At 53.6% G+C, this 55,974-nt stretch carries 59 protein-coding genes and 4 pseudogenes (2 of these 63 only partly in view); 58 read left to right on the top strand and 5 right to left on the bottom strand.

The window, feature by feature from the left end; translation table 11 throughout:
* Both ACI0FJ_RS02215 and waaF read right to left on the bottom strand, forming a co-directional pair.
* Positions 1 to 439, bottom strand: partial view of a glycosyltransferase family 9 protein gene (locus ACI0FJ_RS02215; RefSeq protein WP_424298374.1) — the 5' end (the start) only. Its footprint begins 581 nt before the window's first position; only the first 439 of its 1,020 coding nucleotides appear in the window; its start codon is at positions 437 to 439; its stop codon lies beyond the left edge, outside the window.
* Positions 436 to 1,614, bottom strand: a complete 1,179-nt coding sequence (waaF, locus tag ACI0FJ_RS02220; protein ID WP_424298377.1) for a lipopolysaccharide heptosyltransferase II — start codon at positions 1,612 to 1,614, stop codon at positions 436 to 438. Before waaF ends, ACI0FJ_RS02215 begins: the two co-directional genes overlap by 4 nt.
* A gap of 138 nt (positions 1,615 to 1,752) precedes the next feature.
* Here waaF and ACI0FJ_RS02225 point away from each other — a divergent pair, with 138 nt between their 5' ends.
* The 21 genes from ACI0FJ_RS02225 (at position 1,753) to ACI0FJ_RS02325 (ending at position 20,397) form a co-directional block, all read left to right on the top strand.
* On the top strand, positions 1,753 to 2,817 hold the full coding sequence (locus ACI0FJ_RS02225) for a hemolysin family protein (protein ID WP_424298380.1): 1,065 nt from the start codon (positions 1,753 to 1,755) through the stop codon (positions 2,815 to 2,817).
* 7 nt (positions 2,818 to 2,824) lie between these two features.
* Positions 2,825 to 3,244 carry a cytochrome c maturation protein CcmE gene (locus ACI0FJ_RS02230; RefSeq protein ID WP_424298383.1) on the top strand — a complete coding sequence of 140 codons (420 nt, stop codon included), beginning with the start codon at positions 2,825 to 2,827 and terminating at the stop codon, positions 3,242 to 3,244.
* Between the two features lie 142 nt (positions 3,245 to 3,386).
* On the top strand, positions 3,387 to 5,291 hold the full coding sequence (locus ACI0FJ_RS02235; protein ID WP_424298386.1) for a heme lyase CcmF/NrfE family subunit: 1,905 nt from the start codon (positions 3,387 to 3,389) through the stop codon (positions 5,289 to 5,291).
* Complete coding sequence (locus ACI0FJ_RS02240; protein WP_424298389.1) at positions 5,284 to 5,949, top strand: ABC transporter ATP-binding protein; 666 nt, start codon at positions 5,284 to 5,286, stop codon at positions 5,947 to 5,949. Before ACI0FJ_RS02235 ends, ACI0FJ_RS02240 begins: the two co-directional genes overlap by 8 nt.
* Positions 5,943 to 6,614 (top strand): heme exporter protein CcmB, encoded by a 672-nt coding sequence (locus tag ACI0FJ_RS02245; protein ID WP_424298392.1) that lies wholly within the window; start codon positions 5,943 to 5,945, stop codon positions 6,612 to 6,614. The genes ACI0FJ_RS02240 and ACI0FJ_RS02245 overlap by 7 nt, the downstream gene beginning before the upstream one ends.
* Positions 6,615 to 6,617: 3 nt before the next feature.
* A complete protein-coding gene (locus ACI0FJ_RS02250; RefSeq protein WP_424298395.1) occupies positions 6,618 to 7,271 on the top strand; it encodes a cytochrome c biogenesis protein in 654 nt (217 codons plus the stop codon).
* A gap of 14 nt (positions 7,272 to 7,285) precedes the next feature.
* Entirely contained in the window at positions 7,286 to 7,438 is a 153-nt protein-coding gene (locus tag ACI0FJ_RS02255; protein ID WP_424298398.1) for a CcmD family protein, read from the top strand.
* Positions 7,422 to 8,033: a tetratricopeptide repeat protein gene (locus tag ACI0FJ_RS02260; RefSeq protein ID WP_424298401.1), complete on the top strand. Its 612-nt coding sequence runs from the start codon at positions 7,422 to 7,424 to the stop codon at positions 8,031 to 8,033. The genes ACI0FJ_RS02255 and ACI0FJ_RS02260 overlap by 17 nt, the downstream gene beginning before the upstream one ends.
* A gap of 186 nt (positions 8,034 to 8,219) precedes the next feature.
* The gene (locus ACI0FJ_RS02265; protein ID WP_424298404.1) at positions 8,220 to 9,341 is read left to right on the top strand and encodes a branched-chain amino acid ABC transporter substrate-binding protein; all 1,122 of its coding nucleotides are present in this window, start codon (positions 8,220 to 8,222) and stop codon (positions 9,339 to 9,341) included.
* A 101-nt stretch (positions 9,342 to 9,442) separates the two neighbouring features.
* Positions 9,443 to 10,345, top strand: coding sequence for a branched-chain amino acid ABC transporter permease (locus ACI0FJ_RS02270; RefSeq protein WP_424298407.1), 903 nt, complete (start codon positions 9,443 to 9,445; stop codon positions 10,343 to 10,345).
* A 27-nt stretch (positions 10,346 to 10,372) separates the two neighbouring features.
* Positions 10,373 to 11,608: a high-affinity branched-chain amino acid ABC transporter permease LivM gene (gene livM / locus ACI0FJ_RS02275; RefSeq protein WP_424298410.1), complete on the top strand. Its 1,236-nt coding sequence runs from the start codon at positions 10,373 to 10,375 to the stop codon at positions 11,606 to 11,608.
* Position 11,609: 1 nt separating this feature from the next.
* Positions 11,610 to 12,398, top strand: a complete 789-nt coding sequence (locus tag ACI0FJ_RS02280; protein ID WP_424298413.1) for an ABC transporter ATP-binding protein — start codon at positions 11,610 to 11,612, stop codon at positions 12,396 to 12,398.
* A complete protein-coding gene (locus ACI0FJ_RS02285) occupies positions 12,391 to 13,095 on the top strand; it encodes an ABC transporter ATP-binding protein (protein WP_424298416.1) in 705 nt (234 codons plus the stop codon). Before ACI0FJ_RS02280 ends, ACI0FJ_RS02285 begins: the two co-directional genes overlap by 8 nt.
* 90 nt (positions 13,096 to 13,185) lie before the next feature.
* A complete protein-coding gene (gene guaB / locus ACI0FJ_RS02290; protein WP_424298419.1) occupies positions 13,186 to 14,643 on the top strand; it encodes an IMP dehydrogenase in 1,458 nt (485 codons plus the stop codon).
* A gap of 174 nt (positions 14,644 to 14,817) precedes the next feature.
* The gene (gene guaA, locus ACI0FJ_RS02295; protein ID WP_424298422.1) at positions 14,818 to 16,365 is read left to right on the top strand and encodes a glutamine-hydrolyzing GMP synthase; all 1,548 of its coding nucleotides are present in this window, start codon (positions 14,818 to 14,820) and stop codon (positions 16,363 to 16,365) included.
* A 40-nt stretch (positions 16,366 to 16,405) separates the two neighbouring features.
* Complete coding sequence (tatB, locus tag ACI0FJ_RS02300; RefSeq protein WP_424298425.1) at positions 16,406 to 16,774, top strand: Sec-independent protein translocase protein TatB; 369 nt, start codon at positions 16,406 to 16,408, stop codon at positions 16,772 to 16,774.
* A gap of 422 nt (positions 16,775 to 17,196) precedes the next feature.
* Complete coding sequence (tatC, locus tag ACI0FJ_RS02305; RefSeq protein WP_424306446.1) at positions 17,197 to 18,003, top strand: twin-arginine translocase subunit TatC; 807 nt, start codon at positions 17,197 to 17,199, stop codon at positions 18,001 to 18,003.
* A gap of 216 nt (positions 18,004 to 18,219) precedes the next feature.
* A complete protein-coding gene (gene hisB, locus ACI0FJ_RS02310) occupies positions 18,220 to 18,804 on the top strand; it encodes an imidazoleglycerol-phosphate dehydratase HisB (protein WP_424298428.1) in 585 nt (194 codons plus the stop codon).
* Positions 18,804 to 19,457 carry a hypothetical protein gene (locus ACI0FJ_RS02315; RefSeq protein ID WP_424298431.1) on the top strand — a complete coding sequence of 218 codons (654 nt, stop codon included), beginning with the start codon at positions 18,804 to 18,806 and terminating at the stop codon, positions 19,455 to 19,457. The genes hisB and ACI0FJ_RS02315 overlap by 1 nt, the downstream gene beginning before the upstream one ends.
* Entirely contained in the window at positions 19,454 to 20,194 is a 741-nt protein-coding gene (hisA, locus tag ACI0FJ_RS02320; protein ID WP_424298433.1) for a 1-(5-phosphoribosyl)-5-[(5-phosphoribosylamino)methylideneamino]imidazole-4-carboxamide isomerase, read from the top strand. The genes ACI0FJ_RS02315 and hisA overlap by 4 nt, the downstream gene beginning before the upstream one ends.
* Complete coding sequence (locus ACI0FJ_RS02325; protein ID WP_424298436.1) at positions 20,191 to 20,397, top strand: heavy-metal-associated domain-containing protein; 207 nt, start codon at positions 20,191 to 20,193, stop codon at positions 20,395 to 20,397. The genes hisA and ACI0FJ_RS02325 overlap by 4 nt, the downstream gene beginning before the upstream one ends.
* 69 nt (positions 20,398 to 20,466) lie before the next feature.
* Here ACI0FJ_RS02325 and ACI0FJ_RS02330 read toward each other — a convergent pair whose 3' ends face one another.
* The 3 genes from ACI0FJ_RS02330 to upp form a co-directional block, all read right to left on the bottom strand.
* The gene (locus ACI0FJ_RS02330) at positions 20,467 to 21,348 is read right to left on the bottom strand and encodes a DUF3179 domain-containing (seleno)protein (protein WP_424298439.1); all 882 of its coding nucleotides are present in this window, start codon (positions 21,346 to 21,348) and stop codon (positions 20,467 to 20,469) included.
* 100 nt (positions 21,349 to 21,448) lie between these two features.
* Positions 21,449 to 22,690 (bottom strand): uracil-xanthine permease family protein, encoded by a 1,242-nt coding sequence (locus ACI0FJ_RS02335; RefSeq protein ID WP_424298442.1) that lies wholly within the window; start codon positions 22,688 to 22,690, stop codon positions 21,449 to 21,451.
* Positions 22,691 to 22,720: 30 nt separating this feature from the next.
* Positions 22,721 to 23,347, bottom strand: a complete 627-nt coding sequence (gene upp / locus ACI0FJ_RS02340; RefSeq protein ID WP_424298445.1) for a uracil phosphoribosyltransferase — start codon at positions 23,345 to 23,347, stop codon at positions 22,721 to 22,723.
* Between the two features lie 212 nt (positions 23,348 to 23,559).
* Between upp and coaE the strand changes: the two genes are divergently transcribed.
* The 37 genes and pseudogenes from coaE to ACI0FJ_RS02525 all read left to right on the top strand — a co-directional run.
* Complete coding sequence (coaE, locus tag ACI0FJ_RS02345; RefSeq protein ID WP_424298448.1) at positions 23,560 to 25,239, top strand: dephospho-CoA kinase; 1,680 nt, start codon at positions 23,560 to 23,562, stop codon at positions 25,237 to 25,239.
* Entirely contained in the window at positions 25,236 to 25,961 is a 726-nt protein-coding gene (locus ACI0FJ_RS02350) for a rhomboid family intramembrane serine protease (protein WP_424298451.1), read from the top strand. Before coaE ends, ACI0FJ_RS02350 begins: the two co-directional genes overlap by 4 nt.
* Positions 25,962 to 26,224: 263 nt before the next feature.
* On the top strand, positions 26,225 to 27,004 hold the full coding sequence (locus ACI0FJ_RS02355; RefSeq protein WP_424306448.1) for an ABC transporter ATP-binding protein: 780 nt from the start codon (positions 26,225 to 26,227) through the stop codon (positions 27,002 to 27,004).
* 2 nt (positions 27,005 to 27,006) lie between these two features.
* The gene (locus ACI0FJ_RS02360) at positions 27,007 to 28,167 is read left to right on the top strand and encodes a SufB/SufD family protein (RefSeq protein WP_424298454.1); all 1,161 of its coding nucleotides are present in this window, start codon (positions 27,007 to 27,009) and stop codon (positions 28,165 to 28,167) included.
* A 110-nt stretch (positions 28,168 to 28,277) separates the two neighbouring features.
* A protein-coding gene (locus ACI0FJ_RS02365) for an IS3 family transposase (RefSeq protein WP_424297970.1) occupies positions 28,278 to 29,509 on the top strand; the annotation gives its coding sequence in 2 pieces (ribosomal slippage) (positions 28,278 to 28,632 and positions 28,632 to 29,509; 1,233 coding nt in all).
* Between the two features lie 338 nt (positions 29,510 to 29,847).
* On the top strand, positions 29,848 to 30,117 hold the full coding sequence (locus ACI0FJ_RS02370) for a transposase (RefSeq protein ID WP_424306450.1): 270 nt from the start codon (positions 29,848 to 29,850) through the stop codon (positions 30,115 to 30,117).
* Positions 30,118 to 30,151: 34 nt separating this feature from the next.
* Complete coding sequence (locus tag ACI0FJ_RS02375) at positions 30,152 to 30,412, top strand: hypothetical protein (RefSeq protein ID WP_424298457.1); 261 nt, start codon at positions 30,152 to 30,154, stop codon at positions 30,410 to 30,412.
* Positions 30,413 to 30,744: 332 nt separating this feature from the next.
* Positions 30,745 to 30,837: pseudogene (locus ACI0FJ_RS02380) on the top strand (hypothetical protein); the annotation flags it as partial.
* A 27-nt stretch (positions 30,838 to 30,864) separates the two neighbouring features.
* Positions 30,865 to 30,960, top strand: a complete 96-nt coding sequence (locus ACI0FJ_RS02385) for a transposase domain-containing protein (protein ID WP_424306452.1) — start codon at positions 30,865 to 30,867, stop codon at positions 30,958 to 30,960.
* A gap of 72 nt (positions 30,961 to 31,032) precedes the next feature.
* Complete coding sequence (locus ACI0FJ_RS02390; protein WP_424298460.1) at positions 31,033 to 31,314, top strand: hypothetical protein; 282 nt, start codon at positions 31,033 to 31,035, stop codon at positions 31,312 to 31,314.
* A gap of 69 nt (positions 31,315 to 31,383) precedes the next feature.
* Positions 31,384 to 32,133 carry a cytidylyltransferase domain-containing protein gene (locus ACI0FJ_RS02395; RefSeq protein ID WP_424298463.1) on the top strand — a complete coding sequence of 250 codons (750 nt, stop codon included), beginning with the start codon at positions 31,384 to 31,386 and terminating at the stop codon, positions 32,131 to 32,133.
* A 6-nt stretch (positions 32,134 to 32,139) separates the two neighbouring features.
* Positions 32,140 to 33,123 carry a radical SAM/SPASM domain-containing protein gene (locus tag ACI0FJ_RS02400; RefSeq protein ID WP_424298466.1) on the top strand — a complete coding sequence of 328 codons (984 nt, stop codon included), beginning with the start codon at positions 32,140 to 32,142 and terminating at the stop codon, positions 33,121 to 33,123.
* Positions 33,120 to 33,908, top strand: a complete 789-nt coding sequence (locus ACI0FJ_RS02405; RefSeq protein WP_424298469.1) for an SDR family NAD(P)-dependent oxidoreductase — start codon at positions 33,120 to 33,122, stop codon at positions 33,906 to 33,908. Before ACI0FJ_RS02400 ends, ACI0FJ_RS02405 begins: the two co-directional genes overlap by 4 nt.
* An 11-nt stretch (positions 33,909 to 33,919) precedes the next feature.
* Entirely contained in the window at positions 33,920 to 34,837 is a 918-nt protein-coding gene (locus tag ACI0FJ_RS02410; RefSeq protein ID WP_424298472.1) for an NAD-dependent epimerase/dehydratase family protein, read from the top strand.
* 14 nt (positions 34,838 to 34,851) lie between these two features.
* Entirely contained in the window at positions 34,852 to 35,643 is a 792-nt protein-coding gene (locus tag ACI0FJ_RS02415; protein WP_424298475.1) for a class I SAM-dependent methyltransferase, read from the top strand.
* Between the two features lie 4 nt (positions 35,644 to 35,647).
* Positions 35,648 to 36,460 carry a hypothetical protein gene (locus ACI0FJ_RS02420; RefSeq protein ID WP_424298478.1) on the top strand — a complete coding sequence of 271 codons (813 nt, stop codon included), beginning with the start codon at positions 35,648 to 35,650 and terminating at the stop codon, positions 36,458 to 36,460.
* The gene (locus tag ACI0FJ_RS02425; RefSeq protein ID WP_424298481.1) at positions 36,457 to 37,359 is read left to right on the top strand and encodes an SDR family oxidoreductase; all 903 of its coding nucleotides are present in this window, start codon (positions 36,457 to 36,459) and stop codon (positions 37,357 to 37,359) included. Before ACI0FJ_RS02420 ends, ACI0FJ_RS02425 begins: the two co-directional genes overlap by 4 nt.
* On the top strand, positions 37,352 to 38,191 hold the full coding sequence (locus ACI0FJ_RS02430; protein ID WP_424298484.1) for a class I SAM-dependent methyltransferase: 840 nt from the start codon (positions 37,352 to 37,354) through the stop codon (positions 38,189 to 38,191). Before ACI0FJ_RS02425 ends, ACI0FJ_RS02430 begins: the two co-directional genes overlap by 8 nt.
* A complete protein-coding gene (locus ACI0FJ_RS02435; protein ID WP_424298487.1) occupies positions 38,191 to 39,177 on the top strand; it encodes a glycosyltransferase in 987 nt (328 codons plus the stop codon). Before ACI0FJ_RS02430 ends, ACI0FJ_RS02435 begins: the two co-directional genes overlap by 1 nt.
* Positions 39,174 to 40,346, top strand: a complete 1,173-nt coding sequence (locus tag ACI0FJ_RS02440) for a glycosyltransferase family 4 protein (protein WP_424298490.1) — start codon at positions 39,174 to 39,176, stop codon at positions 40,344 to 40,346. Before ACI0FJ_RS02435 ends, ACI0FJ_RS02440 begins: the two co-directional genes overlap by 4 nt.
* A gap of 79 nt (positions 40,347 to 40,425) precedes the next feature.
* Complete coding sequence (locus ACI0FJ_RS02445) at positions 40,426 to 41,253, top strand: hypothetical protein (protein ID WP_424298493.1); 828 nt, start codon at positions 40,426 to 40,428, stop codon at positions 41,251 to 41,253.
* 10 nt (positions 41,254 to 41,263) lie between these two features.
* On the top strand, positions 41,264 to 41,938 hold the full coding sequence (locus ACI0FJ_RS02450) for a cytidylyltransferase domain-containing protein (RefSeq protein WP_424298496.1): 675 nt from the start codon (positions 41,264 to 41,266) through the stop codon (positions 41,936 to 41,938).
* An 8-nt stretch (positions 41,939 to 41,946) separates the two neighbouring features.
* Complete coding sequence (locus ACI0FJ_RS02455; RefSeq protein ID WP_424298498.1) at positions 41,947 to 43,026, top strand: class I SAM-dependent methyltransferase; 1,080 nt, start codon at positions 41,947 to 41,949, stop codon at positions 43,024 to 43,026.
* The gene (locus tag ACI0FJ_RS02460; protein ID WP_424298501.1) at positions 43,020 to 43,685 is read left to right on the top strand and encodes a hypothetical protein; all 666 of its coding nucleotides are present in this window, start codon (positions 43,020 to 43,022) and stop codon (positions 43,683 to 43,685) included. Before ACI0FJ_RS02455 ends, ACI0FJ_RS02460 begins: the two co-directional genes overlap by 7 nt.
* Positions 43,686 to 43,773: 88 nt before the next feature.
* A pseudogene (locus tag ACI0FJ_RS02465) lies at positions 43,774 to 43,956 on the top strand (DegT/DnrJ/EryC1/StrS family aminotransferase); the annotation flags it as partial.
* A 6-nt stretch (positions 43,957 to 43,962) separates the two neighbouring features.
* Positions 43,963 to 45,789, top strand: a complete 1,827-nt coding sequence (locus ACI0FJ_RS02470) for a hypothetical protein (protein ID WP_424298504.1) — start codon at positions 43,963 to 43,965, stop codon at positions 45,787 to 45,789.
* Between the two features lie 4 nt (positions 45,790 to 45,793).
* Positions 45,794 to 46,159: pseudogene (locus ACI0FJ_RS02475) on the top strand (phosphoglycerate dehydrogenase); the annotation flags it as partial.
* A 56-nt stretch (positions 46,160 to 46,215) separates the two neighbouring features.
* Positions 46,216 to 46,725, top strand: a complete 510-nt coding sequence (locus ACI0FJ_RS02480) for a 2-hydroxyacid dehydrogenase (protein WP_424298507.1) — start codon at positions 46,216 to 46,218, stop codon at positions 46,723 to 46,725.
* A pseudogene (locus tag ACI0FJ_RS02485) lies at positions 46,722 to 46,826 on the top strand (HAD family hydrolase); the annotation flags it as partial. The gene ACI0FJ_RS02480 and the pseudogene ACI0FJ_RS02485, both read left to right, overlap by 4 nt.
* A 143-nt stretch (positions 46,827 to 46,969) precedes the next feature.
* Positions 46,970 to 48,052 carry a radical SAM/SPASM domain-containing protein gene (locus tag ACI0FJ_RS02490; RefSeq protein ID WP_424298510.1) on the top strand — a complete coding sequence of 361 codons (1,083 nt, stop codon included), beginning with the start codon at positions 46,970 to 46,972 and terminating at the stop codon, positions 48,050 to 48,052.
* A gap of 45 nt (positions 48,053 to 48,097) precedes the next feature.
* The gene (locus tag ACI0FJ_RS02495) at positions 48,098 to 50,089 is read left to right on the top strand and encodes a B12-binding domain-containing radical SAM protein (protein WP_424298513.1); all 1,992 of its coding nucleotides are present in this window, start codon (positions 48,098 to 48,100) and stop codon (positions 50,087 to 50,089) included.
* A gap of 3 nt (positions 50,090 to 50,092) precedes the next feature.
* The gene (locus ACI0FJ_RS02500) at positions 50,093 to 50,971 is read left to right on the top strand and encodes an N-acetylneuraminate synthase family protein (RefSeq protein WP_424298516.1); all 879 of its coding nucleotides are present in this window, start codon (positions 50,093 to 50,095) and stop codon (positions 50,969 to 50,971) included.
* Positions 50,971 to 51,915 (top strand): hypothetical protein, encoded by a 945-nt coding sequence (locus tag ACI0FJ_RS02505; protein ID WP_424298519.1) that lies wholly within the window; start codon positions 50,971 to 50,973, stop codon positions 51,913 to 51,915. The genes ACI0FJ_RS02500 and ACI0FJ_RS02505 overlap by 1 nt, the downstream gene beginning before the upstream one ends.
* Positions 51,908 to 53,704 (top strand): hypothetical protein, encoded by a 1,797-nt coding sequence (locus ACI0FJ_RS02510; protein ID WP_424298522.1) that lies wholly within the window; start codon positions 51,908 to 51,910, stop codon positions 53,702 to 53,704. Before ACI0FJ_RS02505 ends, ACI0FJ_RS02510 begins: the two co-directional genes overlap by 8 nt.
* An 18-nt stretch (positions 53,705 to 53,722) precedes the next feature.
* Complete coding sequence (locus ACI0FJ_RS02515) at positions 53,723 to 54,655, top strand: phosphoglycerate dehydrogenase (protein ID WP_424298525.1); 933 nt, start codon at positions 53,723 to 53,725, stop codon at positions 54,653 to 54,655.
* Positions 54,652 to 55,290 (top strand): HAD family hydrolase, encoded by a 639-nt coding sequence (locus ACI0FJ_RS02520; RefSeq protein WP_424298527.1) that lies wholly within the window; start codon positions 54,652 to 54,654, stop codon positions 55,288 to 55,290. Before ACI0FJ_RS02515 ends, ACI0FJ_RS02520 begins: the two co-directional genes overlap by 4 nt.
* A 13-nt stretch (positions 55,291 to 55,303) precedes the next feature.
* A protein-coding gene (locus ACI0FJ_RS02525; protein WP_424298530.1) for an FkbM family methyltransferase crosses the window boundary here: on the top strand, positions 55,304 to 55,974 show its 5' portion. Its footprint extends 61 nt past the window's final position; only the first 671 of its 732 coding nucleotides appear in the window; its start codon is at positions 55,304 to 55,306; its stop codon lies beyond the right edge, outside the window.

Raw genomic sequence — 55,974 nt, forward strand, 5'->3', positions numbered from 1 at the left:
GGGGCGATTGGAGCGCCAAGGCATAGCGTTGGGGGACATTCCACTGGAGGAGACTTTTTTGAGCCCATTCCTGCCTGAATCGATGGTATGCCCGCCGTGCGATACTGTGCTTGGCATAATGATGGGTCTTCCCCTTCCAGAAAAAACGCAGGATGCGTGTCCGAAGGCTCCCGTGGAGGTCTATAAGCGGGAGTCCAGCATACTTGTTTGCCATGAAAGACGCCTGGCGAAGCCATGCGGAACCGGAAAGCTGGGAATCGTTAAGGGCTATAATCTCCGACAGAGCTGGGTGTCCCTCCAGAACAGGAGCAAAGGCTTTTTTGGTGATAAAGACGAAACGCATCCCCAAAGTGCTTTGCCAGTGTTCCAGCACTCCTGTTGTCAGAACCACATCTCCCAAGGCGCTGAAGCGTACGACAACCGCGTCCGGAGATTTCATGAGGCCTGTTCCCTCATCACCTTTTGCATAGTATTCCAAGCCAGTTGGGGCGAGATGTCGCGCATGCAGCGGTGATGCCCCTGAGAACACGTCTGGCTGCCGTGGAGTCCGCATGGGCGGCAGCCGAGCTCGGTTTGGAGAACCCGGGAGTGCGAGCCGCGGGGAAAAAAGCCAAGCGATTCAACTGTAGGGCCGAAGAGTGCAACCGTGGGTGTACCCAATGTCCAGGCAATATGCATGGGGCCGGAATCATTGGTCAGGTAGGCGTCCAGTCGGGAAATGAAGCAGGCCAGCTCCGGCAGATTGAGCTTTGCAGCCATGTTCAGCAAGGCGGGGCGGGTTTCTGGCTGGGTTGCCTCTATCACTTGCCGGACTGTTTCCTCTTCTCCCGGGCCGCCGAAGATAATTACCTGTAGCCCTTGGCTGGCGGCCATGTCGGCAACCTGTCCGAAGTATTCCGTTGGCCAGCGTTTTGTTGCCCATACCGAGCCGGGATTCAGGCCAATACACGGTCCGTTGACATGGGAATGAAAAAAATTGTCGACATTTGCTTTCACTTCCGGAATGAGGTCGAGCCTTGGAGTAGAAATTTTATGCGTAATGTTTAGAGGCAATACAAGTTGAAGTTGCCGTTCTATTTCTTCAAGTTGGGAGAAGCGTCGGGATACCGTGTGAGTGTACGCCAATTTGTTGTAGAAAGGGGTGTCGTAGCCGATACGCATGGCAATGCCCGATCTCCGGGCTACAAGCGCGCTACGAAAACTTCGATGAACCGAAATTAAAACATCGTAGTCTTGATCATGCAGAAAAGCTCCGAGGGCCAGCGCACCGCGTATACCTTTGTGTGCTCCGCGCTTTGCAAATCCGTAAACTTTACGCAATTCCCGTTGAGCCAAAAAAAGAGGATCGACACCTTGGCGGACATATAAATCCAAGGGGATGCCAGGGTAGGCTTCGGCCAAAGTATGAATCAGTGGCAGAGTCAGGACGGCGTCACCCAGAAAAGCTGTTTGCCATACGGCTATGGATCGAATCGATTGTGTCATAATGATAAAAGGAATTTTGGGTCCTGCCGTTCCCATACCGGTCGAATGGCCGGGGCATATGATTGAAAATAGGGAAAATGCTACGTGCCGTGCGGCGGTTGTTTTCGCCGGGTTCTGGTTTCGCGTCAAGTCCGCATCTGCGGAAGTTGCTCGAAACGCGAAATATCATGCCCTCCTGGGGGCTCCTTTGCTTGCATGGCCCTGTGGCTTCTGATAAATATCAGAAATGCATCAAGCCATTTATGGGGCAGGACGGCCCTTCAACGAATGCTAGAACTTATCCTTTCTGTCAGCTTGGCTACCCTTATATCATTTTTTTGTTCGGTCAGCGAAGCCGCTCTGTATTCTATTTCCTGGAGCAGAATCGAGTCCCTACGTAAAAAAGGGCGTCGTTCCGGAAAAATTCTTTACGCCATGCGTCGTGATGTGGAAAAGCCTATCTCTGCAATCCTGACGCTCAATACGGTAGCCAATACAGCTGGAGCCTCTATTGCCGGGGCTGCGGCTGCAAGGGTTTTTGGGCCGGACCACCTTGCCTGGTTTGCAGTGGGGTTCACCCTTGTCATTTTACTTTTTGCAGAACTCATCCCCAAAACTCTGGGGGTTGTTTACAATAAAACTGCCGCGCCCTTGCTGGCTCGGCCGTTGCAGCTGTTGGTCCTTTTTTGTGCTCCGATCACTTGGACTTTGGGATTTGTAGTCCGTCTTTTCAAAACTTCTTCAATCGGCCCGCTGGCCACGGAAGAAGATGTACGTGCTCTTGTAAGCCTTACGTACAAAGCGGGGATTCTCAAAGAATACGAAGAACTGGCTATAGGCAACATCCTTTCGTTGGATAAAAAACAGGTCAGGGATATTATGACTCCCCGTACGGTCGTCTTTTCTCTGCCTGCCCATATGAGCGTGGCGGAAGCCTGGCAGAGGAAGTCTGTCTGGCCCCACAGCCGTATTCCCGTTTTTGAGCATGACGACCGGGAGGATATCGTAGGGCTTGTTTATCGAAGGGAGGTCTTTGAGGCCTTGGTCAATGACCGGGACGATCTTACTTTGGACAAGCTCATGCGGCCGGTCGAGTTTGTTTTGGAAACCTTGACCCTTGATCGACTGCTTATTAAGTTTCTCAAATCAAGAATTCATCTTATTGTGGTTCTCGACGAATACGGAGGGATCTCCGGGGTGGTTTCCCTGGAAGATGTTCTTGAAGAAATTCTGGGGCGAGAAATCGTTGATGAAACCGACCAGGTTGCGGATATGCGCGAACTGGCAAAGAAAAAACGCAAAGGCTTGATGACGGCTGCGGGGCAGCGTGAGTCGGCCATAGAACGCGACTGAGGCGAATATGGGAAAGAACAAGGCTGTGTATATTGCCGCTTTTTTGCTTTTTGCCGCAGGACTGGGGTATCTCGTCTTTACTGGGGTGTCACAGGAAAGCGTGTATTTTTTAAATGTTTCTGAAGCATTGGCCATGGAACCAGCACAACGTTCCCAGGCCCGTCTTTTCGGCATGGTTGGTCCGGAGCGGGTGGAGCGCAAGCATGGGGCACTGGGCGTTGCTTTCGATCTGCAGGATAAAGACAACGCTGGCGAGGCTATTCGAATAAATTACGCGGGCGCAGTTCCCGATACCTTCAAGCCGGGCGTGGAAGTTATTGTGGAAGGGCGATTCACCCACAATGGGAATTCCTTTTCCGCCACTCAGCTTATGACAAAGTGTCCGAGCAAATACGAAAAGAAAAAACGTCACCCGGCCGAGGTCTGATGTCGGCTGCGCATTAACGTTTCGGGGTTTTATACTGGACGCACTGGCTTTGAGCCCCAAATGGTAAGAATACGCTTGTCTTCTTGAGCGGACCGTATTACGCGGATCAATCCATACTAATTGAGTCAACAAAGGAAACGTGATGTACGCAGCCGCCTATTGGGGGCTTTTGGCAGTCCTTTTGCTGAGTGTTTTTGCGGCTCTTGCCGCTTGTTTCCAAGCCTACTTCAATAACGATATTTACGGTAAATGGATTGAAAAAGGGCAGTATGTAAATGCTGCCATCTTGCTTTTGTGTTCGGGAGTACTTCTGTATGCCCTGGTCACGCGGGATTTCTCCGTAAAATACGTGGCCGAGTACACGGATAGCGTGCTCCCCATGTTCTATACGGTTACGGCATTCTGGGCCGGGCAGGATGGTTCCTTGTTGTTTTGGACCGTCTGCGTTGCTGTTCTGGGAGCCTTTTTTCCCTTTACCCGGGCATATCGCGAACTTTCCTCTCCAACACGAAGTTTCTACTGGGCCTTTTTTCTTACAGTTCAGGCCTTTTTTCTTTTGCTCCTTACCAATTGGAGCAATCCGTTTACGCTGTTCTCGCCCCCTCCTGCAGATGGACGGGGACTCAATCCCCTGCTGCAAAATCCGGGCATGATTTTTCACCCTCCGCTGCTGTTTCTGGGATACGCAGGGTTTACTGTGCCCGCGTGTCTGGCTTTGGCTTCCTACGTTACGGGCAAAAGTGGAGAGTGGCTTGAGCCCGGACGCAACTGGTCTGTCGTTTCCTGGATATTCCTCAGTGCCGGAATTATTCTTGGTGCCTGGTGGTCCTATATGGAACTTGGCTGGGGCGGGTATTGGGCTTGGGACCCGGTGGAAAATGCCTCTCTTATTCCCTGGCTTTCGGCGACTGCTTTTTTGCACACTGCTGTCGTGGAACGGCGGCGGAAGTCTTTGGTGAGGGCCAATGTCTTTTTGGTCAGCCTCACACTTATGCTTTGTTTTTTCGGGACGTACCTTGTGCGCAGCGGGGTTATCGATTCTCTGCACGCATTTGGAGGCGGTGGGGTGGCAACGCCACTTTTGCTGTTCATGTTGGCCGGATTGGCTTTAACCATTTTTATTCTTTTTTCCGTTGGCGCGTCTGCCGAACGGCAACTTGACGGACTGCTGTCCCGTCCAGGGCTGCTTATCATTGCAGCATGGATGTTTCTGGCCCTTGGCCTGATCGTATTTCTCGGTACCATGTGGCCTGTTATCAGCAGCTTGTGGAGTGTCGCTCCGCAGGGATTTGATGCAGGATTTTACAACCGGGTCTGCCTGCCTGTGTTTGCGCTCATGGCTGTTGTCCTTGTCTTTTGCCCATGGCTTGGGTGGAAGGGCGGTTTACGCAAAGGAACGGCAGGTATTGCCGCAATGGCTGTTTTTCCCCTCTCGGGATTGGCCATGTATTTCGGCGGAGTTCACAAGCCGCTGGCAGTGATTGCAGCCGCCGCTGCCATCGCAGTCATGGTGGGCCTTTTCTTTCTTGCAATTGTGGACAAGCAGATGCGCGCCACCCGCAGTGGGTGGGGTTTTCTGGGGGTGCATGCCGGCGTGGCCTTGATGGTCCTTGGCGTGGCCTTTTCAGGCCCCTATCAGCTAGAGCGCGAAGCTGTTCTTCAGCCCAACGCCACCATCCGCATGAAAGGGTATGACTTTACGTTCAAGGCAGTACGGACATTTGACAACAATGCCATGTCCGTTGCCGAGGCAACCGTTGATGTATTTAAAAACGGCGAGCGGTTGGGGCAACTCACTCCGCAACGTCGTCTGTACCGCAACTTTGAGCAGCCTTTTGCCGAAGTCTCTGTCATTCCTTCATTTGGAGACGAACTTTACGCTACCTTGCTGGCAATGGACCGCGATGGGAGCGTCAGTCTGAAGATCAGTATCCATCCCTTGGTGAACTGGGTTTGGATTGGTGGTACCTTGCTTTGTCTGGCTGGCTTTTTGTGTCTGCGTCTGCGTCGTAAATCTGGGCGCTATGGGGAGAACGGCATTGCCTAATTCCGAAGCTTTGCTCTCGGCACAGGGGGTAGCCAAGCTTTATGGGCGTAAGCTGGTTTTCAAAAAGGTCGGCTTTTCCATTCTGCCAGGCCAGGTATGGCTGCTGGTGGGGCCCAACGGAGCGGGTAAGTCCACTCTTGTGAATATTGCGGCCGGATTGCTCGGCCCGGATGCAGGAAAAATAGATGTGACTCCCCCACCGAATGAGCGTTCGTATCTGGGGCATAAAACATTTATTTATCCTCGCCTGAGCGCTTTGGAAAATTTGCGTTTTTGGGCCGACATGTATGGGCTGGGCCGCGATAGAGCAGCGTTGATGGCAGCTTTGGAGCGTGTGGAGTTGGGGTATGTTGCCGAAGAAGAGGCTGGTAGGTTTTCCAGAGGAATGTCCCAGCGGTTGAGTCTGGCCAGGGTTTTTTTGAATAACCCTCGTCTGATATTTCTCGATGAGCCGGGAACAGGATTGGACGTGGCTTCGGCCGGATTGCTGCACCGCGAAATCACCCAGGCTGGCGAACGTGGAGCAGGGATTCTTTGGGTCAGCCACCAGTTGCGTGAAGGACTGGAAGTGGCAAGCCATGTGCTGCACCTGGAAAAAGGCAGGGTCCGTTATGCGGGGGAAGCCTCCGGGTATACCGCGGAGGAATGCGCATGCTGACTTCGGTTGTGGCAATTCTACGTAAAGACTTGGCTCTTTCTTTGTCGCGAGGGCAGGGCCTGGTGCAGGCGGTGTTGCTCGGCTTGCTCCTTATTTTTCTCTTCAGTCTCTCCCGGCCTACCGGGACGTTGACGTCGCCCCAGGCGGCAGCCGCCATTTTTTGGCTGGCTTCCAGCTTCGGCTTGGTGCTGGTCTTCAATACCCTCTATTCCCTGGAAGAAGAAAACGGTGCCCGTTTAGGCCTTCTCCTCTCTCCCGTTCCTTTGCAGAGCGTCTGGCTTGGCAAGGCCTTGGCCGGGCTGGTTCTGCTGGCCTGTTCCCAAGTTGTATTTGCTCCGGCCGCCATGGTCTTCCTAGGGCAGGATGTTGTGCATGCGCCTTTAGCGGCTCTGGCCGGCGTATTGGTCATTGACTGGGGACTTGTTGTTCTTGGCTCGCTGCTTGGGGCTTTGTCTCAGGGGGCTGCGGCCAGAGAGTCGCTATTGTCCGTTATTCTTTTTCCCTTGCTGCTTCCCGTACTGCTTGCCGGAATTCGTATAGGTGCCGCCGCCTTGGGCGGCGTTTCTGGTGATAGCGGTTGGATGGGACTTGCGCTGGCGTTCGACGCGTTGTTTACTGGGGCTGCTCTGGTCCTTTTTCCTTTTGTTTATGGTGGAGATGCCTAAGTCATGATTCGTATTCTCGCTTTGCTCGCCGTTTGCGCTCTGTTCGGAGCGCAATACATGATTTGGATGTACGCACCGATTGAAGCCACCATGGGGCTCGTGCAGAAAATATTTTATGTCCACCTGCCGTTGGCCTGGTGGTCCATGATCAGTTTTTTTGTGGTTTTTATTGCAAGCGGTATGTTTTTGCTGAAACGACTTCCCGGTTACGATCGGTTGGCCGGTGCCGCCGCAGAGCTTGGAGTTTTGTTTTCCGGTCTGGCCTTGATTTCCGGCTCCCTCTGGGCCCGCAGTGCCTGGAATGTGTGGTGGACCTGGGATCCTCGTCTGACGACCACGTTGATTATGTGGTTTGTCTATGCAGCCTACCTTGTGCTTCGTACAGCCCCCATGGCACAAGACAGAAGATCTCTGGTCTGTGCTGTCCTCGGCGTGGTTGCTTTTCTTGATGTTCCGCTGGTCTTTTATTCCGCCAGAATGTGGCGGAGTATTCACCCTGCGGTGTTTGCCCAGAAAGGGGGAGGGCTTGAGCCGGAAATGTGGCATACGGTTATCGCTTCGGGCATAGCCTTCGGCCTGCTTTGGCTGGCTTTGCTGCTTTTACGCAAACGTCAGCTTTCCATGCAGGCGGAGCTTGACGCACGCCGTACGTTTTGAAACTTGGAGGTCCCATGGACGCACAATCTTATTTGTTAATAGCCAACGCCGCGGTTTGGATCGGCATTGGATGCTATGTTTTCTTTTTGGGGCGGCAGTCGTCCCACCTGAAAAGACGTATGGATCAGCTCCAGCTGCTGGAAGGATCACATGACGAGCAATTCTAATGCTGTCCCAGGGCTTTTTCCGGGAAAGATAGTTGTTTTCTTGTTGGCCGTGGGCCTTATGGTCATTTTTGTCAGCTCGGTGTTTTACCGGCTTCAGAATCCCTCCAGAACCGTGGTCCGGCAGGAAGCTCCGGCTGGCGGAAAAAGTATGAAGGCACTGGCTAAGATGGGGAACATGGGGCAGATTCGCGACCTTATGCAGGCGCTGCAGAAAAATCCGGAAGACCTGCCCACTTTGATGAGTCTTGCTTCAGTATTCATGGAAATGGGAGCCTGGGATCGAGCGGCTCTTTTTCTGCAGGATGCCCTTAATGTGGAGCCAACAAATAAGGATGCTTTGAATTTTTATGGCATCTGTTTGTACCAGAAAAAAGATTATGCCAAGTCTGCAGAGGTTTTCAGCCAGCTGTTGGAATTGGACCCGGATAATCCCATGGCGCACTACAATTTGGGTGTTATGCAGAAATACTTTCTGGACAAACCAGATGAAGGAATGGAAAACTTTCGCAGGGCAAAGGCTCTTGCTCCACAGGACCCCAGGCTTACAAAACTTGTAAACGAAGAATTGGAAGCCACTCACGGTTCTGCCAAGTAGAGGGAAGGGCTATTTTGTTGGTTTGAGAGCCAGGTCTTATTTGACAATTTTCAGAAAAGCGTGGCAAATGACCGGTACTGGATACATCTAGTGAACGACAAGTTTTGTTTCTGAGGTGCCACTTGGATATAGAAAAATCGCTGGAGCTTCCTTTACTGGTCTTTTTTTACAACTTACGGAGGAATGATGATGTCTGGTAAATTTTTGGGACGGGCGATTATTATCGCTTGTTTGCTGGGCCTGATTGCGGTTCCGGCCATGGCCGAAAAGATTGTTGTTGGCGTGGCTGGCGCGCATAGCGGCGACTTGGCTTCTTATGGGCTTCCTACTGTTAATGCGGCTAAAATTGTTGCTGATGAAATCAATGCCAAGGGCGGCATTAACGGGATGCAGGTTGTGATTGCACCGCAGGATGACCAGTGCAAACCCGAACTTGCCACCAACGTTGCCACCAAGCTGGTTTCCGACAAGGTAACCGTGGTACTTGGTCACATCTGCAGCGGTGCAACCAAGGCTGCTCTGCCCATCTACACGGAAGCAAAGATGGTCTGCATGTCTCCCTCCGCCACCAACCCCAGTCTGACACAAAGTGGTGACTATCCCACATTTTTCCGTACCATCGCCTCAGACGATGCCCAGGCCAAACTGGTTGTTGATTTTGCAACCGACAAGCTGGGCGTGAAGAAGATCGCCGTGCTGCACGATAAGGGCGATTACGGTAAGGGATTTGCCGAGTTCGCCAAGATGTTCATTGAGAAGGGTGGCAAGGCTGAAGTTGTTCTGTTCGAAGGCGTAACTCCCGGCGCCGTGGACTACTCTGCCGTTGTGCAGAAAGTTCGCCGCAACAAGGCCGACGCAGTTATTTTTGGAGGTTACCATCCTGAAGCCTCCAAAATCGTGTCTCAGATGCGTCGTAAGCGCATGAAGACTGTGTTTCTTTCCGATGACGGCGTGAAGGATGATACCTTCATCAAAGTTGCCGCTAAGAATGCTGAAGGCGTATACGCTTCCGGTCCTGTGGATATTTCCAAGAATCCCCTCTACATCAAGGCTGTAAAGCAGCATAAGGAAAAGTACGGTTCCGAGCCTGGTGCTTTCTATCCTCAGGCTTACGCTGCTGCCCAGGCCCTGCTCAACGCCATCGAAAAAGCTGGCAGCACCGATTATGACGCCATCGTCAATGCCCTGCATACACAGTATGTTGAAACTCCTCTGGGCAAGATCAAATTTGACAATAGAGGCGATGCCGAAGGTGTCGGCTTCTCCATGTACGTTGTCAAAGACGGCAAGTACGATGAAGTTAAATAGGATAGACTCGGCAGTATAAAGATAAGCCAGGGGATGGACATACGGTCCATCCCCTGTCCTTTTTCCTGAGCGGACAGCTCAGTCCATAAGGCGGAACTTCGATGGACTATTTTTGGGAACTTTTTTTTGGGGGGTTAACCCGGGGGAGCATCTACGCTCTTATCGCCCTTGGGTACACCATGGTTTACGGTATTATTGAGCTTATCAACTTTGCCCATGGCGAAATTTATATGATAGGCGCCTTTACAGCTCTTATTGTAGCCGGAGTTTTGGGAACGTTGGGATTCCCGGCTTTGGCCATTCTGCTGTTTGCTCTTGTGGTGGCCGTAATCTATTCTTCGGCTTACGGATATACCATAGAAAAAATCGCATACAAGCCGTTGCGTGGGGCTCCTCGTTTGTCTCCGCTTATTTCTGCAATCGGCATGTCCATATTTTTGCAAAACTACGTTCTTTTGGTACAGACGTCGGACTTTCTTCCGTTTCCTTACCTGACACCGGAATTCGATTTCATGGAGCCTTACATCCATATCATGGGCTCCAGCGAGTTGTTCATTATCCTCGCGTCCGCGTGCTCTATGATAGGGCTGACCTTGTTCATCAAATACACTCGTTTGGGCAAGGCCATGCGCGCAACTGCCCAGAACCGTAAGATGGCCATGTTGGTTGGTGTGGATGTAGACCGTGTGATTTCAGCCACGTTTATAATTGGATCTGCCTTGGCAGCCATCGGTGGAGTGCTGATTGCCTCGCATATAGGACAAATCAACTTTTATATTGGTTTTATTGCCGGGATCAAAGCCTTTACGGCTGCTGTACTTGGCGGAATCGGCAGCATCCCAGGCGCCATGCTTGGTGGACTGGTGTTGGGGTGGTGTGAAAGTTTTGCGACAGGGTATGTCTCGAGCGACTACGAGGATGTGTTTGCTTTCTCATTGCTGGTGCTCATCCTGATATTTCGGCCTGCCGGTATTCTTGGCAAGTCGCAGACGCAGAAGGTCTGATTCTGACAACGCATTACGTAAGGTGGAATGAAGACGATGCATAACGGACTCAAACGCTCGCTTCTGGTCAGCCTGTGGTTTGTCTTTTTGACTTTCCCGTTGATGGCAGTGCGGGTGGATACAATTGAAAATACCGTTCAGTGGCGGTTTATGAACTGCCTGTACATTGGAATCGGCAGTTTTGTGCTGTCCTTTGTTTGGCGCTACCTTTTGGACCGTAAAAAAACAGGGGGAAAAGTCCTGCGTGCAGGAGAGGTCGCCAAGCCTTCTTTGCTGGCCCGGGTTCGTTCGGACAGTAAACTGCAGCTCCCCTGTCTGGCTGTGGCTTTCTTGCTGGCAATTCTTTTTCCTTGGATTGTTTCGACCTATCAGACGAACATCATGATCTCGGCGCTAATTTATGTAGTGCTCGGTCTTGGGTTGAATATCGTTGTTGGTCTGGCTGGCCTGCTGGATCTTGGCTACGTGGCTTTTTACGCAGTGGGCGCCTACGCCTACGCGCTCCTCAATCACCATTTCGGTCTCGGTTTTTGGACCGTACTACCTCTTGGTGCTCTTTTGGGAATGGTCTGCGGCTTGCTGCTGGGTTTTCCCGTGCTGCGTTTGCGGGGAGACTATCTGGCTATCGTGACCCTTGGGTTTGGAGAAATTATCCGTTTGGTCCTGGAGAATTGGAACGAGTTTTCGTTTGGCCCCAGCGGTATCTCCAATATTTCGCGTCCCGGTCTGTTTGGCGTCGATTTGGGGGTCGAAGGGGCAACGCAGTACATCTACTACCTCATGATCGGGATGGTTTGTTTTACGATTTTTGTGGTTACCCGACTGAAAAACTCTCGGATCGGACGGGCTTGGATGGCATTGCGTGAGGACGAAATCGCATGTCAGGCCATGGGGATAGACAAAACCAAGACCAAGCTGACTGCCTTTGCCCTTGGTGCTACCTGGGCAGGTATGGTTGGGGTTGTCTTTGCGGCCAAGACCACGTTCATCAACCCGGCCAGCTTTACCTTTCTCGAGTCGGCCATTATTTTGTCCATTGTTGTTCTGGGGGGCATGGGGTCCATCCTTGGTGTCATTTCCGGCGCGTTTATTTTGATACTTCTTCCCGAATACTTAAGAGCATTCTCCGAGTATAGAATGCTTATTTTCGGAGCGATCATGGTGCTGATGATGGTTTTCCGTCCTCAGGGACTTATCAGCTCCGAGCGCAGGCGGTACAAGATAGACGATATGGAAGCAGCACCTAACGGGGAGGCCTCCTAAGATGCAGCCGGTACTTGACGTAAAAGAAATGTCCATGAACTTTGGCGGGCTGCGTGCGTTGGACGAAATTGGCCTGTCCGTGGAAAAGGAACAGATTGTAGCTTTGATCGGCCCCAATGGCGCGGGAAAGACAACATTCTTCAACTGCGTTACGGGAATTTACGATCCTACGGAAGGGGATGTGCTGATTAATCCTCCTGGGAAAAAATCGAAGCGCATCAATGGCTACAAGCCCAACAGAGTGACCGAACTCGGTGTGGCCCGGACTTTTCAGAACATACGTCTTTTCCCTGATATGACGGTTCTGGAAAATGTCATGATTGGCTGCCATTGCCGGACAAAAACCGGCATTATTGCTTCAATTCTTCGTCCGCCCTCTGCGCGCCATGAAGAAGAGAGGGTCGTACATGATAGTTATGAACTCCTCAGAAGGATGGGGCTTCACAAACACTACAATGATCTGGCAAAGAACCTTCCTTACGGAGCGCAGCGCAAACTTGAGATTGCCCGCGCCCTGGCCACGGAGCCTTTTTTGCTTATGCTTGACGAACCTGCTGCAGGGATGAACCCTCAGGAAACACAGGAACTCAAGGATCTTGTTGTGGCTATGAAGGAGGAGTTTGAAATTGCCATTCTCCTCATCGAGCACGATATGAAGATGGTTATGACGCTTTCCGACTACATCTACGTTATGGAATACGGCAAACTTATTGCCGAGGGTGTTCCTGCGGAAGTCAGCGAGAATCCCGATGTCATCAGGGCCTATCTTGGAGAGGATGCCGATGCTTGAGTTGAAGAATATCAATACATTTTACGGCAATATCCAGGCTCTGTATGATGTCAGTCTGAAAGTCGGCCACGGTGAGATTGTAACGCTCATTGGGGCTAACGGAGCAGGGAAAAGCACCACGCTGATGTCTATTTGCGGTGCCACACCGCCTCGTACAGGAGAAATTCTGTTCGAAGGGAAACCCATCTCCGGGGCAAAACCTAATGACATTGTTTCCATGGGAATCAGCCAGGTACCGGAAGGGCGATTGATTTTTCCTGATCTCACAATCATGGAAAATCTGGATATGGGCGCTTTTCTGCGCAACGATAAGGACGGAATCAAGCGAGACCTGGACTATGTGTTCGGGCTTTTTCCTATTCTGGCCGAGCGTCGTAAGCAGGCTGGCGGAACACTTTCCGGCGGCGAACAGCAGATGTTGGCTATTTCTCGTGCCATTATGGCTCGTCCGCGTTTGCTTCTGTTGGATGAGCCCTCTTTGGGGTTGGCCCCGATTATTATTCGGCAGATTTTTGACATTGTAGCCAAAATTAACGAAACCGGTACAACTGTTTTTCTGGTGGAGCAGAATGCCAACCTGGCACTCAAGACAGCCCACCGGGGATATGTTATGGAAAACGGCCGGATCATTATGGAAGATACGAGCGAAAAATTGCTCGCCAATGAGGAAGTCAAGAAGGCGTATCTCGGCATGTAGGACGAAAATGACTCCTGCCGGGATGATTGTATAACACGCTCCGGGCGCATGTTTGCTACGGAACGATGCCCGAAAGGAGGCTTGGGTGTTATGGAAAAGATTGCATACGAGGGCCTGACCTTTGACGATATATTGCTGCTTCCGGCGTTTTCTGAAGTGCTCCCGCACGAAGTTGATGTCTCCACGCAGCTGACGCCGACGATTAGGCTGAATATTCCTTTGGTCAGCGCGGCAATGGATACCGTTACCGAGTCTGCCATGGCTATTGCCATTGCTCGTCAGGGCGGTGTTGGGGTAATCCACAAGAATTTGTCCATTGAGGAACAATGTTACCAGGTTGAAAAGGTCAAAAAGTCCGAATCAGGCATGATTCACGACCCTGTGACCATTGAACCTGACATTACAGTGGGCCATGCTTTGGATGTGATGAGCGAATACCGTATTTCCGGGCTGCCCGTAGTGCGTGGTGGTGAGCTTGTCGGCATTTTGACCAACCGTGATGTTCGTTTTGTAACGAACATGGACACTCCTGTTCGTGATCTCATGACAAGCGAGGGTCTGGTTACGGTCCCGGTTGGAACCAGCCTGGACGAAGCCAAGGAACACCTGCACGCAAACCGGATTGAGAAACTTTTGGTGGTAGACGATCAAAACAAATTACGCGGTTTGATCACCATCAAGGATATCGAAAAAAAAGGAAAATATCCTAACTCCTGCAAAGACGAAAAAGGTCGTCTGTGCGTTGGTGCCGCTATTGGTGTGAGCGCTCACGTCGACGGAAGGGCTGATGCTCTGCTTCGGGCTGGAGCCGACTTTTTGGTCCTGGACTCTGCACATGGGCATAGCGTCAATATCCTTAAAGCGTTGCGTGCCATTCGTGGTGCTTTTCCCCATTGTCAGCTTATTGCAGGCAATGTGGCAACAGCTGAAGGAGCCAAGGCCCTGGCCGAAGCAGGAGCCGATACCGTAAAGGTTGGGATTGGCCCCGGTTCCATCTGTACCACTCGTATCGTGGCAGGTTGCGGTGTGCCGCAGGTGACTGCCATTATGAATGCGGTCAAGGCGGTTTCCAAGATGGATAAATGCGTCATTGCCGATGGTGGCATCAAGTTTTCCGGGGACGTCGTCAAGGCCCTGGCTGCCGGTGCCAACTCCACCATGATGGGGTCCATTTTGGCCGGGACCGAGGAAAGCCCTGGCGAAACCGTCCTGTATCAGGGCCGCAGCTATAAAATATATCGCGGCATGGGCTCAATTGATGCTATGAAAGACGGAAGCAAGGACCGCTACTTTCAAGAAAAATCCGAAAAGCTTGTTCCTGAAGGTGTTGTGGGCCGCATTCCTTACAAAGGCCCTGTCGTTGATACTCTTTATCAGCTGGTGGGGGGCCTGCGCTCTGGCATGGGCTACACCGGCAGTGCGACAATAGAAGACCTGCGCACCAAGGCGCAATTCGTTAAAATCTCTCCGGCTGGCCTGCGTGAGAGTCACGTCCATGACGTGATCATCACTAAGGAAGCCCCGAACTATCGTACTGAGCCGTTCTAAACCACAGGCTGTAGCCTGAGTTATGTAGATGCTTCCTACCGGGTCGACTCTTGTCGACCCGGTTTCAAGGCGTTAGGAGTCCGTGGCTGGCTCTTTACTCCGGCGCTCAGAGAGCGTAGGAAAGCGCTTATTTCTTAGTCCTTAAACTTGGCCTAGCGCCGTCCCATCACGCCTATGCAAGAACAGAGTAAAGTCGTTATCTTGGACTTCGGTTCCCAGTATACCCAGTTGATCGCCCGCCGTGTGCGCGAAGCTGGGGTTTATTCGGAAATACATCCCTGCACCATCAGTTTGGATGACCTTAAGGCGCTTGAACCTTCCGCCTTAATTCTTTCCGGAGGGCCCAGCAGCGTTCTGGATGCGGAGTCGCCCAAGATCGATAAGGAAATTTTCAATTGGGGCTTGCCTGTTTTGGGCATCTGCTACGGCATGCAGCTGATGTCGTATTCCCTTGGCGGAAAAATTACCGCTGCCACGGATCGCGAGTACGGCAGGGCCGAGCTTGAACTTGTGAAGGATTGTCCTCTTTGGGAAAATTTGCCTGAAGAAAGCCTGCATCAGGTTTGGATGTCGCATGGCGACCATGTGGAATCCATTCCCGAGGGCTTTGTGATCGCCGCTCGGACATCCAGTGTTGAAGTTGCTGCCATGGTTGATGTTTCCCGTAATTTCTACGCTCTGCAGTTCCACCCCGAAGTTGCACATACCGACGACGGGGAAATTATCCTGCACAACTTTCTTTTCAAGATCGCCAAGCTGAAACCAGGTTGGACCATGGCTTCCTTCGTGGAATCGTCCGTGGAAAAGATGCGGGAAGAGATTGGCGATGCGAATGTTGTCTGCGGACTGTCGGGCGGTATCGATTCGACAGTTGCCGCCGTGTTGCTCAACAGAGCCATCGGTAAGCGACTGCACTGCATTTTCGTAGACAATGGCCTTCTGCGCATGAATGAGCGTCAGGAAGTTATCGGATTTTTGGAAGAGCATTTCGATCTCAACCTCATCGTGGTTGATGCCCGTGATCTTTTCTTGGGCAAACTCGAAGGGGTGACGGACCCGGAAAAGAAGCGCAAAATCATCGGTTATACTTTTATTGATGTTTTTGAAGCCGAGGCCAAAAAGCTCAAGGACGTGAAGTTCCTGGCACAGGGCACATTGTACCCGGACGTCATTGAATCCGAATCGTTCAAAGGCCCCTCGGCCGTGATCAAGAGCCACCACAACGTGGGCGGACTGCCTGAAAAGATGGACTTCAAGCTGGTCGAGCCCTTGCGTGAGCTTTTCAAGGACGAAGTACGCAGGGTGGCCATGGAGCTTGGGATGCCAGATTTCATTATCTGGCGCCATCCTTTCCCTGGTCCTGGCTTGGCTATTCGGGTTATTGGCGAGATCACCCAGGAGCGGTTGGAAATTTTACGGCAGGCCGACCGTATCGTTCAGCAGGAACTGCTGGCTACGGACTGGTATCGCAAGGTTTGGCAGGGGTTTGCCGTTCTGCTTCCTTTGAAGACCGTTGGTGTAATGGGGGATGACAGAACGTACGAGCATGTCATTGCCCTGCGTATTGTGGACAGTCTGGATGCCATGACTGCAGACTGGTCGCGCCTTCCGCCGGAAATCCTGGCCCGTATGAGCAATCGAATCATCAACGAGGTCAAAGGCGTCAACCGAGTCGTTCTCGATATCTCCAGCAAACCGCCCAGCACTATTGAATGGGAATAACGTATCGTCCACCTACTTCAGCAGATATTGACGAGGTCGTATGTTTGGAATCGGTTCGACGGAAATACTGATTATCTGTGTGGTTGCATTGCTTGTTATTGGGCCACAGAAGCTCCCCGGTTTTTTGCGTACTCTGGGAAAAGGGCTGGCTGAATTCAAGCGTATGAGCTCCGATGTAAAGAGTACGTTGGATCATGAGATCCAACGGGCCGATATGGAGGAACGCCAGAAGGAAGCAAAGAAGGCCACTAAAAAAGCTCAAGTGCAAGCTCAGAAAGCCGGAGCTGAAGTCGTGGAAAAGACTGCGGCCGTGGAGGAACCCAAACAGGAAACAGCTTCAGATAAGACTGAAGTAGAACCTGTTGCAACAGCCTCTGCCGAACCTGAGTCCTCTGGAGACAAGGCATGAGTGCCGGAGAGGACACCAGTAAGCATTCCGGCACGTCCGGGGACGAGTCCCTGGAGGGCAAGGAAAAGCGTGCGGCTGCAGAAATCGGCAATGACGCTGAGCAGATTGACGATAATGATGATCCTTCTTTGACGGACGATTTATACGCTGTTGAACGGGGGGAAATCCCCCCGTCCAGCGATGACAAGGAAGAGTCGGACACTTCTTCGGCCAGCGAAACAGACGCGGTCGGGGCTTCTGATGCCTTGGATGATTCTGCCCTTGAAGGTGGATCGTCTGATGAGGAAGATGAAGAATTTCTGCCTACATCTTCGGATAATGTTCCTCCGGCCTCGACCGACGACACCGAAGAAGATGAAGAAGACGAGGAAGACGACGAAGAAGATGACGATGAGGAAGACGACGAACTTGCCGGTTCCCGGATGCCTCTGACTGCACACCTCCTTGATCTTCGCAAGCGTATGGTGCGTAGTTTTATCGCCGTAGCAGTTGGTTTTATCGCCTGCTACCCGTTTTCCAAAGAGCTGTTTGGCTACCTGATGGACCCGATGACAAAGGTCCTGCAGACGGGAAGCTTTATTTACACCTATCCACCAGAGGCTTTTTTTACATATATAAAGGTTTCCCTGGTGGCGGGTGTTTTTGCCACAAGCCCGTTTATTTTTTATCAGATGTGGCAGTTTATAGCCCCTGGGCTGTACGACCACGAACGGAAAATTCTTATCCCGATTGCGCTTCTTTCGGCTATATTCTTCGTTAGCGGAGCGTGTTTCGGGTATTTTGTGGTTTTTCCGTTCGGGTTCGAGTTTTTTGCCAGCTTTTCCAACGAGTCGATCGTCTTTATGCCGAAGCTTTCCGAGTACCTCGGTTTTGCGCTCAAACTTCTTTTTGCTTTCGGTGTGGTTTTTGAGATGCCGATTTTCGTGCTTTTTCTTGCCAAGCTCGGCATGTGCACGGCCCGCGGCATGCGAAAGTTCCGCAAGTATGCTATTCTTTTGGCTTTTGTGGTCTCTGCCATTCTTACCCCGCCTGATGTCATAACCCAGACCCTTATGGCGGGACCGCTTATTCTGCTGTACGAAATAAGCATCCTCGTTGCTTATACATTCGGCAAAAAAGAAAAACCGGCGGAAGAAGTAGAAGAAGACTCGGAAGATGGGGCCGAGGCCGAGAACGAAGTTGACAGCCCGGATGGCGAGGCTGATGCTACAAAGTCGGGTTCCGCATAAAAACAACACTAACAGCGGCAAGGGAGTTTCTCTTGCCGCTGTATTCTTATAGGAGCAAGCGTCCGCTTGCTCATGTCCCGACTTTCGTGCATTGTAAATCCGAGGAATAATCTGGATTACTCCAGCCACATTGCGTGTTTTCCAATATTTTCTTTGAGTTTGGAGTTGCTCTCGCAGAGTGGGTGCTTTGGTTCCAAGTGAATGCGGAGTTCGATTATGAGAAAAGCGCACATTACACGTACTACCGGTGAAACGGACATTTCCCTTTCTCTGAATCTGGATGGTTCTGGAAAGTGCACTGTGGACACCGGGTTTGGTTTTGCCGACCATATGCTGCATTTGATGGCCTTTTGGGCAGGATTCGATCTGGACGTATCCTGTCGTGGGGACATGCAAATTGATGCACACCATTCTTTGGAAGACGTTGGGATCTGCCTTGGGCAGGCTCTGTTTGAGGCCATGGGAGATCGTAAAGGAATAGCCAGAGTGGGGCAGGCCAAGGTGCCCATGGATGAGGCTCTTGGCGAGGTCGTTTTGGATCTTTCCGGCAGACCTTATCTTGTCTATCGTGAATTGGAGCCTCTTCCTCCAATTATCGCAGGGCAGGAGAAAGATCTGTGGCGAGAATTTTTGCGTGCCTTTTCTTCGGGCGCGCGCATGAATCTGCATGTGCTGTTGCATTATGGTTTGAATGGACACCACATGTTGGAATCTGTTTTTAAAAGCCTGGGGCTGGCTCTTGGAACCGCCTTGAAGCTTTCCCGCGAAGGGGTCACCAGTACCAAGGGGAGTTTGGATTGATGCGAAAAGCAAACTGGACCATCTGGGGCTGTTTACTGGTTGCCGTTTTTTTGTTGAGCAGTTGCGCCAAGTCGCCTGCTCCGTTTAAACCCTTGCAGAAGGATACCGTCCTTGCTGTGGCCGGATTCAAAAATCCGCGCTATAATTGGGAGCTTCTCGCCGGCTGCATGCCGGATCAATGCAATATTGTGAAGCCCGAAGTGTTGGACAAGCTCAACACTATGCTGACAGATGCTCTGAGCGCTTCCGGGAGAAATTTCATTGGGGTGTCCATGGTGCGCCAGTGCCAAGAGCTTGTTGGATTTGAGCAGCGTAACGAATCGCAGCAGGCTGCGGCTTTGCGTTATTGGCTTAATGTTGGGCGTTGCGTCCCTTGCGACTATCTGCTTGTGCCGCAGCTGATGTCTTGGAAGCAACGTGATGGTGGTGACTGGGGGGTGCGTCAGCCCGCTAGTGTGGTTATGCATTTTTATTTGTTGGATATTCGTAATCAGGGAATTGTTAAAACTTCTTATTACGACGAGACCCAGGAGCCGCTTTCTGGAAATCTGTTGGAAGCGGGAACTTTCTTTAAACGCGGGGCCAAATGGGTTACCGCAGAACGTCTGGCAAGCGACGGTATATCCGAGGCCATTCAGGAGTTGGGGTTGTGATTCTTTTTCCTGCTGTAGACATTAAAAATGGGCAATGCGTCCGCCTCAAGCAAGGGCGCAAGGATGATGTTTCTGTTTTTTCGGTTGATCCTGTAGCCCAAGCTCTCCAATGGCAGAAAGCCGGTGCCACTTTCCTTCATTTGGTCGACTTGGATGGAGCATTTGAGGGTGAACCGACAAATTTCAGTCTGATCCGCAAAATCTGCAGCGCTTTGGATATCCCAGTGCAACTGGGAGGAGGCATCCGCGATGTACAAACAGCAGAGGCGTATATCCGAGCGGGTGTGCGGCGTGTCATCATAGGCACCATGGCTTTGTCCGATCCGGACACCTTTGAGTTGTTGTGCAAAGAGCTGCCCGGTCGCATAGGTGTTTCTCTGGATGCTCTTGATGGGCAACTCAAAACCCGTGGTTGGGTCGACGATGCCGGACTGACCGTCGATGATGTGCTTCCCAGGCTTGAAAATCTTGACGTACGCTTTATCATCTATACCGACATTGGACGCGACGGAATGCATGCAGGTGTCAATACCAAGGCTCTGGCCGAACTCTGTAGCAAGTCGCGCATTCCGGTTATCGCCGCTGGTGGTGTGTCCACCATGGCAGATATCAAGGCGTTGGCTCCTCTAGTAAACGAAGGTTTGGAAGGAGTCATAACCGGACGTGCCATCTATGAAGGCACGCTGGACTTGGCGGAAGCGCTCCAATGGATCAAAGACCAGGGAGGTCGAGTATGAGTAAGAGCTCTGTTAAAGTGAAAGGCATGAGTTGTCAGCATTGTGTGGGGGCGGTGACCGAAGCCTTGGAAAAGCTGGAAGGTGTCGGCGAGGTAAAGGTTGATCTTGCCAGCGGAACTGCTGAGTATGAAGAAAAGTCGGCTGTAAGCGTGGAAGACATCAAGGCGGCTATTGAAGCCGTAGGCTTTGAAGTCGGCTCCTGATTTATTATTGCCTTGAATTGTAACATGAAGCCTCCGGGGATTCTCCGGGGGCTTTTTTGTTCCTTGGGGTTAGCGGATAAGGCGGGTGTGTGGGTGCGCCGCCTGCCAAGCGAACCAGTAGGCCGTGGTTTGTTTGACAGAACAATCAGTGACAATGGCGTCCAGGCTTGCGTCGTAAATCAAGCGTACAGGGAGCCCCCCGACGACAATACGCAACCTTTGCGTGGGGCTTTTCTTTAAGGTTTCCAGCTGAATTGCCACGCTGTCCTCTTTATGGACCATTGTAAAAACAAGGGTTTTGGCGGGTAAAAACTGGTTCCTTGTGTGGGTAGGAAACCAAAGTTCATCGGAAGCCGCATACGTAGCATACGGGTTACGAGAATAGTCGATTGTGCTGGTTTGTTTGGGGCTTACCACTTCGCTGTGAGGGTACTTTTTTTTCCAATGGCCCCAGTCTGTTTCCACCAAAGGCAGGGTGGGCAATTCCACGCCGCTGAGCTTGCCGTCGATGCCTTCACCATAAAGTTGGGGGATAAGGCTTTGGGTCTTTTTGTCGTAAAGGACGAGATTGCTGTCGAGCACCAGCCCGGATACCCCCAGCTGGACTCCGGCGAAGGCTACTGCAGAGCCGGAGAGCGGACAGTAGGTTACTGAAATGGGAGCTCTTTGGCGTTTGATGTTCACCACGGCATGCCAACGGAGCACGGCCTTGGGAATGGCGAGTGCGCTTTTGCCGACACGTAATCCATAAATACGCGTATGACGGGGCAGGGTACTGTTGCTGCATGCGATAATAGGGGGCATGTCCAGAATGGGAATGCCATCTTTTTTAACCGCGCGGTACAGGTTGCGTTCTTGGAATTTGCAATAGGCCTGTTCTCCGGCCAATGAAGCAGAGGTCGGTTGCAGCAGGCTGCAAAAAAAGGAGAGAAGAAGGAGAAAACGAAACATGTGCAGAAAGGTATCCGAGCCGGAACAGAGAGTAAAGAAGGGCCGGAATTTTGGGGTTCCGGCCCTTTGACGGCCAAGTGGCCGTTGGCTTTATTGTTTTTTAATCAATGTCGGGATTCGGCAGGACAAGGTTGAGAACAACACCCAGAATGCCGGCCAGACCGATGCCGCCAAGAGTAAAGCTGCCCAAGTTGAAGGACATGCCACCTACGCCCATGACCACGATAAGGGCCACGATGGCGAGGTTTCTGGGCTTCATCAAGTCGTGCTGCGCTTTAACCAGGCTGTTCATACCAACCACCATGATTGCACCGAAAAGCAGTACCATGATGCCCCCCATGACCGGCACGGGAATGGTGGAGAGCAGAGCGCCCAACTTGCCGATAAATGCCAGTGCTACGGCAACAATGGATGCCCAGGTCATGATAGCCGGGTTGAATGCCTTGGTGAGGGCAACAGCTCCGGTTACTTCGGAATACGTGGTGTTGGGAGGTCCACCCAGAAGGGCCGCTAAACTTGTAGCCAGTCCGTCACCCAGCATTGTGTTTTTGATGCCCGGTTTTTCCAGATAGTTTTTTCCCGTAACCGATCCAATAGCCAGAACGTCGCCAAAGTGCTCAATGGCAGGAGCGATGGCAACAGGAACAATAAAGAGCACTGCCTCCAGGTTCCACTCCGGTGTGACAAAATCCGGCATTGCAATCCAGGGGGCCTTGAATACCGGCGTGAAGTCAACGATTCCGGCAAAGAGACTGGCGATATACCCGGTCAGAATGCCGAGCAGGATCGGGATCAGCCTCATTATGCCTTTACCCATCAGTGAAGCGAAGATGGTTACAGCCAAAGACAGCATGGAAATCATTATTGCTGTCGATTCCGGCACGAGCTGCACTTTCCCGTCGCCTGTAAGTCCGCGTGCCATGTGCACGGCGGTGGGGGACAGGATGAGGCCGATAACCATAATGACGGGGCCGACCACGACAGGGGGCAGGAGGCGCTCAATGATGCGGGTTCCGTAAATACGGATGAGGAAGCTCAGCACAACATAGAACAAACCGGCAGCAGCCAAACCGCACATGGTCTGGGGAATACCCCAAGTCTGTACGCCGTAGATGATGGGGGCGATGAATGCGAACGATGAAGCCAGAAAAACGGGAATCTGGCCGCGGGTGATAATTTGGAACAACAGGGTTCCGGCACCGGCAGTAAAAAGGGCCACATTTGCATTGAGGCCCGTCAGTAAAGGTACCAGTACCAAAGCGCCGAACGCGACAAATAGCATTTGCGCGCCCAGCAGGCAGTCTTTCAGTCGGAATTCATATTCCGTGGAATGAACGCTCACAACAATCCTCCTCCCTCGTCTTGCTGTTTACTATTTGGTTCCGAAAATCTTGTCGCCGGCATCACCGAGTCCGGGCAAGATGTATCCGACTTCATTGAGGCGTTCATCAACGGCGGCAGTGAAGATTTCCACATCGGGGTGGGCTTCGTTGAGCTTTTGAATGCCCTCGGGAGCGGCAACCAAGAATAATCCCTTAATCTTGCGGCAGCCTGCTTCCTTGAGCAAGTTGATGGTAGCCACAAGAGTGCCGCCAGTCGCCAGCATGGGGTCGAGGATCAGAACGGTACGTTCCTGGATTTCCTTGGCCAGCTTGACATAGTAGCTAACGGGTTCCAGAGTCTCTTCATTGCGGTACATGCCCACAACACTGACTTTTGCCCCGGGGACCATGTCCAAAACACCGTCCATCATTCCGATTCCGGCACGGAGAATGGGAACAATGGTGATCTTTTTACCCTTGATCTGCTCGACTTCCACTTTGCCAGCCCATCCGTCCACAGTGACTTTTTCAGTTTCCAGGTCTTTGAGGGCTTCGTAGGTCAGCAGGCGGGCAATTTCATTGGACAGAGCCCGAAAGTTTTTGGTGCTGGTCGCATTGTCACGGAGAATACCGAGTTTATGTTTAATCAGGGGATGCTCTACTACCTGTACGGGCATGTCCGCCTCCTTGAGGTTAGTCAGTTGATTATATGGAAAGCGTGCCTTTCGGCACGCTTGGCAAAACCGGTTCAAAGCAAAATCAACCAGTTGTAAATGGCTCTTTGCTCAAGGTCAAGCCGAGTTGCCTCTTTGCCAACTGCTATGGGCGCGTGTATTCTTCTCTTGGACCTTTGTTACGCCTTGTTATTCATGTAGTCGGAGATACCTGATTGAAAACTGAAAAAAAATTATCATCTGCTTCCAGAGAGCCTTCCTTACTCTATGAAGGCGTGGTCGAAGAAGAAAATCGAGGGAGCCGTCTTGATGCGTTCCTCGCCTCGCGGGCAGAATTGCAGGAGTACTCGCGCAGTCGTGTCCAGGAGTGGATACGTGCAGGGTTTGCCTTGGTGCAGGGGGAAGTCGTCGGTAAACCGAACCATAAAGTAAATGTCGGCGACAAGGTATGTTTGTCGGGACAGCTCAAGCAGACCCGGGCTCAGGCGGAAGAAGGGCAGCTGGATATCCTCCATCACGATAAGGATATTGTAGTGCTGGTGAAACAGCCGGGGGTAACGGTGCATCCTGCCCCCGGGGTGGAGCAGGGCACACTTGTCAATTTTTTGCTGCATCGTTTTCCGGAACTTCAGGGAATGGACGAATGGCGGCCCGGAATTGTCCACCGTCTGGATAAGGACACGTCCGGATTGATGGTGGTGGCTCTGCAGGAAGGGGCCCGTCAGGTGCTTCAGAAAGATTTTTCCCAACGGAATGTGAATAAGGTCTACCTGGCTCTTGTACATGGTGTTCCCCCGGAAAGGGGGGAGATTGATGCTCCAGTAGGCAGGCATCCATCCATAAAGACACGCATGGCCGTAACTCCCAAAGGCGGTCGGAATGCTCTCAGCCATTACGTTCGGCTGTGGGCAGATTCTACCGGGCAGCTCTCGCTTGTTGCGGTGAAAATTTTTACCGGTCGTACCCATCAGATTCGGGTGCATATGGACCACATCGGCCATCCCATTGTCGGGGACACTGTTTACGGTAAAGGAATGCAGAAGAAGTGGGCTTTGCGGCATCCCTTGGCAGCCCGCATTACCCGTCGGCAGATGCTCCATGCATCTTATCTGCAGTTTCAGCACCCTGGGACAGGTGAGAGCATGCGTTTTTTTAGTCCTCCGCCCATGGACTTCATGCGCTTGCCCTTGCTGATGCGGCCAGGATGCCAACGCGTGGCCGTTGTGGGGATGCCAGGTAGCGGAAAAAGCTACCTCTCTGGTCTGCTTGCTGCGCAGGGGGTGCCTGTCTTCAGTGCAGACAAAATTGTTGCCGAACTTTATGCGCCGGGAGCGGATTGCTGGAAACTGCTTCGCGGACGTTTCGGGGACCGTTTTATCCTCCATGATTCTGATCCAGTGGACAAGCAGGGACTTTTCAAGGCCATGGTCAAGGAGCCGTCATTGCGGCGCGAAGTAATGGATATGGTCCATCCGCTTGTGGAGCACCGCCTCCGTTCCTTTTGGGAGAACTGCTTCGACCAAAGGTTGGCTGTGGCCGAAGTGCCTCTTTTTCTCGAAGGGGGATGGCGTGAAAAACAGCTGGCAGACCTCGTCATATGTGTCGATATGCCAGGGGCCACCCGTCGTGACTTGTTGGAAGGTAAGCGTGGAGTAAGTGAGGATATGGCGGCAGTGCTCGATTCATGGCAGTGGAGCCGTGAAGACAAGAGAAGTGCCAGCGACATTGTGGTGGAAAACTCCGGTGATCCCGATCAGATGTATGCCAAGGCAAAAGATTTGCTTCGGTCGTTGCAACAACGGCGTATCCGTCAGGCGAGACAGCTTGGTGAACGTTTTCGGGAGCTGTGCTCCTGCAGACAGCTGCCTTTTGTCCGGGAGACGGGCGGCATATGATTCCACTTCGCGACAGTATCCCCAACGTGCGGCCACCGTATGCGGTTTGGGCCATTATGATTCTTAATGCTGCCGTTTTTTTGTTTCAGCTCAGCCTGAGCCAGCAAGGTGAAACTCAGTTGACTTATCTGTTCGGTGTAGTTCCTGCTCGGTATACAGGGTTTTTCGAAAGTTCGTGGACCGGGAGCCCTCTGTGGGACATTGTGCCTTTTTTTTCCTATATGTTTTTGCATGGAGGGTGGCTGCACTTTCTGCTTAACATGTGGGTCTTATGGATTTTTGCCGATAATATTGAAGACGTTATGGGGAGCGGGAGGTTTCTTCTTTTTTATCTGCTATGCGGGTTGGCGGCTCTTGCGTTGCATATCATCCTTAATCCGGCATCCAGAGTACCTATTATTGGTGCTTCCGGAGCCATCGGCGGGGTTATGGGAGCCTACCTTTTGTTGTATCCCCATGCACGCATCGTTACTTTTATTCCCATTATTTTCATTCCCTATTTTATTGAAATTCCGGCGGTTATTTTTTTGGGGTTCTGGTTTCTCACGCAACTGCTCTCCGGATTGGGTACGCAAATGGGGGCGGGGGAGGGTGGAATTGCTTTTTGGGCACATGTAGGAGGTTTTTTAGCTGGCATGCTTTTGCTTAAGTATTTTAAGCTTCCTGCACGCTGCGTGTATTGTTACAATCGGACCCGAAAACGGTATGAGCAAGGCGGTTGACTTTATCGTAAAAATATATTCTGTACTTTTCAGGTAGGGATTATATCTTATGTTAATGGCAAGCCGTTAGGCAAAGGATGCCAACTGGGAGAATTCCTCGAAAAATCAGCCGTTGTTCCTTTTTGTCTCGCTTTTAGACGGCTTGCGCTTTGACTGGAAAAGAAGCATAACAACCGGCTCCGGGCGACATGCCTGTCTACTACGGCATGGATGGCATCAATGCCTGCGGGGTCCGTCCGGGCATACCACAAGGCGACATTACTATGCTTACAATTGAAAATCTTCACGTTTCCATTGGCGACAGGGAAGTCCTTTCTGGACTCGACCTGCACCTTCGCGATGGGGAAACCTTCATCCTTTTTGGCCCAAACGGGTCTGGCAAAACAAGTCTGCTTATGACGCTGATGGGTTTTGAAAACTATCGCGTCACAGGCGGGAAAATTATATTCAAGGGCGAAGATATTACCCACATGCCTGTTTATGAACGGGCCCGCCTCGGGCTTGGCATGTCCTTTCAGAGGCCGCCGACGATTCATGGATTGACCAACCGAAATATGGTTTCCATGTGTGCCCGAGACAAAGATATCGATATTGAAGAGTTGGCTCGCAAGGTCAACTTCGACAAGTTTCTTGAGCGTGATGTTAACGCCGGTTTTTCCGGCGGTGAAATCAAGCGCAGTGAATTGCTGCAGCTGATGGCTCAGAAACCTTCCCTGGTGCTTTTTGATGAACCAGAGTCCGGCGTTGACCTTGAGAATATGCAGCTTATCGGAAAGGTTGTCCGTGGTCTGCTCGATGGCGATGTGGAACCGCGTCCCGATAAAAGCATGAAGGAACTCAAGAAAGCAACCAGGACTTCCGGCTTGATCATTACCCATACGGGATACATTTTGGATTACATCAACGCGGACAGGGGACGTGTGCTGTACGGCGGCCATCTGTGCTGCGAAGCCCGCCCCCGCGATATTCTCGAACACATCAGGCAGTACGGTTATCAAGAATGTGTGCGCTGTCTGAGCAACGGCACGGAACTGCGAGGCTGATCATGAGTAAAGTAGATCTCAGCCAGTTCGAATTTGAAGGCCACAGCAGCCAGGCTTTGGGCGACCTGCGGAACCTTTCCGACGAGGACAAAGAATCCCTGCTGATGTCCGGTGTGGACTCCGAAGAAGCGGGCCGTAGTGGCTCCTTCCTCCACCTGGATCACTCCGGCGCCTATTGCAATGTCAAGAACGAGGGCGTCGAGATAATGGATATCAAGGACGCCCTTAAAAAATATGATGGACTGCCGGAGTATTACTGGAAGCTCATCGATAAGGACAAGGACGAGATCACCCGCAAGGCCAGCGAGGTTACCCACGGCGGGTACTTCATCCGGGCCAAGAAGGGCGTCAAGATCGAAGAGCCGGTCCAGTCCTGTCTTTTCATCAAGGCAAACAAGACCGGTCAGAGCGTCCACAATATCGTCATTGTCGAAGAAGACGCCGAGCTGCATATCATTACCGGCTGTGCTGTTTCTCCCCATAGCCACGGAAGTGCGCATCTGGGCATTTCTGAGTTTTATGTGAAAAAAGGCGGCAAGCTGACCTTCACCATGGTCCACAACTGGAGTGAGGATACATCGGTTATCCCACGAAGCGCCGGTATTGTGGAAGAAGGCGGACAGTTTTTGAACAACTACGTGTTGCTCAAGCCGGTCAAGTATTTGCAGATGTACCCGTCCATTACGTTGAACGGCTCCAACTCGGTGGCTCGGTTTAATTCCGTGGTCGTGGCACCGGAAGGTTCCTATCTGGATATGGGCAACAAGGTTGTGCTCAATGCGCCTGATACACGGGCGGAGATCATAGCACGTACGATCACCACTGGCGGCACCATCATCAGCCGTGGTCTTATTGAAGCCAATGATGTACCGGCCAAGGGCCACCTTGAATGCAAAGGGCTGATCCTCGGGAAGGGACGAATTCATGCTATCCCTGAACTGGACGGTACGGTTGAGGGAGTGGAACTTTCCCACGAGGCAGCTGTTGGTAAAATTGCCAAGGAAGAGATTGAATATCTCATGGCGCGTGGCATGGACGAAGAGGAAGCAACTTCGACCATCGTCCGTGGTTTCCTCAATACGGATATCATGGGGCTGCCGGAAAAGCTGCGTAAGGCTGTGGATCAGCAGATCCGCGAATTGGACGCCAGCGACGCCATGTAGCCTTTGTTGGTAGAGTGAAAAGAAATACAGGGCGGCTTCCGAAAGGAAGTCGCCCTTTTTTATCAATCTGTCCCGTCCTGAAATAGGTTGACACCCAAAGGACCTATTTTATGGATGCTCAAGAAAAACAGCGAGTAAAGCGAACTCAGCGTGACTACACGATGGCCTTTAAATTGTCCGTCGTGGCCCAGGTTGAAAAAGGCGAGATGACGTACAAGCAGGCTCAGGCTCTTTATGGTATTCAAGGGCGAAGCACTGTGCTGAAGTGGCTCAGAAAACACGGCACCCTTGATTGGAGCAGGCCCATGGTACATTCCCGCAAAGCCCCAAAAGCCAAAGAAACACCGGCCCAGAAGATCAAGCGGCTGGAGAAAGAGCTTGAGGAAGAAAAGATCAAGACCATGCTTCTCAATAAAATGATTGAGATTTCCGACCGCGAGCTTGGGACTTCAATAAGAAAAAAACTTACCCCCGAGCTGCACGAAGTCTTCAGAAAGAAAGACAAATAAGCTTGTCTGCTTGTTGCAGGCAGCTCGGGGTTAGTCGGCAGTCCGTGTATCAGGCTGAAAAACGCCATGATGCACGAGAAGCCATGTCTCAGGAGGCAAAAAACATGGTCCTGAACGTGCGGGCCAGGATGCCCCGCCTTGGAACCAGAAAGCTGTACTACCTGTTAAAGGACGCATTTTCTGCAAAGGGAATCAAGCTCGGACGTGATGGATTGTTTTCGCTGCTGCGGCGAGAGCACATGCTCATCAAGCGAAGAAAGAACTACACAAAGACAACCAACTCGAAACATTGGCTAAAAAAACATCCCAATCTGTTGGAAGATGTTCAGCCCAAATGTCCTGAGCAGGTGTTCGTAAGCGATATAACCTACGTAAAGACACGCGAGCAAACGTGTTACCTTTCGCTGGTTACAGATGCATTCAGCCGGAAGATAATGGGATACAACGTGAGTCGGGATCTCGGAGCGGAAAGCACAACCAAAGCACTGGACGCGGCAGTCAAAAATAAGCGAAGGAAGGTGAATACGATTCACCACTCAGATCGAGGGCTCCAATACGCTTCTTCGGTTTACCAGAAAAAGCTCCAACAATCCGGAATGGTTCCGTCCATGACAGATGGTTATGACTGCTATCAAAATGCCCTGGCGGAACGGATGAATGGTATTCTGAAGCAAGAGTTTATGTTTGCCAAATGCAACGACTTTGCGGAACTCAATACTCTGGTGAGGGAATCCGTTGAGATATACAACTCACAACGGCCACATCTCAGCCTGGGAATGAGAACGCCAAACGATGTACACGAATCAGGCTGTGGGGCTAGCCCCACAGCCTGAGTGAAACCTTCAAAAAACGTCAACCTAAGTTAGGACGCCTCAATCAGTGCTAAAGTGCACGGCAAATCTTGGACAGAAATGCCCCTTGCTTTTAGGTGCGATTCTCCGTGAAAATCAAAACCGGAAGTTGCAGCAAATGCGCAAGAGTTATTCAAAGGAATTCGAGGCGAAAGTGGCGTCGAGGCCATGAGTTTCGGCGTTATGGCGTCTCCGCTAGCCAATGACAGGTCCGGTCTGCCCGCAAGCGCCTGGGAATCCAGGCGATATATCCAGGGCCGAACACCAGCAAGGCGAATAAGGAGCACGGAAAGTATCCGTATCTGCTGTGCGATCTGGTCATTGAGCGTCACAACCAAGTTTGGGTCACGGATATCACGTACATTGGGTTCGACTCCGGATTCATGTATCTAATTGCAATCGTTGATCTATACAGTCACCGGGTGTTAAGCCACCGCTTGAGCAACTTGATGAATTTTGTTTTTTGCGTCGACGCTCTGACTGACGCGTTGCAGCAGCATGGGGCACCCGAGATTCTCAACTCGGCCCAGGGATGCCAATTCACGGGCAAGCAATGGCTCGGTGTCCTCAAGGCCCACGGGGTGCATTAGCATGGACGGCAAGGGCGGGCGCTGAATAACATCTATGTGGAGCGGCCTGAAGTACGAAAACATCTACTTGAACGATTGCGAAGCCGTCCATGAGCTGCGGCGTGGAGTGGCGTGGTACTTCACCTTTTACAGCAGCCGCCGGTTCCACCAAACCCTGGGATACCAGACTCCAGACAAGGTCTATTTTCAAACATTTGTCGCAGGCGGCATAACGGATGAAAGGCAAAGAAACCATGAAGGGGAAAGGCACCTAAAAGCAGATGCAAAATCTGTCTTGATTATTCGCGCAGGTTAGGGAGCGTGGAAGACGATGGTTCCACCGTGAAAAGAGCTTCCATGCCGCCGCATATCATTCCAAGGGCTTCGCCGCATCTGCTATCTAGGATTAGTCCTGGCTTCCAAGTTTGTGGACGGCGTTCTATCGCCAGGAGCGCATGCTTACCAGATTAGGCCTGGATATCTCACAGAGCACCTGCATCTGGGCTTTGCGGACTGCCGAGGCTTGTTAACCGATCATGGACACAGCAGATATTGCCTTTGGAATGGAAACAGACCACTCGCCCCAAAAGCCTGCTCAGTCGTGCTGTGGCCTACACCTTTGGGCGGTGAGGCCGGGTTGAAACGTGTCTCGAAGATTGCATCTTGCTGCCGGACAACAATTTGGTCAAGAACGCTATTCGTCTCTTTGCGGTCAGTCAGAGAAACTGGTTTTTCTCCGGCTCGCCCGACGCCATAGCATGCGCGGCTTTGTATAGTCTGGTCGAAACAGCGAAGGGCAATGGGCAGGAACCGCTACAGTATCTGCATTTTCTCTTTGAAAGATTGCCGGGCATTGAAGTCTGATGACAAGAAAAAAAGCTTGTTACCCTAATATGTTGATGCCGAAGAGGCGGCGTGTTAACAGGAGGGGGAAAATTGAACGATGGCAAAAAAATGACGCTTACAATTCGGTCAACAGCCAGAACCAGCGTTGCGAAATACGGCTTTTGGTTCCCGGCCCCTAATGTTATTGCCGTAATGACCGAATATGTTGATATCAGAAATTGTTCCATCCGAAGCGTAAAAATCGTTTATGGAGTGAGTGAACGTGATTGCAGCGCTGATAATGGGAAAAAAGGGGAAGTTGGATTTTCGGCCAAAAATACTATGCCCGTCATGGGCTGTTTCTGTGTGAATGGCCTAATGTTATTGCCGTAATGGCCGATTATGTTGATATCGGAAGCCGTTTCATCTAAAGTGCAAAAAACGTTTATGGAGTGAACGAATATGATTGCTGCGTTGATCATGGGGAGAAAAGGGAGCGTTGGTTTTCCCGGCAAAAACACCATGCCCGTCATGGGGCGGTCCCTGTGCGAATATCCTCTTCTTGCCGCCAAGTACGCCAAGCAGGTGGATCAAATATATGTAACCACCGATGATCCGCAGATCGCCGAGATCTCCAGGCGCTATGACGCCCATGTCATTGACCGTCCGGCGCGCCTTGCCAGTACCGAGGCCCTTGGTGAGGATGTGTATGTGCATGCGGCCGGGTATGTCCGCGAGCATGCCGGAACACCGGACATGTTCGTCCTGCTGATGTGCAATGCCCCGACCATTTTGGCTGGGACCATCGACGACGGGGTGAAGGCCCTGCGTGACAATCCGGAACTCGACTCCGCCGTGACCGTGTCCTGCTACAACATGTGGAGCCCCCTGCGCGCCCGCAAGGAGACCGAGGAGGGACTTCTTCAGCCATTCGTGCCTTTCGAATCCTTTGGCGACCCGGCGACCCTTAATTGCGACCGGGACAGCCAGGGTGACGTCTGGTTCGCGGACATGGGATGTTCCGTGGTCAGGAGCCACTGCCTTGAATATATGGAATCCGGCCTGCTTCCCCAAAAATGGATGGGACAGAAAATTTATCCCCTCAAGCAATGGGGCGGCTGCGATGTGGATTACGAGTGGCAGATTCCCGGCGTGGAATTCTGGCTGGAGAGCCACGGCTTCAGTTCGACATCCTTACCCTATTCCAAGTGAGGCCACATGACCAAAGTCCATGTGAATGAAAGCGTGACCAGCGTGGCTGGAGAATCTCCTCACGACGGTCAATCAAAGGCATACTCCGAGTATCGCAGGAAATGGAACGAGAATCCTGTCGACTTTGTGGTGGAACCATTTCCACTGCACCTCGATGTCGAAATCAGCAGCCGGTGTAATCTTGCCTGTGTTTTCTGCGACCGGAGGGGCAAGAAAATTGTCGGTGAAGGAGACATGTCCTTTGACATGTACAAAAGCATCCTGGACGAGGCGGCCGAACACGGCTTGTGCGGCCTGAAACTTAGTTGCCGAGGCGAACCGCTTCTCAACCCCGCCGTTGCGGACATGGTCTCATATGCTCGAAAGCGAGGAGTCCTTGATATTTATTTCAATACGCACGGCATGCTGTTGACCGAAGAGATGAGCAGAAAGCTCATTGACGCCGGGTTGAACCGGATATCCATCTCTGTGGAAGGAACGGACCCGGAACGCTTTGAGAAAGCTCGGAGAGGAGCCAGTTTTTCAAAAATAGTTCAAAATATCAGGATACTGCGCAATCTCAAAGAGCAATATTTTTCCAAAATTCCTCATATCAGGGTTCAATCGGTACAACTTCCTTGGGTGGACGAAGACGAATATAGGCGTTTTTGGACAGGATTGGCAGACGAAGTGCTCATGCTGCGGTGCAAGGGCCAGCCTACCACAGAGGTGCGGAAGGCTCCCTATGCCTGTTCGCAGCTTTGGCAACGGATGACCATATACAACGACGGCACCATTCATGGTTGCAATAATGACATCACGGACCGGCACATTGTCGGACAAGTGGGTGAGAACTCCATTGCCGAATGCTGGACTGGCGAACAAATGGAAACGGCCAGACGGCTTCACCAACAGGAGCAGGCCCATACAATGCCAGCTTGCGCAGCATGCCCGTTGCGTGCGGCCTTTATCAAAGAAAAAATGGCCGTAAAGGAAGGCGTCGAACAATGAAGAACGCATTTTCCCAACCAGCTTGGTCTCCCGCCGTAGAACCGGGGTCACGCATTCTGGTGGTCGGCGCATCCGGCGGCATTGGCAAAGCCACGGCAGAGATGCTGTTGAGCGGCCCCGCCTGCGCCGTAGGAGCGCACTTTGCCTCGGGAGAGAGCTCTCCGGTGGAAAAGCCGTTTTCTCAAGATCATCAGCTTATCCCCCTCAAGCAGACACTTGTCACTGAACAGGACTGCGCGAATCTTGTGGATAAGTTTGTGCGGCAGGCCAAAGGGATTGACGGTCTGGTCGTCATGACCGGAGGTTTGTCCCGCAACGCCCACTTTTCCGAGATCGCCGAAGAGGACTGGCTTTCCGACATCGGCATCAACCTGAACGTGCCCTTTTTCCTGGCTAGGGCGGCCATGGCGCATATGAAGCAGGCAGACGGTGGGCGCATCGTGTTGGCTGGGTCCGAATCATCTCTGCACGGCGGAAGCTCCTCCTCTTTGGGATACGGGGTTTCCAAGCGTGGCATCGAGTGCCTTGTGCAGGGGCTCGCCCGAGACGGTGCGGAAAGCAACATCCTCGTCAACGGCATGCGGCTGGGGCATTTCAATACGGATTTCAACAAGCGCTGGAAAGGAACCGACGAGGCCTACATGGACGAGCGAGCAGACATGATCCCGCTTAAGCGAGGCGGCGATCCCATGGAAGCCGCCGCTCTGATCATCTACCTCATGTCCGGCTGGGGCTCCTTTATCACGGGGCAGATGATTCCCATCACTGGTGGGGACTGGCTCTAGGAGGAATGGCTATGCACAAAAGAAAAGCACTTGTGACCGGCGGTTCCGGTTTTCTCGGCAGCCACGTCGCCGATGAGCTTAGCAGGCACGGCTATACCGTAACGATTTTCGATCGCGCAGAGTCCCCCTGGCTCTCCCAAGGACAGCACATGATCGTGGGTGACATGATGGACCGGGAGTTGGTCGAGGCCACAGTGAAGGGCCAAGACGTGGTGTACCACATGGCCGGCATCGCTGATATCGGCGAATCCTACCGCAGTCCGTTGAAAACCATCGAATGCAACATCCTCGGCAGCACCTGGATCATCGATGCCTGTGCCCGCATGGGGGTGCAGCGGTTCATGTTCGCCTCAAGCGTCTACGTATATAGCGACAAAGGGTCGTTTTACCGGGTGAGCAAGCAGGCCGTGGAATCCATCCTTGAAGGTTACGGGTTGCAGCAGAATCTCTCCTACACCGTGTTGCGCTACGGCTCCCTTTACGGCCTTAGGGCGCAGGACTGGAACGGCATGCGCTCCTTTGTCAAAAGCGCGGTGGAAGCCGGGCAGATCACTTACTACGGCACGGGCGAGGAGCGGCGCGAATATATCCACGTGAAGGATGCCGCCCGGCTGAGTGTGCAGGCCCTGGATGAAAAGTATTCGGGCCAATGCCTGACCGTGACCGGCACCCAGGTCATGACCATCCGGGAGATGCTGGGCATGATCCGGGAAATCTGCGGCAAGGATGTGGGTCTTAATTTCACTTCCGTGGGAAGTGAATATAAAGAGTCCCATTACTCCCTGACACCCTATCGCTACACCCCGAAAAGGGGAAGCAAGGTCGTTCCCAGAGAATTCGTGGACCTTGGCGAAGGGATTCTCGAGCTCGTGCAGGAAGTGGAGAGGGAATGCAACGGCGATGATTTTGAGACCATGAGTGCAATATAGCTGGAGAAGGCGGGATGAACGATAAGACAGCTTACAAGCAGGTGTACGATTACTGGAACGAGACCGTGTGTTGCTCCACCCACGCGAGCAGTGCGCCTTTGTCCCGCGGTTACTTCGAGGAAATCGAAGCATACAAATACATCAATGAGCCTGAAATTCACGCCTTTGCCCAATTTTCCCGATTCCACGGCAAGGAGGTGCTTGAAGTTGGTGTGGGCGCGGGCACGGATTTTTTGCAATGGGTCCGGTCCGGAGCAATTGCCACCGGAGTGGACCTGACCCCTGCCGGTATCGAGCACGCTGAAATCCGCCTCAAGCAGTACAACCTTGAGGCAAACGATCTGCGCGTCGCCAACTGCGAGGAGCTGCCCTTTGCCGACAACTCCTTTGACCTTGCCTACTCCTGGGGTGTGATCCACCACACTCCGGATACGGAAAAGGCCCTCTCCGAACTGGTGCGCGTGACCAAACCAGGCGGCACTATCAAGGTCATGGTCTACAACCGCCATTCCCTGGTCGCTTATTACCGCTGGTACCAGATGGCGCTCTCCAAAGGGAAGCCATGGAAGAGCCTCGCTTGGGTGCTGGACAATCACATGGAAAGCCAGGGAACCAAGGCGTACACCGGCGAAGAAATGACCGCCATGTTCACCCGCATGGGAGCGGAGGTACAAAGCGTGCAGAAATATATCACCTGCTATGACCGCAAAGTGCCGGGGTACGAATGGCTGGTCAGGGCGTTCGGACCAGACCGCTCCGGCTGGTTCATGGGGGTTACCGCCATCAAGCCGGGCGGGACGAGGTAACACCATGAGCAGGCCGGGCAAAGATGCATATGGTAAGAAGCACGGGGATTCCATTCGCGTCTTTCGGGACATCCACAAGGGGGAGCGGTGTTTTGTTTTGGGAAATGGGCCCTCTCTCTGTCAGGTGGACGCGACCATGCTCGCCGGTGAGTATACACTTGTCACCAATCTGTTTATCAAAACCGAGGCGGCAAAAACGTTCTCGCCCACATACTACTGCATGTCCGACTACACCCACTGGCAAGGAGGCAGAGGATTCGTGCCCAGCCTGCTGGAGGCCATGCCCAGCCTGACGCAAACCACATTTTTCCTTGAATCCGAGGCCGAAGCCGTGGTGAACGCCACACCCGAATTTGCCGGACTTGATATCCGCTATCTCTATCTGGAGTACGAGGACACCTCTGTCCTCGAGCATGGAGTCCATGCTCAAGTGCACGAATTCGTCCGCTGGGGCAGGACCGTCATCGCTGATTTCTGCCTGCCTCTGGCCCGATACATGGGATTCAACGAAATCTATCTGCTGGGGTGCGATTACAACTGGACAGACAAACCTGTCACGCAAGACAGCTTTTCCTCCATAAAGTACGCATACGACCCTGCTGAAGACGATAGACATCTTTTTCGTATCAAGGAATACCGCACCATGCACGATAACGGCAACATGATCGAAACCCTGGTGGCCAATGTATATGCCGTGGCCGACGCTTTTTCGAAGCAGGGCTGCACGGTGTACAATGCGGGCCAGGGGGGCAATCTCGCCCAGCTCCCGACCGTGGAATTCGATTCCCTGTTTCCCCAAGGGAGGCGATCGGCATGACCGTCCCCAGACAGCTGACTGTCCTCATTGCCGGAGGTGGCGGATACATCGGTCACAATCTCGCCCGATCTCTGGCGCCAGACCATGATGTTGTTATCACCCTGCGCCCCGGCGGATCGGTGTCGACCTCACTGCCCGGTGTCATGGCGATCGAGCAGGATCTTCTGGATGAACCTGGCGTGGAAAAACTGGTTCGGTCCGTTGCGCCCCATTGTGTTATCGATGTGGCAGGCACCAAGAATCTGGGCTTTTGCGAAGAACAACCAGACGAAGCCATGCGCATCAACTGCCGGGCACCTGAGTGTCTGGCTCAATCCGCGCACGCCGTGGGAAGTGGATTTGTCTTTGTTTCCTCCGATTATGTTTTTGACTGCATAGCCGGAGGGTTCAGGGAGGAGGATACGACTTCCCCAATGACCGAATACGGCAGGACCAAGCTCTGCGCGGAGCAGGCCGTCATGGCCGCCCATCCCGCAGCCGCCGTGGTGCGAACCAGTGCGGTGTACGGCAGGGGCGGCGGGCAGTTCTATACATGGCTGTGCCAGACCCTGGCCCGGGGCGGGGTGGTGGACGCCTTTGACGATTCCATTTTCACTCCGACGCTCATTGACGATCTGGCCCAGGCATTGGGCCGCATCGCCCTTGAAGGGCATTGCGGCATCTTCCATGTGGCGGGCAGCACTGCCATCACCCGATATGGCATGGCCTGTGCCGTTGCCGAAGCATTTGACTATCCGGCCGGTCTCGTCATCAAGGGGAAGCGGCAGGATGCCCAGAAACTTATCGCCACGAACTCCTCACTGGATGCTTCCCGGTCAGCGGAACAGCTCGATCTCATTTTTCACGACCTGAAGACCGGGCTGGGGATCTTGAAGGAATCAGGAGCAACTGATGAGTGAGACACAAGGCTATCCTGTTCAGGTCTGGCTCGAAGAACATGAGCTGAAGCAGATTGAGTACAGCGCATACTGGAATGACGAACAGGCTGAACAAGACAAGGACTGGTGGGTTCTGGACGGCGATTTCTCCCGTATGGAGGATTATCTGAAACGGACCGGAACTCTGGGAGCGCTGCAGCGCTGCATAGCCAAGGCCGGAGAGCTCGGCAGACCAGTGCGCGGCACCGGAGCCGACGTAGCCGCCGGGGTCCTGTGGGCTGTTCCCCACCTGATCTCCGCCGGAGCCGGAAAGGTCCACTGCATCGAATTTTCACAGCACCGCCTGCTTAAGCTCGGCCCGGCCGTTCTGGAGCAGTACGGAGTCGGAACAGCCCAGGCAGAGCTCTGCCTCGGTTCGTTTTACGACATACGCCTGCCTGACTGTTCACTGGATTTCGTACTGCTTTCCACGAGTTTTCACCACGCCAAACGCCCCCAGGAGCTGCTTGAGCAGGTAAAACGCATCCTCAAGCCGAGCGGCTGCGTCCTCATGTTCGGTGAATATGCCGCGACCCGGCCGTCACTTGGAGTGTATCTCACGCAAGCCGCACAAGCTCTCTGCTCACGATTGCCTAAAGGAGTCCAGGAGTCCATCACAGGCAAGGTCTACCCCAAGGCGGAGTGGCTGCCGAACTTCGAGGAACTCAATCCACCTGACGACCCGGTCATGGGAGACCATTTCTTCACTCTGGAGGAGTACGGGGCTTTCTTCGCCGAAGCGGGATTCGTCTGCCACCAATGCACCGAGAACTTCAATTGGGGCTGCGTCCTTGTCCCCAAAGGAGACGCGTAATGGCCTCTCCACTGATCTCCGTTGTCATCCCGACCTTCAACCGTGGAGGAGCTATCCTCCACACCCTCAAAAGCCTGGAGACGCAATCTCTCCCGTCGCAGTCGTATGAAGTACTGGTCGTGGACAGTTCCAACGATGATAGTGTGGATATCCTCCGGCGGTATGAACAGGCCCATGACAAACCGTATGACTTCCGCGTCATCCGGGAGGAGCGGGCAGGCCTGCACTATGCCAAGAACACCGGCACCATTGAGGCCCGGGGCGAGATCGTAGCTGTTATCGAAGACGACGCCAGGGCGGACGTGAATTGGCTTCAAACGTTGGTGGATGCGTTCGACGATCCCGCAGTGGCTGCTGCAGGTGGCAGGGTGGAGCCGCTGTGGTTCGGCCAGCCGCCGACATGGATGGAGCCGTTTTACGTCTTCCTGACCCTGTTCTCGCCCGGAAAAGAGACGCGCCCCGTTCAGGGCGAATGCCTCGTGGGCTGCAACATCGCAGTCCGGCGCGACATCCTGTTCAAGGCCGGTGGCTACAACCCCGACCTGATCAAGGGGCGGATCATTGGTGACGGAGAAGCCGGCCTTCAGCGCAAAATTTTCTCCCGTGGACTGGGCAAAGTCATGTATGTGCCTGCGGCATTGGTACACCACGAAGTCCCCCAGAAACGACTGACTTTCGAATACATGTTGTCTCGAATGGAGGCCGAAGGGGCATGCGTGGCCCACATGATTTTTCAGGAAAAGAAACCGGAAGCCACGGGGTTGCTCACCTTGGCGGCGGAAAAGGCATGGAAGGGGGTCTACCGGTACTGGCTCTCGTGGCGTGCGGAGGCGGAGTCGCATGCGTATTACGACAATCGATTCAGGTCTGCGAGTTATTTTCGGGAGAGCGCATACTATCTCAAGCTGGTCACTGACACGAATTTCAGGGAATTTGCCGCCCGTGAGGACTGGATGAAAGGCGAAGCCGGAGGGGGCGCGAAATGAAGCGCGTAGGAGTTTTTCTCGGCGCACAAAAGAATTGGGGTGGCACCTTTCAATACAACGAAGCCATTCTTAATGCAGTGTTGTCTCTGGACCGTAACCGGTACGAACCGGTTGTGGTCTATCTCTATGACGATTGGGAGGCAATCGTTGCCCAGGGCGGTGCCGAGACCCACCGCTTTGCCATGGGAGGCACGGGACGGCTTTTTGACAAGGTTTGGCGTCAATACGGTGTTCCATTGAACAAGGCACCGTTGCTGTGGCGGCTGTTCCATCCTGTTGTGAAAGGATTGCACAGCCTCGATTGCGACCTGTGGGTGTTCCCGTCCGTGGATGTGTTTACCTATCAGATGCGGACGAGGACCCTTGGTGTGATCCTTGACCTCATGCACCGCTACGAACCCGAATTTCCGGAAGTCTCCGAAAATGGCGAATACGAACGGCGGGAGAATCACTTTGGCCCGTTGTGCCAAAACGCCACGGGCATCTTGGTGGACTCCGAATTGGGCAGGGAGCAGGTGGTGGAGTCGTACGGTGTTTCACCTGCCAAGGTGCACCCGCTGCCTTTTATTCCTCCGGCTGGAATCGTGGGAACTGAGGATGCCAATGGTCTTCGCGAAAGACTCTCCCTGCCCGAACGTTTCTTCTATTATCCAGGCCAGTTCTGGGAGCACAAGAACCACGCCAGACTGATCCGCGCCTTGAGCTTGATCTCCGAAAGCCACCCCGACGTGCATTTGGTCTTTTCCGGATTTAAGGACCGGCAGTATCAAGAGCTGGTAGAGTTGGCCCACAAGCAGGATGTCGGCAAACGCGTCCACTTCGTGGGCTATGTGGAAGAGAGCGATGTCGGCAAATTATACCGGCTGGCAGACGCCCTTGTGATGCCCACTTTCTTCGGTCCGACCAATATTCCTCCCCTGGAAGCCATGCAGGCGGGCTGCCCGGTGGCCGTCTCCGACATCTACGCCGCCCGCGAGCAGCTGGGCGACGCTGCTGTTTACTTTAACCCCCGATCCGTCGAGGCTTTGGGCCACTGCCTGCGTACCCTATGGGACGACGCTTCTCTCCGTGAGCGGCTGTCCGAAGCTGGCCTCAAGCGGAGCAGCAGATGGACCGAAGCAGACTTGCAGACACGATTTTCCGAAATAGTGGCATCTGTTTTGCAGTAGTTTAAATGGCCGTCGGCTTTTTGCCGACTCTTAGACGCAAAAAAAATTGTTCACTCGGTTAACAAACATGAAGAAAACCATGCCCAGCATCACAGTCAACGTCGTCACCCGGCCCTTTGGAGGGGAATGGACAGACAAGAACATAACGGTGCTCAACGCCATCGCGCGCCAGAGTGCGTCGGGTGTAAAGGTACGGCTGGTATGCTGGCCCAACGAGCAAGAGACCATAGAGTTCGCCGAGCGCAACGGCTATGAATACCATGTGGGCACTTATTTCGAATCCTGGCTGTTTGACAAGCCCCTGTGCAGTTTTGGGGGCATGTTCTCCTCTCTCTTGGCTGAATGCGATACCGATCTGTTCGTGTACATCAACGGCGACATCATCCTGGGCCCCGGCCTGCTGGAATGGTTGCAGAACCATGCCCAGCGCAACACTCTCTATTCCATTCCCCGCCACAACTGGGACTTCGAAGGCGTGTTCGACTCCGACGCCGAATATGCTCGAGCCATGGAGAAGGCCCGTCCCGAGGCATGGACCGCTCTGGATCTCTTCGCCTTCTATGCCGAGGATGGCCGCAACATTTTCAACCCGGTGCCGCCTTTTGTGCTCCCTGCCAGCGGTAGTGACTCCTGGCTGGTGGCCCGGTCCGGCGAGGCGGGATGGGAACGCCGCCTGATCAACCCGGTGGAGAACTCGATCCTGCACATCGAGCACCAGCCCATCAATCTGGCCAAGGCCGGAGCCAAATCGTCAGCCCAGCGGGTGGTTCCATTCAACATGGGAATCTACACCGCCATCATCCAGCAGATGCCTGCCGAGGTTCTCAAGGACACATCGTTGAAAGTCTTTGCGGGACGAAACGGAATCACGCCCGTGGAAGACATGTATTCCGCAAAGACGGATTAGAGGCAGTGTAATGGAAATGCTCAACGTCATTCAGATACCGGCCCGGTCGGGTTCGCAGCGCATCAAGGACAAGAACATCGTTGATGTCTGCGGCCTGCCGCTGATGGCCTACACCATCCTCCTGGCCAAGCGGCTGAAAGGGATTGACCACGTCATCGTCAACACCGATAGCGAGCACTACGCTGCCATTGCCCGCGAGTTCGGCGCGGAGACCCCGTTCCTGCGCCCCAAAGAGCTGGCCACAAGCACGGCGAGCATGCAGGGCGCACACGAAATGGTGAAGGATTACTTCACCGCACAGGGCGTGGCCATCAACAAACTGATCGAGATGTACGTCACTTCCCCGTTCCGCAATCTCCAGACCATACAGGGATACGTGGACGAGTTGGACTGGCGGGCAGGACTTACCACCTGTCACCACATGGATATCCGCATGCTGGAAATGCAAATCACGCAGAAAGGCGAGACGCACCCCATCAGCATGGATCATAGGGCTGCCGAAAGTTCCTTTGTCAAACCCATCGGGACCTTTCTGGCCTCTTCCCGGGGGCGCGAAGCCGGAGACCGCTTTGTTCTCATAAAGAACCCATTCGAACTTATTGATATCGATACCGAGCAGGACCTAAGCCTGATGCAGGATGTGGTGGCAGCAGGTCTCTATGATTTCGGTACGCAAATGATATGAGGATCGCCATGACTGATTTTAAGGACATCGTACAGGAATATCTCGCTATGAACTGGCTTCGCCCTGAAAACGCGGTCTGTGATACTGCGGCCTATCGACTGATCGCTCCTGCCATCCGGCAGCAAGGCAAATCGCTGGAGATCGGTATTGGGAACGGATACAATTCATTCATGCTTCTCGGTGGCCGGTTCACCCCGGACTACGACTGGTTCTACAATGTTAAAACGGACGGATTCTGGGACAATGCGGATATCTACGACACCTGTGACAAGTCGCTCACCATCAGAAGTTTCATCGCCACGCCACCAATTAAGATGGTACACACCGCCATTGACCACAAGCAGAACCTCCTTGATCAGGCCAAGCAGCTCGACTTTGTGGACAACCTTATTTGCGCAGACGCTTCCCAACTGCACATTGAGGGACACTTTGATCTCATTTTTTCCAATATTCTCTACTGGCTTCCCGATCCGTTTGCCGTCTTGAACGAAGCGGGCAAGCATCTTTCCGACCAAGGACAGATCGTCACCGTTTTTCCCAATCCTTCGTTCTATGCCCATTGCCGCTCCTATGTTGACGAATCCCCGCTCTGGAAACGTCTCAACAGGGGCAGGGCGGATAGCATGATGTGGCATCTCTCCCTTGGTGAATTTCAGGAAAAACTCGCCCAACGCGAAACCGGTCTCAAAGTGATCAAGGCGGAACGTTATCTGGCGGAACAGACCCTGCGTATATGGGATATCGGACTGCGCCCTCTTTCTCCCCACCTGATCAAGATGGCCCAAGCTCTTGCCCCGGAAACCCGTCAGGAGATCAAGGCGGAATGGTGCGAGACCTGCCTCCCCTTTGTGCTGGAGCAGCTCACAATGAATTTGAGCGCGGTCCTGAGGAGGGCGGATACAACTTCGTGGTGCTCGAAAAAACCGCATAGCAAGTTCAAGAGAGAGATACCATGCAACACGTTATTATCAATGCGGCGATCTTCACGGAACGGGATGAATGGGCCCTCAAATCAAGACTTCCCGGCATCGACATCTTTGATCACCTCGCGCAGATCATCGATGCAACCCTGCCCGACGCCATGGTGACCACGTTCACCAACGACCGGGAGATTGAGGAACGGCTCCGCGTCCATTTTTACCGCACCGAACTCGATAAGCAGCTCGAACAGATCGGCTATGCCCTGCCTGTCCGTATCCGGCTGAAGGTCCAACGTTATATGACAGAGAAGGAGTGGCGAAACCTCGTCGACACCAGCGATTTTTACGTGATTAACCCCCAGTACAGCTATGTAACCCAAGACCGGCTGGTGGCCATTAGGGATGCAGTGGACAGTGACAGAGAGCATGTCCACGTCACCTCACGGATTATTGACCACAATGAACACCCTGCGTTTTCCACTGTGGTACAACCCCGCCTGGAGGCTGAAGTCCATTTTTGCACGGACTCCTCGCTGTATTATCTCCATGAAGGAGGACGCATGTTTGTTGACGAAGCTTACCGTGATGCAATTTACAAGAACCGGTCTCATGGTAAAAACGGTATCGTGCTGAGCATTATCGACCATGCCGTCTACGGCATGAGCTCGCCTCTTTTCGTGCAAAACAAATATAACGACAAAACGCTTTTCAACAGTGTCATGGTCAACGGGATCAACGAGCACTGCCCCATGTCCTACCGGCTGCCCGTGTTCAAGCTGCCCAGAGAAATACGCGACTTACCGTGCGCGCCCGGAGTCAACCGATGAAAATAATTTCTACGGATTACCATGACTACGTCTTCAAGGACCACCAGTTGGTGGGAGAGTTCGATCAGATGTATACCAGTGTCTTTTTACTCCGCTGCACCATATGTCGCTGTACGGCTCGCGAGAGGATGTCTCACCTGAAGACTACCCAGTGGCCGATGCCGTTTTTGATCGAGTCCTCTGCCTGCCTCTCTCTCCGGCACTGGGAGAGGCCCGGATTAGAAAAGCAGCCGAAACCGTTCTCCATCTGGCAGAATACTGCCGGAGGTAGCAGAAAGTGAGCGAAGTGTATCGCAGCCACACCACCCCTGTCGCCTTTATCGAGACAGAGGAGCAGCTCTCCATTCTGGAACAAAAGGACCGGGATGAGGATATCCTTGCGGTGGCGTCAAGCCCCATGGCAATGTACCTGCTTGAAAAGGGCACTCGCCGCCACATGGTTCTGAATGCTCTCTTTGACGACGATTCTGCACGACGGGTTTGTGCTGGGCAGTATGCCAAAGCACGCAGTTTCTGCGAACGTGTGGACCAACTTTCAGCAGAGATTCTTGAATACGACGGCCCGATGGAACGGATCTCCAGCCTGTCCATGATGTATTTCGTGATGAGGGCCTTTGCTTCCATGCTCATTCGTTCGAGGCAGGTGAAGGCAGTTCTGAAGCACTGCCGGGCAGACCACGTTGTCCAGATCAACACACCGTCACTGGCTCCGGCCATGAGCAGCATTCCGTACGTGATGGGCCTGACCACAGCACTGTCTCCCAATATCGCCCGGGAACTCGGGCTGACCACAACCGTGTGGGGGGAATCAGCCCCCCGAATGCAGCCTCCTGTTCAGGTTGCATCAACAGCTCGTTCCGCAGTAAAGGGGAGTGGACCATGGCTTGTCATTGATGAACATAGTTATGAGGTGGGCCCCGTTGCGGACGTATGGGAGAAGGAAACCGGAGGCAGCGTTGTACTGCTGGACAGAGTGTTGGCCTCAGTTCCATTCCAACACTCTCTCGACAGGTCCAGGGAGCTGTTCCACAGGCTTGTAAGCGATGAGATACTTATAAAGGGCGGAGATGCCTGCTATGAAGTCCTAGAGCCAATGTTGGCCTATTTCGCTTATATCCACATGCCCAGACAGATCGCGATAGCCCACAACACCAATATCTTCAGAGTCTACACGCCGGGCGTGATGCTGGTGAGCAGCATGGCTTCATCCACGCTGGAATCCGCCAGAGCCGGAGGCCTGCCCTCGGCAGTTTTTCAGCATGGGGGAAGCGGTGTGCAGGAGAACCCGATTCTCGATTACATATGGAGGCTGGGAGCCGATACTCTGCTGACCTATGGCCCGGAAGTGGACCGCCACTTCAACTCCTGGGAATATGATAACGGCATAACCGAAAACGACAATCTGGCCCGCCCTTATGCCGTGGGCTCAATTAAGCTCCACCAGCTCGATGCCGCTTCCCCCGGAGAAATAAATTCCGACGCAGATGTCATGTACATCAACACCACTTTCGGCTCGGATACCAGTTTCTTTTCTCACCAATACACTGACTTCTGGTATTGGGAATTTCAGCAGCGGATACTTCGAACCCTGGCCCAAAAACAGGGAACCAACATCATCAAGGTGCATCCCGCAGAATACGTGAAAAGCCCCTTGAGAGCATGGCTGGTAGATCTGAACGCAGGGAACTGCCGAGTCGTAGATACACCGCTGACAGAGGTATTGGATGCTGCGAAGGCTTACGTCGTTGACACACTGGGAACCGGCATCCTGCAGCTCTGCCTGACCACCAAGCCCATACTTGCGCTGGCTACCGAGAACTTCTTTCAGTTTGACGGCCACGCGCTGGATCTTTTGGAAAAACGGGCAGAACTGTGTCGCTCGCCTGAAGAATTTGCCGAGCGGATTGCAACTTTTCCCGATGCCTCCTCATGGGACATGACACGGCTCGAAAACAGAGATTTCGTCAACGCATATGGCTATCGGCAAGGGACGGACCCGCTTGAGAAGACAATGAAATTTCTGACTGCCATGGCAGGTAAAACCGCTCAAGAGCAATTCGGCATGCCCTGTGTCGTCAATGGCTTCGGAAGAGATGGAGGTTGATTTGATGATTAGGGCCAAACAGACAATCGCTTTAACGCCATCCTCATTTGGCGTGTACGACAGGACACCCATCCGCCTGCTTGAAGAAGCAGGATACGAGGTGCGCCTCAACCTGTACGAGCGAAAGCTCTCCCCTGAGGAGGTCACGGAAGTTTTTGCAGGCTGCATCGGCGTGGTGGTGGGCACTGAGACCATCTCCCGCGAGGCCATGAAATCCCTGCCCGAACTCAAGGTCATCTCCCGTTGCGGCGTGGGCATGGACGGAGTGGACCAGGATGCGGCCACGGAGCTTGGCATCATCGTTGTCAACACTCCCTTCGGCCCGACACAGGCCACAGCAGAAATGGCAGTGGGGCTCATCTTCAATGTTCTGCGGCGGATCAACGTCATGGACCGCGACCTCGCTCCGGTGTCTGGAAAAAACGCATGGGACGACAGCTCAGCGGCAAGAAGGTCGCCGTGCTTGGCCTGGGACGTGTCGGCGAGCGGGTGGCAGGCATACTCAGCGCCATGGGATGCGAGGTCGGGTTCTTTGATCCGATCGTGCCGGAGATGGATTTCCCATATGAGTTCATGCCATTCAAGGAGTTGTTGCAATGGGCGGAGATTGTGACCCTGCACTGCTCCGGCCAATGCGACTGCTCCACAGTCCTTGGGAGGGAGGAGCTGGCAATCCTTTCACCCGGGACCATAGTCATCAACTGCTCCCGGGGCGAACTGTTGGATGAAAAAGCCTTGGTTGAGTTACTCCAAAGCGGCCATCTTGGCGGAGCCGGGCTGGATGTTTATAGGGATGAACCATACTCCGGGCCGCTGCTCGATATGGAAAACGTCGTCCTCACACCGCACGCCTCCTCCTATACCATGGAAGGCCGTGCCATCATGGAGCTGGATTCCGTCAAGAATTTCCTTGTCGCTCTGGAGGAGTTACAATGACAGCCCCCATCAGGTGCCTTGTCTTTGACTGCGACGGCGTCATTCTTGAATCCGTGGATATCAAGACCAGGGCATTCAAGCATGTTTTTGTCCCCTACGGCGAATAGGCCGTTGCCGAGGAGTGCCTGACCGCCCTTGCCGGGGGCATACGGAAAAACGAGTACTTCTCCGAAGAAACCATGGCCGAATTGAAACAGCGGTTTCATCAGTCTCGTGAAGGCGGCGAAGCCACAAGGTGAAAATAATGAGTTTCATCAGCAAAGTGAACCAGGATCAGGTCAACTTTTCCACCCCGCTGGACAACTGGAAGTTCCACTACATGCGGGGCAAGGGGCATTTCTTCCGGTACCTGCTCAACCGGTACCGCTGGCACCACAGTGCCCGGACCAACACTGTCCATCCCTATCCCGAACATGTGGACCTGGAGCTTTCTTCCCGGTGCAACATGCGCTGCCCCATGTGCTACACCCAGACCGACCGTTTCAAGAAGCAGGTCAAGACAGGGTTCATGGAGCGCGATTTCTGGAAAAAGATCATCGACGACTGCGCGGACAACGGTGTTTTCTCCCTGCGCCTGAGCCTCCGGGGCGAGCCCACCATTCATCCCGATTTCGTGGAGGCCGCCCGGTACGCCAAGGAGCGGGGAATCTGCGAGGTATCCAGCCTGACCAACGCTCTGTCCATGACGCCCGACATGTTCGAGGAGCTCGTCCTCATGGGCTTTGACTGGCTGACCATCAGCGCCGACGGCCTGGGCGAGACCTATGAGTCCATCCGCAAGCCCGCCAAATTCGACGAGTTCATGGAGAAGATCAGGCACTTCTCGGCCATTAAGAAAAAGCACCGCAGCATGAAACCCGCCGTCAAGGTCCAGACCGTCTGGCCCGCCATTATGGACGACCCGCAGGAGTACTACGAAACCTTCAGGCCCTATGTGGACCTCGTGGCCTGTAACCCGCTCATGGACTACCTGTTCAAAGATGGCGAGCAGAACAAGATTACCTACATCGAGAACTTCCAGTGCTCGGTCCCCTGGCAGCGGCTCACCATCGGCTCCGATGGCGGTGTCCTGCTTTGCTTCAACGACGAGTTCGCCGACTACTCCATTTGTAACATGGCCGACCACTCCCTGCGTGAAGTCTGGACCGGTGACGTGATGACCAGCTTCCGCGAATGTCATCTGCGCCACAACGCGGTGAACGAGTATTCCTCCTGCAAGAATTGCTACATGCCCCGCGAGGAGACGGATGATTCCGAGGTCTCTATCGACGGCAGGACGGTGAAGCTCACCAAGCTCAAAGGACGTACCAATGAAGTCGGCAAATAGCGGCGGACCGCTCCATTCAAAGCCTGTTTCATAAAAGGACACCACATGGCACCTCTCAAAATGTTCATGGCAGACCTGACCCACACGGGACGCGATATTGCCAACGACAACATGCCGCTGGCTCCGGGGCTGATCGCCGCCTATGCCAAGCAGGCCCACGGCGACGCTCTTGATATCGAACTCTTTAAGTACCCGGAAGACCTCCTGGGCACCCTGAAGCGAGAGCAACCGGACATCCTGACTTTTTCCAACTATGTATGGAACGACAGGCTCAACGAATTCGTCTGCCGCAAGGCCAAAGCCCTCTATCCCGACCTGATCACGGTCAAGGGCGGCCCCAATTTTCCCTTGCGCAGAAACGAGCAGCAGCGCTTCCTCGAAGCACGGCCCCACACGGATTACTACAACCTCAACGAAGGCGAGCTCGCCTTCGACAACTTGATTCGCCACATCATGGAGAACCGGGACTCACACAAGGACGGACGCGTTCTGCAGGGCGTGGCCTATCTGCATGAGGGCGAACTCGTGGCGGGCGAGCCGTTCCCCCGGATGAAGGACCTGGAAGCCGTTCCTTCTCCCTATCTCAATGGCATGCTCGACAAGTTCTTTGACGGCAAGCTGATTCCCATCATCGAGACCGCCCGGGGCTGTCCGTTCAGCTGCAACTACTGCAACGCCGGGTATGAATACTACACTCGGATGTCTTTCTTCGACCTGGAGCGGGTCAAAGCGGAACTGCACTATATTGGGAAGAAAACGCAGGGAACCGGGGTCTCCTATCTCATAATCACCGACATGGACTTCGGCATGTTCGACCGCGACGTGGAAATCGCGCTGGAGATCAAAAAGTGCCAGGAGCTCTACGACTGGCCCTCGTCCATCTACATCGAAACCGGCAAGGAGCGGATCGAGAAGGTCAGCAGGGTAACCAACATCCTCAAGGACTGCATCAGCCTCAAGATGTCCATCCAGAGCCACAATCCCGAAGTGCTGGAAGAAATCAGGCGCAAGAATATCAAGGCGGAAATGTACATGGAGCTCTGCCGGGATGTGCATAACAAGGACAATCTGGTCACTTCGGAGCTGATCCAGCCCCTGCCCAAGGAAACCTATGAAAGCTACATGGACGGCGTGGAGTTCCTCATGGACTCCAAAGTCGACCGGATCATCAACTACACGCTTCAGCTCAATGAAGGCACCGACTACACGTCCGATTCCTATATCGACCAATTCTCCTACATGCGCTGTTTTCGCCCCTACACCAACTGCTACGGGGAGTACGAAGGCGAGGCCATTGTGGAAAGCGAAGCCGTGGGCGTGGCCACCAACACCCTCAGTTTTAATGACTATCTGCAGATACGCAGCATGGCCTTCTTCCTGGAGGTCTACTACAACCATAAGATTTTCTCGGAAGTATGGCGGATCATCGACGAACAGGGCGTGAATCGCTTCGAATTCCTCCGGAGTGCTTTTGACAACATAGGCACGGCGCCGTCCGCGCTCATCAACGCGTTTGAAGCCTTCAAGAAAGAGACCCACGACGAGCTTTTCGAGACCCAGGAATCCATGTTCGAATTCTTCCAGGGAGGCAACCTCAAGAAACTGATCTCCGGCGAATACGGACGAAACGTGATTTTCTCCAACTATAGCGAAGTGGTCGCCCTGCATCTGCGTGAAGCCACCACCTACCTCTTCGACCAGCTCACGGGTGTATGTCCGTCGACGGGAGGGCTGAATGAGCTACATGATTTCACCCTCGCCCGTGCTGAAGGCGTTTTTGCCCCTGACTCCGAAACTAGTATTGAACAGGCCTTGGAGTATGATTTCACCGCATGGATGGATCAGGAAGAACGGCCGCTTGCCGAGTTCAGGCTGGATTCACCGCGCACAGCGGTGCTGTATTTCGACGAAGCGCAGGTGCGGTTGAGAACATTCTGTTTTAACCAGTACGGCTGCGACACCAGAGGATTGGCCCGCACTGTGGCCAAGGTCGGTAATTTTAAGCAGCTTCTGCGAAAATGTAGCTGGAAGGACTAATATATGGCGCATGACAAGGTTTGTATCATCGCCGAGATAGGCGAATGCTTCAACGGAGACATGGGGGTTGCCAAACAGCTTATCAACGAGGCCATGGCTGCGGGATGCGACTATGCCAAGTTCCAGACCCTGGACATCGAGGGCATTGCGGACGACGACCCGGAAAAGGAGTGGTTCGAGTCTGTCGCCCTGGACAAAGCCAAGCTGAAGGAGCTCAAGGAGTATTGCGAAGCGGTAGGAGTGGGCTTTCTCTGCACGCCGGAGAAACTCAACAATGCCGTGGACCTCAAGGAATTGGGCTGCACCGCCGTCAAGATCGCCAGTTCCTGCATCTTGGACCACGAACTGATCGATTACGTAGCCGCCAATTTCCCGGTGGTATTCGTGTCCACCGGCCTTGCTAGCCTGGACGAGGTTCGGGCGATCATGGACAAGCTTGCGGGACTGGAGACAGTCTATCTCATGCACTGCATTTCCGAATACCCCACCGGTCCCCTGCTGGACGAGCGTGGTTTGACCGCCCTTGCTCCCGGCGATGTGCGCCTTCCCATGATGGACATTCTGGCCCGCGAATTTCCTCAGGCGGTCATCGGCTATTCCGACCACACTGTGACCATTTCCGCTCCGGTGGCGGCTGTGGCTCGGGGCGCGATGGTGGTGGAGAAGCATTTCACCCTCGACCGCGAGACTCCGGTGGCCATGTTTGAAAACAACACCGGCTATCAGGGAACCGACCACATCCTTTCACTCACTCCTCCCGAGATGAAAGAGATGGTGAAGCAGATCCGCGAGGTCGAGCAGATGATCACCCCCACTCAGTGGGACCGCACCGACGGAGAGAAACTTCTGATGACCTTTTTACGAGGACGGTTTGCCAACTGATGCTAAATGTCGTTGTGACCCAGGCTGCCGGCGAGGTCGGATTCGGGCATCTCATGGAGTGCCTTGCTCTGGTGAGCCACCTTCCAGGCGGCGAGGACGCCCGTTTCCTGCTGTACAAGAGCTGCGAGCAGGCCGTGTCCCTCGTCCGCGAGCACGGTTTCGAGTGCGCCTTCTGGGAATCCGGTGCGACCCTGCCTCGCTTCGATTGGGGGCTAATGAACACCCGCAACAACAACGTGGCTATGCAGTCCGCCCTGAGACGGGCCTGCGGCAAGCTGATCGTAATCGACGAGCTGGGCAACAAGGAGATGGACTGCGACCTGCTCATCAATTTCGCGGCCCCGGCGCAGTGGCATGAGTATACCTTCAAGGAGCCTGCGCCTCGAATGCTGCTCGGTCCGAAGTATTACCCGGTCCGCGATTCCCTGCTGCGGGCCGCCCAGAAGACGGACAACGTGCCGGGGACCGTACTGGTTACCCTGGGCGGCGTGGACCGGACCCAGAGAACGCTTGATGTAGCGCGGAAGTTGATCAGGACCGATCTCCGTTGCACCTATGTCCTCGGTCCTGGATGTGAAATTTTGGAAAAAGACCTCAAGGAGATTCTTCGGTCCGCTCCTCACAAAGACGAGGTTGTCATCAATCCTGACAATTTCGACAGCCTGTTCGCGGCCTCCGAGTACGTCATTTCAGCTGGCGGCAACACGCTGTATGAGGGGCTCTTTCTCGGCAGCAGACTGCTTGTTGTGTGGGAGGACGAGCACGAACGGGTGCAGTCCGCCCAGCTTGAGGAATGGGGGTGCGCCCAAATAATCGGTAGCCCGGATTTCCTCGATTTCTCCGAAGCATTCGATTTCCATCCCGACTCCTGCACCTCCCCCTGCGATGGAAGGGGAGTGGAGCGAATTCAGTCCGTAGTCAAAGAGATGGTGGCACATGGGTAAGGCTGGCGCCATAGCCTATGTTGAAACGCAGTTTCAGCTGGACCTGCTGAACCACTACGACCCGAAACAACAGATTCCGGCTGTGGTCTGCACCCCTGCCCTCGAATACGCCTTGTTGAATACACAGCGGCGCTCCCTGCGTCCCAATGCGGTTTTCAGCGATAGCGACGCCTACGAAGCCAGCCGACAGACCTACGCCCTGACCCGCTCCCTGTGTGAAGAGATAGACAGGACCACCTGCGAGGTCTTCGGCTACACGGGACCGGTGGAGCGGATTTCCACCATCTCTCTGTTCTATTACATGAAGATGTTCGTGGACCACATGAAGGTGCGCTCCAGCCAGATCCTCTCGCTCCTGGAGCAAGGAGGGTACGACACCCTTATGGTGTTGCCGAGCGAAGAAGTAAAGCCTGAGTTCTCCATCCATCCGTATAAAAGGGGAACCACATCCGCCATCGCTCCCATCATGGCCCGCAGGCTGGGCATGGAGATCGTGCAGGTGGCCCCGGCTCTCCCGGCTCCCGAGTACCCTCCACAGAAAATTATCGCCCGGCCCGAAGCTGCTCCCAAGGCGGTGTCCCCCTGTCTGCTCATTGATGAGAAATCCTATGAGAGCGGTCCGGTGCCCGAGCGGTGGAAGCAGGAAACCGGCGGCGATGTCGTGAACATTGCCGAGGTGATGAAACTGGCCGCACCCACCGCCGCCCATTTTGAAAAAGGCAGGCAGCTTCTTGAGGCATTACGGCGCAATCCCGCCGTGCAGGCTCTCTGCACCTGGCAGGGGGGCAGCCTCATGGAAGTGGCGGACCCGCTGCTGGCCTGCCTCGCCCTTTCCTATATTCCGAGACAGGTAGCCCTTTCGGAGACCACGAAAGCGTTCAGCGCGTTTGCGCCGTGTGCCATGCTTGTCAGCAGCATGGGGGTGTGCGTGCATGAGAATGCCAGAGCGGCCGGGATGAAGAGCTTTGTCTATCAGCACGGAGGCTGTGCCGTGAGGGAAAACCCTCTCCTGGACTATGTCTGGCGGTTCGATGCCGACTATCTTCTGTCCTACGGGCCGGGAACCAGCTCCTATTTCAAGTCCTGGGATCACGGGAACAACATTGTTTGCGGCGACACTGTCGCCATGCCGCATTCTGTGGGGGCGCAGCAACTCAGGGAACTTGAGCGCAAAAAGCTCAGCGGTAGGGAACAATACGGTCTCATGTTCATCTCCACCATGCAGGCTGGGGACATGATTTTCTACTCTCATCACTTCTCTGATTTCTGGTATTGGGATTTCAAGAGAAAACTGGTATCCGTGCTGTCGGAAAAGGAATGTGAGTGCGCCGTCAAAGTACATCCTCACGAATCTGCGGACGCTCCCCTCAAGCCATTCATGGAAGAGCAGTCCATCGACAACTGCGAGATCGTGGCCGCTCCGCTCGTTGACTGCCTGGACAAGGCCGAGGCGTTTGCCGTGGATTCCTTCAGCACCTGCATCCTGCAGCTCTGTCTGACCACCAAGCCCATACTTGCGCTGGCCATGGAAGAGTTCTTCCGATTCAACCCGGAAGCACTCGAATTGCTGGAGCGGCGCGTGGAACTGTGCCGTAGCGAAGAGGAATTTCTTAACCGCTTGAAAAGCTTCCCGGAAGAAGAGACATTCAATCCCGACAGACTGCATAACCGGGAATTCCTGGAGGCGTACGGGCTGGGCGAGGACGATCCGACGGAAGCGGCCATTCGTTTCATACAGAAGACACTGTCTGACGTGGGACGGAAGCCAGTTGAACAAGGTCGGATATAACAAGCGGAGAAAAGGTCCATGACCAACAGTAAACAGACAATCGCTTTAACGCCATCCTCATTTGGCGTGTACGACAGGACACCCATCCGCCTGCTTGAAGAAGCAGGATACGAGGTGCGCTTCAACCCGTACGAGCGAAAGCTTTCCCCTGAGGAGGTCACGGAAGTTTTTGCAGGCTGCATAGGCGTGGTGGCGGGCACTGAGACCATCTCCCGCGAGGCCATGAAATCCCTGCCCGAACTAAAGGTCATCTCCCGTTGCGGCGTGGGCATGGACGGAGTGGACCAGGATGCGGCCACGGAGCTTGGCATCACCGTTGTCAACACTCCCTTCGGCCCGACACAGGCCACAGCGGAAATGGCAGTGGGGCTCATCTTCAATGTTCTGCGGCGGATCAACGCCATGGACCGCGACCTTCGCTCCGGTGTCTGGAAAAAACGCATGGGACGACAGCTCAGCGGCAAGAAGGTCGCCGTGCTTGGCCTGGGACGCATCGGCAAGCGGGTGGCAGGCATGCTCAGCGCCATGGGATGCGAGGTCGGGTTCTTTGATCCGATCGTGTCCGAGATGGATTTTCCATATGAGTTCATGCCATTCAAGGAGTTGTTGCAATGGGCGGAGATTGTGACCCTGCACTGCTCCGGCCAATGCGACTGCTCCACAGTCCTTGGGAGGGAGGAGCTGGTAATCCTTTCACCCGGGACCATAGTCATCAACTGCTCCCGGGGCGAACTGTTGGATGAAAAAGTCTTGGTTGAGTTACTCCAAAGCGGCCATCTTGGCGGAGCCGGGCTGGATGTTTATAGGGATGAACCATACTCCGGGCCGCTGCTTGATATGGAAAACGTCGTCCTCACACCGCACGCCTCCTCCTATACCATGGAAGGCCGTGCCGCTATGGAGCTGGATTCCGTCAAGAACCTCCTTGTCGTTCTGGAGGGGTTACAATGACAGCCCCTATCAGGTGCCTTGTCTTTGACTGCGACGGCGTCATTCTTGAATCCGTGGATATCAAGACCAGGGCATTCGAGCATGTTTTTGTCCCCTACGGTGAAGAAGCCGTTGCCGAGGTCCGGGATTTCCACCTGCGATTTGGCGGGGTGAACCGGCTCAAAAAATTTGCCCACGTTATTAGGACAGTGCTTGGAAGGGAGATGACACAACAGGAATCATCCACACTCAATGACGAATTTTCCGCCTTCTGTACCGACAGCCTGCTGGACTGCCCCCTTGTGGACGGCTTTCTCGAAGTCGCGGAGCGGTGGTGCACCATCCTGCCCAGCTATGTGGCTTCAGGCGCTCCCCAGGACGAACTGGACCAGATTCTGAAACATAAAAATTTATCGCGTTTTTTTGAAGGGATATATGGATCACCACACAAGAAGGAAAACATCATCACCATGGCGGCCAAGCGGCACGGAATCGACGTTGCCTCCGTGCTGATGATAGGTGACGCGGGTACGGATCTGGACGCCGCCAGCAAAACTGGCAGTGCTTTCTATGGGCGAGGGGAATTCCCTGCTCCGGTGGCGTGGAGCGAGGACCTCACCGGACTAGCTCAATACCTTGCAACAGCCGCAGGATAGATTTGGAGAGACCATGAGCACCATCAAAACTGTTACCACCCGGCATGGTGATATCCGCATGGATTGTCCCGGCCCGACCACTCTCATGCGCGCGGAAACCTTTAATGAAAAGGAACCGGAGACCCTGGAATGGATCGATTCCTTTGCACCGGAAGATGTCCTGTGGGATATCGGGGCCAATATCGGCTGCTACTCGCTCTATGCAGGACTGAGGGGACTCCGCACCTGTGCATTCGAGCCGGAGGCAGGCAACTACTGGATGCTCAACCGCAATCTCACCCTCAACGACCTGCCCGGCGAAGTCCTCGCATATAATATCGCCTTTGACCGGACAGAGCGGCTGGGGGTGCTCAATGTCACTTCTCAGGACGTCGGCGGTTCGCTCAATCAGTTCGGCACACCGCAGGATGTGGTTACGGAAGTCGTGGATCTGCAGGTCTACTCGCACCAGGGAATGATAGGGTTTTCCATTGACAATTTCATGAAGACCTTCAAACCGCCCAGGCCGGATCACCTCAAGATCGATGTGGACGGGCTGGAATCGCACATCCTGCTGGGCGCGCCCGAGACGCTCAAGTCGGTATCTTCCGTTCTGGTGGAGATCAACAGCAAAGATGACAGGCTGGTTGACCTGATCACCACCACCCTATACGAAGCTGGCCTGCTTCTGTTGGAAAAACGACA

The organism is Desulfovibrio sp. 7SRBS1, from assembly GCF_049723905.1.
Classification (GTDB): Bacteria; Desulfobacterota; Desulfovibrionia; order Desulfovibrionales; family Desulfovibrionaceae.

Bases quoted from the DNA above. Each gene is read 5' to 3' on its own strand.
- ACI0FJ_RS02325 (WP_424298436.1), top strand. From the start codon at position 20,191: ATGAGTAAGAGCTCTGTTAAAGTGAAAGGCATGAGTTGTCAGCATTGT.
- ACI0FJ_RS02495 (WP_424298513.1), top strand. From the start codon at position 48,098: ATGGCACCTCTCAAAATGTTCATGGCAGACCTGACCCACACGGGACGC.
- tatC (WP_424306446.1), top strand. From the start codon at position 17,197: ATGCCTCTGACTGCACACCTCCTTGATCTTCGCAAGCGTATGGTGCGT.
- guaB (WP_424298419.1), top strand. From the start codon at position 13,186: ATGGAAAAGATTGCATACGAGGGCCTGACCTTTGACGATATATTGCTG.
- ACI0FJ_RS02315 (WP_424298431.1), top strand. From the start codon at position 18,804: ATGCGAAAAGCAAACTGGACCATCTGGGGCTGTTTACTGGTTGCCGTT.
- ACI0FJ_RS02440 (WP_424298490.1), top strand. From the start codon at position 39,174: ATGAAGCGCGTAGGAGTTTTTCTCGGCGCACAAAAGAATTGGGGTGGC.
- ACI0FJ_RS02460 (WP_424298501.1), top strand. From the start codon at position 43,020: ATGGTGACCACGTTCACCAACGACCGGGAGATTGAGGAACGGCTCCGC.
- ACI0FJ_RS02510 (WP_424298522.1), top strand. From the start codon at position 51,908: ATGGGTAAGGCTGGCGCCATAGCCTATGTTGAAACGCAGTTTCAGCTG.
- ACI0FJ_RS02500 (WP_424298516.1), top strand. From the start codon at position 50,093: ATGGCGCATGACAAGGTTTGTATCATCGCCGAGATAGGCGAATGCTTC.
- ACI0FJ_RS02435 (WP_424298487.1), top strand. From the start codon at position 38,191: ATGGCCTCTCCACTGATCTCCGTTGTCATCCCGACCTTCAACCGTGGA.
- ACI0FJ_RS02420 (WP_424298478.1), top strand. From the start codon at position 35,648: ATGAGCAGGCCGGGCAAAGATGCATATGGTAAGAAGCACGGGGATTCC.
- upp (WP_424298445.1), bottom strand. From the start codon at position 23,347: ATGCCCGTACAGGTAGTAGAGCATCCCCTGATTAAACATAAACTCGGT.
- ACI0FJ_RS02375 (WP_424298457.1), top strand. From the start codon at position 30,152: ATGTGGAGCGGCCTGAAGTACGAAAACATCTACTTGAACGATTGCGAA.
- ACI0FJ_RS02355 (WP_424306448.1), top strand. From the start codon at position 26,225: ATGCTTACAATTGAAAATCTTCACGTTTCCATTGGCGACAGGGAAGTC.
- ACI0FJ_RS02415 (WP_424298475.1), top strand. From the start codon at position 34,852: ATGAACGATAAGACAGCTTACAAGCAGGTGTACGATTACTGGAACGAG.
- ACI0FJ_RS02330 (WP_424298439.1), bottom strand. From the start codon at position 21,348: ATGTTTCGTTTTCTCCTTCTTCTCTCCTTTTTTTGCAGCCTGCTGCAA.
- ACI0FJ_RS02360 (WP_424298454.1), top strand. From the start codon at position 27,007: ATGAGTAAAGTAGATCTCAGCCAGTTCGAATTTGAAGGCCACAGCAGC.
- livM (WP_424298410.1), top strand. From the start codon at position 10,373: ATGAAGACGATGCATAACGGACTCAAACGCTCGCTTCTGGTCAGCCTG.
- ACI0FJ_RS02250 (WP_424298395.1), top strand. From the start codon at position 6,618: ATGATTCGTATTCTCGCTTTGCTCGCCGTTTGCGCTCTGTTCGGAGCG.
- ACI0FJ_RS02395 (WP_424298463.1), top strand. From the start codon at position 31,384: ATGATTGCTGCGTTGATCATGGGGAGAAAAGGGAGCGTTGGTTTTCCC.
- ACI0FJ_RS02260 (WP_424298401.1), top strand. From the start codon at position 7,422: ATGACGAGCAATTCTAATGCTGTCCCAGGGCTTTTTCCGGGAAAGATA.
- ACI0FJ_RS02400 (WP_424298466.1), top strand. From the start codon at position 32,140: ATGACCAAAGTCCATGTGAATGAAAGCGTGACCAGCGTGGCTGGAGAA.
- ACI0FJ_RS02480 (WP_424298507.1), top strand. From the start codon at position 46,216: ATGGGACGACAGCTCAGCGGCAAGAAGGTCGCCGTGCTTGGCCTGGGA.
- ACI0FJ_RS02225 (WP_424298380.1), top strand. From the start codon at position 1,753: ATGCTAGAACTTATCCTTTCTGTCAGCTTGGCTACCCTTATATCATTT.
- ACI0FJ_RS02505 (WP_424298519.1), top strand. From the start codon at position 50,971: ATGCTAAATGTCGTTGTGACCCAGGCTGCCGGCGAGGTCGGATTCGGG.
- ACI0FJ_RS02350 (WP_424298451.1), top strand. From the start codon at position 25,236: ATGATTCCACTTCGCGACAGTATCCCCAACGTGCGGCCACCGTATGCG.
- ACI0FJ_RS02520 (WP_424298527.1), top strand. From the start codon at position 54,652: ATGACAGCCCCTATCAGGTGCCTTGTCTTTGACTGCGACGGCGTCATT.
- ACI0FJ_RS02490 (WP_424298510.1), top strand. From the start codon at position 46,970: ATGAGTTTCATCAGCAAAGTGAACCAGGATCAGGTCAACTTTTCCACC.
- ACI0FJ_RS02270 (WP_424298407.1), top strand. From the start codon at position 9,443: ATGGACTATTTTTGGGAACTTTTTTTTGGGGGGTTAACCCGGGGGAGC.
- ACI0FJ_RS02450 (WP_424298496.1), top strand. From the start codon at position 41,264: ATGGAAATGCTCAACGTCATTCAGATACCGGCCCGGTCGGGTTCGCAG.
- ACI0FJ_RS02410 (WP_424298472.1), top strand. From the start codon at position 33,920: ATGCACAAAAGAAAAGCACTTGTGACCGGCGGTTCCGGTTTTCTCGGC.
- tatB (WP_424298425.1), top strand. From the start codon at position 16,406: ATGTTTGGAATCGGTTCGACGGAAATACTGATTATCTGTGTGGTTGCA.
- guaA (WP_424298422.1), top strand. From the start codon at position 14,818: ATGCAAGAACAGAGTAAAGTCGTTATCTTGGACTTCGGTTCCCAGTAT.
- ACI0FJ_RS02235 (WP_424298386.1), top strand. From the start codon at position 3,387: ATGTACGCAGCCGCCTATTGGGGGCTTTTGGCAGTCCTTTTGCTGAGT.
- hisB (WP_424298428.1), top strand. From the start codon at position 18,220: ATGAGAAAAGCGCACATTACACGTACTACCGGTGAAACGGACATTTCC.
- ACI0FJ_RS02255 (WP_424298398.1), top strand. From the start codon at position 7,286: ATGGACGCACAATCTTATTTGTTAATAGCCAACGCCGCGGTTTGGATC.
- ACI0FJ_RS02430 (WP_424298484.1), top strand. From the start codon at position 37,352: ATGAGTGAGACACAAGGCTATCCTGTTCAGGTCTGGCTCGAAGAACAT.
- ACI0FJ_RS02230 (WP_424298383.1), top strand. From the start codon at position 2,825: ATGGGAAAGAACAAGGCTGTGTATATTGCCGCTTTTTTGCTTTTTGCC.
- ACI0FJ_RS02245 (WP_424298392.1), top strand. From the start codon at position 5,943: ATGCTGACTTCGGTTGTGGCAATTCTACGTAAAGACTTGGCTCTTTCT.
- ACI0FJ_RS02425 (WP_424298481.1), top strand. From the start codon at position 36,457: ATGACCGTCCCCAGACAGCTGACTGTCCTCATTGCCGGAGGTGGCGGA.
- ACI0FJ_RS02455 (WP_424298498.1), top strand. From the start codon at position 41,947: ATGACTGATTTTAAGGACATCGTACAGGAATATCTCGCTATGAACTGG.
- ACI0FJ_RS02405 (WP_424298469.1), top strand. From the start codon at position 33,120: ATGAAGAACGCATTTTCCCAACCAGCTTGGTCTCCCGCCGTAGAACCG.
- ACI0FJ_RS02445 (WP_424298493.1), top strand. From the start codon at position 40,426: ATGCCCAGCATCACAGTCAACGTCGTCACCCGGCCCTTTGGAGGGGAA.
- ACI0FJ_RS02280 (WP_424298413.1), top strand. From the start codon at position 11,610: ATGCAGCCGGTACTTGACGTAAAAGAAATGTCCATGAACTTTGGCGGG.
- ACI0FJ_RS02515 (WP_424298525.1), top strand. From the start codon at position 53,723: ATGACCAACAGTAAACAGACAATCGCTTTAACGCCATCCTCATTTGGC.
- ACI0FJ_RS02265 (WP_424298404.1), top strand. From the start codon at position 8,220: ATGATGTCTGGTAAATTTTTGGGACGGGCGATTATTATCGCTTGTTTG.
- ACI0FJ_RS02285 (WP_424298416.1), top strand. From the start codon at position 12,391: ATGCTTGAGTTGAAGAATATCAATACATTTTACGGCAATATCCAGGCT.